48 protein-coding genes and 2 pseudogenes (1 of these 50 running past the window's edge) are annotated in these 57,671 nt (G+C 48.3%); 37 read left to right on the top strand and 13 right to left on the bottom strand.

What is annotated here, in order from left to right; all coding sequences use genetic code 11:
* The 6 genes and pseudogenes from ACO0KV_RS11630 to ACO0KV_RS11655 all read left to right on the top strand — a co-directional run.
* Positions 1-119, top strand: a pseudogene (locus ACO0KV_RS11630) (IS30 family transposase); the annotation flags it as partial.
* Between the two features lie 24 nt (positions 120-143).
* A pseudogene (locus ACO0KV_RS11635) lies at positions 144-332 on the top strand (glutathione S-transferase C-terminal domain-containing protein); the annotation flags it as partial.
* A gap of 45 nt (positions 333-377) precedes the next feature.
* Complete coding sequence (locus ACO0KV_RS11640; protein ID WP_423042695.1) at positions 378-1,085, top strand: ABC transporter ATP-binding protein; 708 nt, start codon at positions 378-380, stop codon at positions 1,083-1,085.
* Positions 1,082-2,470 (top strand): ABC transporter permease, encoded by a 1,389-nt coding sequence (locus ACO0KV_RS11645; protein WP_423042696.1) that lies wholly within the window; start codon positions 1,082-1,084, stop codon positions 2,468-2,470. The genes ACO0KV_RS11640 and ACO0KV_RS11645 overlap by 4 nt, the downstream gene beginning before the upstream one ends.
* Positions 2,471-2,479: 9 nt before the next feature.
* Positions 2,480-3,268, top strand: a complete 789-nt coding sequence (locus ACO0KV_RS11650; protein WP_423042697.1) for an outer membrane lipoprotein-sorting protein — start codon at positions 2,480-2,482, stop codon at positions 3,266-3,268.
* Between the two features lie 35 nt (positions 3,269-3,303).
* Positions 3,304-4,557 (top strand): hypothetical protein, encoded by a 1,254-nt coding sequence (locus tag ACO0KV_RS11655; RefSeq protein ID WP_423042698.1) that lies wholly within the window; start codon positions 3,304-3,306, stop codon positions 4,555-4,557.
* Positions 4,558-4,632: 75 nt separating this feature from the next.
* Here the strand turns inward: ACO0KV_RS11655 and ACO0KV_RS11660 are convergent, their stop codons facing one another.
* The 3 genes from ACO0KV_RS11660 to ACO0KV_RS11670 all read right to left on the bottom strand — a co-directional run bounded on the left by ACO0KV_RS11660 (position 4,633) and on the right by ACO0KV_RS11670 (position 7,628).
* On the bottom strand, positions 4,633-5,430 hold the full coding sequence (locus ACO0KV_RS11660) for a beta/gamma crystallin-related protein (RefSeq protein WP_423042699.1): 798 nt from the start codon (positions 5,428-5,430) through the stop codon (positions 4,633-4,635).
* A 614-nt stretch (positions 5,431-6,044) separates the two neighbouring features.
* Positions 6,045-7,154: a hypothetical protein gene (locus ACO0KV_RS11665; protein WP_423042700.1), complete on the bottom strand. Its 1,110-nt coding sequence runs from the start codon at positions 7,152-7,154 to the stop codon at positions 6,045-6,047.
* 120 nt (positions 7,155-7,274) lie between these two features.
* Positions 7,275-7,628: a hypothetical protein gene (locus ACO0KV_RS11670; protein ID WP_423042701.1), complete on the bottom strand. Its 354-nt coding sequence runs from the start codon at positions 7,626-7,628 to the stop codon at positions 7,275-7,277.
* Between the two features lie 233 nt (positions 7,629-7,861).
* Between ACO0KV_RS11670 and urtA the strand changes: the two genes are divergently transcribed.
* The 6 genes from urtA (at position 7,862) to ACO0KV_RS11700 (ending at position 14,624) form a co-directional block, all read left to right on the top strand.
* Entirely contained in the window at positions 7,862-9,115 is a 1,254-nt protein-coding gene (urtA, locus tag ACO0KV_RS11675; protein WP_423042702.1) for an urea ABC transporter substrate-binding protein, read from the top strand.
* A gap of 173 nt (positions 9,116-9,288) precedes the next feature.
* Positions 9,289-10,899, top strand: coding sequence for an urea ABC transporter permease subunit UrtB (gene urtB / locus ACO0KV_RS11680; RefSeq protein WP_423042703.1), 1,611 nt, complete (start codon positions 9,289-9,291; stop codon positions 10,897-10,899).
* A complete protein-coding gene (urtC, locus tag ACO0KV_RS11685; RefSeq protein ID WP_423042704.1) occupies positions 10,896-11,981 on the top strand; it encodes an urea ABC transporter permease subunit UrtC in 1,086 nt (361 codons plus the stop codon). The genes urtB and urtC overlap by 4 nt, the downstream gene beginning before the upstream one ends.
* Entirely contained in the window at positions 11,978-12,832 is an 855-nt protein-coding gene (gene urtD / locus ACO0KV_RS11690) for an urea ABC transporter ATP-binding protein UrtD (RefSeq protein ID WP_423042705.1), read from the top strand. Before urtC ends, urtD begins: the two co-directional genes overlap by 4 nt.
* Before the next feature lie 52 nt (positions 12,833-12,884).
* The gene (gene urtE / locus ACO0KV_RS11695; RefSeq protein WP_423042706.1) at positions 12,885-13,583 is read left to right on the top strand and encodes an urea ABC transporter ATP-binding subunit UrtE; all 699 of its coding nucleotides are present in this window, start codon (positions 12,885-12,887) and stop codon (positions 13,581-13,583) included.
* A 135-nt stretch (positions 13,584-13,718) separates the two neighbouring features.
* Positions 13,719-14,624 carry an urease accessory protein UreD gene (locus ACO0KV_RS11700; RefSeq protein ID WP_423042707.1) on the top strand — a complete coding sequence of 302 codons (906 nt, stop codon included), beginning with the start codon at positions 13,719-13,721 and terminating at the stop codon, positions 14,622-14,624.
* A gap of 37 nt (positions 14,625-14,661) precedes the next feature.
* Here the strand turns inward: ACO0KV_RS11700 and ACO0KV_RS11705 are convergent, their stop codons facing one another.
* Positions 14,662-15,597, bottom strand: coding sequence for a VTT domain-containing protein (locus tag ACO0KV_RS11705; protein ID WP_423042708.1), 936 nt, complete (start codon positions 15,595-15,597; stop codon positions 14,662-14,664).
* A 222-nt stretch (positions 15,598-15,819) separates the two neighbouring features.
* Positions 15,820-16,902: a hypothetical protein gene (locus tag ACO0KV_RS11710; RefSeq protein WP_423042709.1), complete on the bottom strand. Its 1,083-nt coding sequence runs from the start codon at positions 16,900-16,902 to the stop codon at positions 15,820-15,822.
* Positions 16,903-17,171: 269 nt separating this feature from the next.
* Here ACO0KV_RS11710 and ACO0KV_RS11715 point away from each other — a divergent pair, with 269 nt between their 5' ends.
* The 15 genes from ACO0KV_RS11715 to ACO0KV_RS11785 all read left to right on the top strand — a co-directional run bounded on the left by ACO0KV_RS11715 (position 17,172) and on the right by ACO0KV_RS11785 (position 33,456).
* Entirely contained in the window at positions 17,172-17,474 is a 303-nt protein-coding gene (locus ACO0KV_RS11715) for an urease subunit gamma (RefSeq protein WP_423042710.1), read from the top strand.
* A gap of 8 nt (positions 17,475-17,482) precedes the next feature.
* On the top strand, positions 17,483-17,800 hold the full coding sequence (locus tag ACO0KV_RS11720) for an urease subunit beta (RefSeq protein ID WP_423042711.1): 318 nt from the start codon (positions 17,483-17,485) through the stop codon (positions 17,798-17,800).
* The gene (ureC, locus tag ACO0KV_RS11725; protein ID WP_423042712.1) at positions 17,797-19,494 is read left to right on the top strand and encodes an urease subunit alpha; all 1,698 of its coding nucleotides are present in this window, start codon (positions 17,797-17,799) and stop codon (positions 19,492-19,494) included. The genes ACO0KV_RS11720 and ureC overlap by 4 nt, the downstream gene beginning before the upstream one ends.
* Positions 19,495-19,545: 51 nt before the next feature.
* A complete protein-coding gene (ureE, locus tag ACO0KV_RS11730; protein ID WP_423042713.1) occupies positions 19,546-20,064 on the top strand; it encodes an urease accessory protein UreE in 519 nt (172 codons plus the stop codon).
* Positions 20,064-20,744: an urease accessory protein UreF gene (locus ACO0KV_RS11735; protein ID WP_423042714.1), complete on the top strand. Its 681-nt coding sequence runs from the start codon at positions 20,064-20,066 to the stop codon at positions 20,742-20,744. Before ureE ends, ACO0KV_RS11735 begins: the two co-directional genes overlap by 1 nt.
* Before the next feature lie 42 nt (positions 20,745-20,786).
* A complete protein-coding gene (ureG, locus tag ACO0KV_RS11740) occupies positions 20,787-21,434 on the top strand; it encodes an urease accessory protein UreG (RefSeq protein WP_423042715.1) in 648 nt (215 codons plus the stop codon).
* 60 nt (positions 21,435-21,494) lie between these two features.
* Positions 21,495-22,112: a HupE/UreJ family protein gene (locus tag ACO0KV_RS11745; RefSeq protein ID WP_423042716.1), complete on the top strand. Its 618-nt coding sequence runs from the start codon at positions 21,495-21,497 to the stop codon at positions 22,110-22,112.
* Positions 22,113-22,394: 282 nt separating this feature from the next.
* Positions 22,395-23,291: a dihydrodipicolinate synthase family protein gene (locus tag ACO0KV_RS11750; protein ID WP_423042717.1), complete on the top strand. Its 897-nt coding sequence runs from the start codon at positions 22,395-22,397 to the stop codon at positions 23,289-23,291.
* Positions 23,292-23,298: 7 nt separating this feature from the next.
* The gene (locus tag ACO0KV_RS11755; RefSeq protein ID WP_423042718.1) at positions 23,299-24,426 is read left to right on the top strand and encodes an NAD(P)/FAD-dependent oxidoreductase; all 1,128 of its coding nucleotides are present in this window, start codon (positions 23,299-23,301) and stop codon (positions 24,424-24,426) included.
* Positions 24,427-24,445: 19 nt separating this feature from the next.
* Positions 24,446-24,721 carry a 2Fe-2S iron-sulfur cluster-binding protein gene (locus tag ACO0KV_RS11760; protein ID WP_423042719.1) on the top strand — a complete coding sequence of 92 codons (276 nt, stop codon included), beginning with the start codon at positions 24,446-24,448 and terminating at the stop codon, positions 24,719-24,721.
* A complete protein-coding gene (locus ACO0KV_RS11765) occupies positions 24,718-26,022 on the top strand; it encodes an FAD-dependent oxidoreductase (protein WP_423042720.1) in 1,305 nt (434 codons plus the stop codon). Before ACO0KV_RS11760 ends, ACO0KV_RS11765 begins: the two co-directional genes overlap by 4 nt.
* A 240-nt stretch (positions 26,023-26,262) precedes the next feature.
* Complete coding sequence (locus tag ACO0KV_RS11770; protein WP_423042721.1) at positions 26,263-27,207, top strand: AEC family transporter; 945 nt, start codon at positions 26,263-26,265, stop codon at positions 27,205-27,207.
* A 432-nt stretch (positions 27,208-27,639) separates the two neighbouring features.
* A complete protein-coding gene (locus tag ACO0KV_RS11775) occupies positions 27,640-29,190 on the top strand; it encodes an efflux transporter outer membrane subunit (RefSeq protein ID WP_423042722.1) in 1,551 nt (516 codons plus the stop codon).
* 52 nt (positions 29,191-29,242) lie between these two features.
* A complete protein-coding gene (locus ACO0KV_RS11780; RefSeq protein WP_423042723.1) occupies positions 29,243-30,370 on the top strand; it encodes an efflux RND transporter periplasmic adaptor subunit in 1,128 nt (375 codons plus the stop codon).
* An 11-nt stretch (positions 30,371-30,381) separates the two neighbouring features.
* Positions 30,382-33,456, top strand: coding sequence for an efflux RND transporter permease subunit (locus ACO0KV_RS11785; protein ID WP_423042724.1), 3,075 nt, complete (start codon positions 30,382-30,384; stop codon positions 33,454-33,456).
* Between the two features lie 114 nt (positions 33,457-33,570).
* Here the strand turns inward: ACO0KV_RS11785 and ACO0KV_RS11790 are convergent, their stop codons facing one another.
* Positions 33,571-34,206, bottom strand: a complete 636-nt coding sequence (locus ACO0KV_RS11790; protein WP_423042725.1) for a TetR/AcrR family transcriptional regulator — start codon at positions 34,204-34,206, stop codon at positions 33,571-33,573.
* Positions 34,207-34,425: 219 nt separating this feature from the next.
* Here ACO0KV_RS11790 and ACO0KV_RS11795 point away from each other — a divergent pair, with 219 nt between their 5' ends.
* The 5 genes from ACO0KV_RS11795 to ACO0KV_RS11815 all read left to right on the top strand — a co-directional run bounded on the left by ACO0KV_RS11795 (position 34,426) and on the right by ACO0KV_RS11815 (position 43,083).
* Complete coding sequence (locus ACO0KV_RS11795) at positions 34,426-35,610, top strand: lipid-transfer protein (protein ID WP_423042726.1); 1,185 nt, start codon at positions 34,426-34,428, stop codon at positions 35,608-35,610.
* A 19-nt stretch (positions 35,611-35,629) separates the two neighbouring features.
* The gene (locus ACO0KV_RS11800; protein WP_423042727.1) at positions 35,630-36,772 is read left to right on the top strand and encodes an acyl-CoA dehydrogenase family protein; all 1,143 of its coding nucleotides are present in this window, start codon (positions 35,630-35,632) and stop codon (positions 36,770-36,772) included.
* 130 nt (positions 36,773-36,902) lie between these two features.
* Entirely contained in the window at positions 36,903-38,045 is a 1,143-nt protein-coding gene (locus ACO0KV_RS11805; protein WP_423042728.1) for a CaiB/BaiF CoA transferase family protein, read from the top strand.
* 202 nt (positions 38,046-38,247) lie between these two features.
* The gene (locus ACO0KV_RS11810; RefSeq protein WP_423042729.1) at positions 38,248-41,541 is read left to right on the top strand and encodes an amidohydrolase family protein; all 3,294 of its coding nucleotides are present in this window, start codon (positions 38,248-38,250) and stop codon (positions 41,539-41,541) included.
* Positions 41,542-41,889: 348 nt separating this feature from the next.
* Positions 41,890-43,083 (top strand): aromatic amino acid transaminase, encoded by a 1,194-nt coding sequence (locus tag ACO0KV_RS11815; RefSeq protein WP_423042730.1) that lies wholly within the window; start codon positions 41,890-41,892, stop codon positions 43,081-43,083.
* A gap of 119 nt (positions 43,084-43,202) precedes the next feature.
* Here the strand turns inward: ACO0KV_RS11815 and murI are convergent, their stop codons facing one another.
* The gene (gene murI / locus ACO0KV_RS11820; RefSeq protein WP_423042731.1) at positions 43,203-44,078 is read right to left on the bottom strand and encodes a glutamate racemase; all 876 of its coding nucleotides are present in this window, start codon (positions 44,076-44,078) and stop codon (positions 43,203-43,205) included.
* A gap of 66 nt (positions 44,079-44,144) precedes the next feature.
* Positions 44,145-45,662, bottom strand: a complete 1,518-nt coding sequence (locus ACO0KV_RS11825) for a fumarate hydratase (RefSeq protein ID WP_423042732.1) — start codon at positions 45,660-45,662, stop codon at positions 44,145-44,147.
* 539 nt (positions 45,663-46,201) lie between these two features.
* Here ACO0KV_RS11825 and acs point away from each other — a divergent pair.
* Complete coding sequence (gene acs / locus ACO0KV_RS11830) at positions 46,202-48,196, top strand: acetate--CoA ligase (RefSeq protein WP_423042733.1); 1,995 nt, start codon at positions 46,202-46,204, stop codon at positions 48,194-48,196.
* 105 nt (positions 48,197-48,301) lie between these two features.
* Here acs and ACO0KV_RS11835 read toward each other — a convergent pair whose 3' ends face one another.
* Positions 48,302-49,165 carry an AAA family ATPase gene (locus tag ACO0KV_RS11835; protein ID WP_423042734.1) on the bottom strand — a complete coding sequence of 288 codons (864 nt, stop codon included), beginning with the start codon at positions 49,163-49,165 and terminating at the stop codon, positions 48,302-48,304.
* 288 nt (positions 49,166-49,453) lie between these two features.
* Between ACO0KV_RS11835 and ACO0KV_RS11840 the strand changes: the two genes are divergently transcribed.
* Both ACO0KV_RS11840 and ACO0KV_RS11845 read left to right on the top strand, forming a co-directional pair.
* The gene (locus tag ACO0KV_RS11840) at positions 49,454-49,777 is read left to right on the top strand and encodes a c-type cytochrome (RefSeq protein ID WP_423042735.1); all 324 of its coding nucleotides are present in this window, start codon (positions 49,454-49,456) and stop codon (positions 49,775-49,777) included.
* 14 nt (positions 49,778-49,791) lie between these two features.
* The gene (locus ACO0KV_RS11845) at positions 49,792-50,148 is read left to right on the top strand and encodes a c-type cytochrome (protein ID WP_423042736.1); all 357 of its coding nucleotides are present in this window, start codon (positions 49,792-49,794) and stop codon (positions 50,146-50,148) included.
* A 50-nt stretch (positions 50,149-50,198) separates the two neighbouring features.
* Here the strand turns inward: ACO0KV_RS11845 and ACO0KV_RS11850 are convergent, their stop codons facing one another.
* Positions 50,199-50,627: a DUF1841 family protein gene (locus tag ACO0KV_RS11850; RefSeq protein ID WP_423042737.1), complete on the bottom strand. Its 429-nt coding sequence runs from the start codon at positions 50,625-50,627 to the stop codon at positions 50,199-50,201.
* 242 nt (positions 50,628-50,869) lie between these two features.
* On the opposite strand from ACO0KV_RS11850, the gene ACO0KV_RS11855 reads away from it, so the two are divergent.
* Positions 50,870-51,451 (top strand): malonic semialdehyde reductase, encoded by a 582-nt coding sequence (locus ACO0KV_RS11855; RefSeq protein ID WP_423042738.1) that lies wholly within the window; start codon positions 50,870-50,872, stop codon positions 51,449-51,451.
* 77 nt (positions 51,452-51,528) lie between these two features.
* Here ACO0KV_RS11855 and nth read toward each other — a convergent pair whose 3' ends face one another.
* From nth to ACO0KV_RS11870, 3 genes are all read right to left on the bottom strand, one after another.
* Entirely contained in the window at positions 51,529-52,176 is a 648-nt protein-coding gene (gene nth, locus ACO0KV_RS11860) for an endonuclease III (RefSeq protein WP_423042739.1), read from the bottom strand.
* Positions 52,173-52,856, bottom strand: a complete 684-nt coding sequence (gene rsxB, locus ACO0KV_RS11865; protein WP_423042740.1) for an electron transport complex subunit RsxB — start codon at positions 52,854-52,856, stop codon at positions 52,173-52,175. Before rsxB ends, nth begins: the two co-directional genes overlap by 4 nt.
* 130 nt (positions 52,857-52,986) lie before the next feature.
* Positions 52,987-54,222 carry a polyhydroxyalkanoate depolymerase gene (locus ACO0KV_RS11870; RefSeq protein ID WP_423042741.1) on the bottom strand — a complete coding sequence of 412 codons (1,236 nt, stop codon included), beginning with the start codon at positions 54,220-54,222 and terminating at the stop codon, positions 52,987-52,989.
* Between the two features lie 286 nt (positions 54,223-54,508).
* On the opposite strand from ACO0KV_RS11870, the gene ACO0KV_RS11875 reads away from it, so the two are divergent.
* Positions 54,509-57,671: the 5' portion of a response regulator gene (locus tag ACO0KV_RS11875; RefSeq protein WP_423042742.1), read on the top strand. 1,142 nt of this gene lie beyond the right edge of the window; only the first 3,163 of its 4,305 coding nucleotides appear in the window; it begins with the start codon at positions 54,509-54,511; its stop codon lies off the right edge, out of view.

Below are 57,671 nucleotides of genomic sequence, written 5' to 3' on the forward strand. Positions count from 1 at the left end.
TTACACAACAGGAGATTGATCACGCCATGAAAAGACTGAATAATCGACCAAGAAAAAGATTAGGATACCTTACACCCAATCAGGTATTCTTCAAAAATACGCTTGCACTTCAAAATTGAACTCGCGCTGGATATAAGGCACTTGATGTCTTAAATACACATTTAGAATCTCGACGCTTTCTTGTGGCTGACACATATAGCATCGCAGACATTGGTTTGTTTGCCTATACCCATGTCGCTGATGAAGGTGGTTTTGATTTGTCTGGTTATAAAGCGTTGTTAGCGTGGTTGGAACGAGTGAAAGAACAACCTGATTTTTCGCCAATGGAATAGTGAACTAAGTACCGAGGGACGGTCACTTATTATTCAAAGGACTATATGTACCCTGTTCAACTTAAACAGGTGATGAAAACTTATCACCTTGATGCGATCGACGTACCCGCTTTGGTGGACATCAATCTACAAATACGGGCAAATTGTTTTACCGTGATCTCTGGCCCTTCTGGTAGTGGTAAAACGACGCTATTAAATCTGATCGGCTGTATAGATCGCGCTGACAGCGGTGAAGTTATTGTTGCCGATCAGGCTGTGCATACGATGTCGGATAATGCCTTGTCTGATTTTCGTGCGCAGCATCTCGGTTTCATTTTTCAGAATTTCAATTTGTTGCCCGTACTTAGCACTTACGAAAACGTTGAGTATCCGCTGATACTTGCCAAGGTCTCAGCCAATGAGCGCAAACGTCGCGTACTGGATTTGCTGGATGCAGTTGGCTTGGCAGACCGCGCAGAAAATCGCCCGGGTCAGCTATCGGGTGGTCAGCGTCAGCGGGTGGCGATTGCGCGTGCGCTGGCCACCGCCCCCAAGCTGGTATTGGCCGATGAGCCGACGGCGAATCTGGACAGTCAGACCGGTGAGGCGATTATTGCCCTGATGCGTAAGATGCAGCGTGAACGCCAGGTATCGTTTGTATTCTCATCGCACGATCCACAAGTACAAGCCGAAGCCGACGACACGGTTTTTATCCGTGATGGCCGCATTATCAACATCGAACGTCAGGCAGAAAAGCTGGGGGCAGTAGTATGAAGACTTTTTCTTTAGCACTGCGAAACTTGCTCAGAAATCGGCGCCGTTCGCTGACGACATTGTTGGCAATGGTGATCGGCCTGACCGCAATTTTGCTCTTCGGCGGTTACCGTTCGAATATTACCTACGGCATGGAAACAGGTATCGTCCAAGCTAACGGACATCTACAAATCCAGCATCAGGGTTATTTTTTGGAGGGTGGTGACAATCCGACTGCCTACGGTATTGCCGACTATCAGCATATCGTGGATGTGATCCGGCGCGACCCTGTACTGTCTCCTATGCTGACGATGGTGACGCCCACGTTGCAACTAGGCGGACTGGCAGGCAATTTTAGCGCCGGGGTTTCGCGTTCTGTATTTGCGGTCGGTGTAGTGGTGCCTGAACGTAATCGTATGCTGAACTGGAATGACTACGGCATGCAAAGTTATGCGCAGCCTCTGCCTTTAAATGGTAGCAGTCCGGATGCTGTGGTGATAGGCGAGGGTGTGGCGCGTAAGCTCAAATTATGCAAAGCGCTGCAGATTCCCGATTGTAAGCAAGAGGACACGCTCAATCTCGCGACCGGCAGCGCTGCGCCTAGCGATATCGCTGCACTCTCAGCCCTAGAAGAAGGCAATATCCCGAAAGAAAATGGCACGCGCATAGAAATGCTGGCAGCAACGTCGCATGGTGCGCCCAATGTCGCCAGCCTGAGCGTGGTCAAAGCCAAGAATATGGGTATTAAAGCCTTGGACGATGTGTATATGGCGATGCACTTGCAACAGGCACAAAAACTGATCTACGGCGACAGCGCTGGGCAAGTTACAGCGATTCAGATTCAAGTGCAGCATACCGTGCAGATACCTGCAGCAAGGGCTCGTCTGCAGGAATTATTAAATACGGAATTCAATCATCAACCGTTGGAAATTCTCGACTTCAAAGTGCTTAACCCCATGTACGTGCAGACGGTACAATTCATGAATTCCATGTTCGGTTTCATTTCGATACTGATAGGCGTCATTGTCTTGTTCACCATAGGAAATACCATGAGTACCGCCGTCGTTGAGCGTACTGTAGAAATTGGCACGCTGCGAGCGATGGGCTTACGTCGCTCTGGTCTGCGCAATCTGTTTCTGTGCGAAGGCATCTTGCTCGGTATGCTCGGTGCGATAATCGGCGTGCTCAGTGCATTGGTCATTGCCTATATCATTAATCACAGCGGCCTGTCTTGGACACCGCCTGGTTATTCATATGCCTACCTGATTCTGGTTAGAATCTGGCAAGACATTCCGCTACTCATCAGTAGCGTTATTGGTCTGATTGTGGTGACCGTATTTTCTGCTTGGTGGCCAGCAAACCGAGCCTCTAAAATGATGATCGTCGATGCACTGCGCCATGTTTAAGGATAAATCATGAAAACCATCCCTTTATCGTTATGCAGTCTGTTCCTGTGCAGCTTGCTCGCATCACTATCAAATGCAGCAAATGCAGCCCAAAAGCCTCAGGAAATTCTGGCAGCCAGCGATGCCGTGCGTAATCCCGATTATCCATTTGGTCTGACCAATACCTTGGTCGAATATCGCAGTGGCAAACAAACGGATACCAGTACCTTGGCGATCTACTCCAAGGCTGATTCTAACAGCGGCCAGTTCCGCAGTTTGATACGGTATGTCGCACCGGCACGCGATGCAAACAAGTTGATTTTGTACAGCGGCAAAGATTTGTGGTTCTATGATCCCAGCAGCAAGGCTAGCATACGGATGTCTCCTCAGCAGCGCTTGCTCGGTCAGGCGTCGAATGGTGATGTGGTTACAGTGAATCTCGCGAAAGATTATCAGGCAATCGCCGCATTGGAAGAAGATACGCAAGACGGCGACCGCCAGATCAAACATTGCTACAAGCTGGCGATGAACGCCAGTACGCCAGATGCAACTTATCACCATATCGATATGTGGATAGAAGTCGGCAATAACCACCCGGTCAAAGCCCGTTTCTATACCGAAAGTGGGAAATTGTTGAAGACGGCGTACTACCGTCGCTACGAAAAACAACTAGGCATAGACAGGCCGACTGAGACTGTGATTATCGATGGCCTTGATCCTAGTTGGGTCACCGTCATGCGCTATTCTGACCTGGTCAAACGCGATGTCCCTGAACTCTGGCTACAGCGCGATTACCTGCCACGATTCAAACCAGAATGATGAGGCCGCATCGCACGCCCCTGTTAATACTTTGTATGGCAGCGGTCGGATTGCTACCATTGCAATCTAAGGCTCAAGACGATCCTGACATCAGTGCGTTGTTGGTCGCCAATCAAATGCCAGATGTCGTCGAAAAAGCGAGTAACTGGCGCATTTTTAGCGAAGCTGCCGCAGGTGGTGGTGTACTGCGCAGCAATTCCAGCACCCAGCAAAGTCAGCGTCTGTCTTTTGATGTGCAATACGATGGCACTCTCGCACAAGGGTGGCGGGCGATATTGTCGGATAGACTCGACATCAATTGGCCTGCGCAAATCCCAGGACAAAACAGTATCAACACTGTCAAAGAGGCTTATCTCATCTGGCAAATGCAAAATGATATCTTGCTTGATGCAGGTCGTATCAATGTTAGAAACGGAGTGGCAACAGGTTATAACCCGACGGATTTTTTTCGGAATGGCGCTTTGCGATCGATTGTTTCGGCCGATCCTTCCAGCCTGAAGGAAGACCGTCAGGGCAGCGTCATGCTGCGTGCGCAAAAATTATGGGACGGTGGTTCGGTGACGGCGCTGTTTTCTCCCAAGCTTGCTGAGCAAGCAAATAACGCTAGCTTCAGTCTTGACATCGGCGCGACCAACAGTCAGAACCGTTGGCTAGTAGCACTCAGTCAAAAAATGGCAGAAGGATGGGCTCCGCAATTTTTACTCTTTAAATCTGAGCAATTACCAACGCAAATCGGTATGAACCTGACTACGTTGGTTAACGACGCGACCGTGGCCTATGTCGAATGGTCAGGTGGGCGCAGTCCATCTTTGCTGGCGCAAGCCTATCAACAGCAGGGCCTGTATTTCCCTGACACTAGCGCATTTCGCAACCGTACATCGGTCGGCCTCACCTATACCACGGAGAATAAAATTTCTGTTACGACAGAACTGGAATACAACGGAGGTGCCCTCGATCAAAACAAATGGGATGCATTACAACGAGGGCCACTGGCCATTTACGGGCAATACCGCAATTACCTTCAAACGGTACAAGAAGCGCCAACCGCGCGCGCTATCTTTGTTTATGCAAGTTGGCAAGACGCGCTACTCAATCACCTAGACCTCAGCGCGATGAGTCGCTTCGATGCCGTCGACTCCAGTCGTATGTCCTGGCTGGAAGCACGTTTTCATTTTAGCCATGCAGAGTTTGCCCTGCAATGGCAACGCAACAGCGGCAATCGCCTTAGCGATTACGGTGTCGCGACCAAAATGCAGAGCTGGCAATTGATGGCGCGATATTTTTTCTAATCAGGATAGATCTATTTTAAGTCTCTTTTTATCCTAGGCCTGGGTGATTAGTTTATCGAAAATTTCAATGCAAGGTTATTGTCTCGGTTCACCATTATGGTTGACAGAAATGGTCGATCCTGGCGCGTAGCGTGTTTGTATATGGTGCTCATAACCACGAAAACTGTAAGTGACGTCCCATGAGTCGGGTTCTCGATTTGGCACCGTTTGACAACGCTGTACGTCTCTTGAGTTGTGTGAGCCAGAATTGTCGCCAACGTTTGAACCAAGCACTGCACCTGCAACCGCACCACCTGCAGTGGCAATATCACGACCGCTTCCACCACCTATCTGATGACCAAGCACCCCGCCAAGTATGCCACCGACGATTGCTCCACCGACATTGTTGTGGGATGGTTCATTCGTCTGCTGACGCTCGGTCCAGCATCGCTGCGCTGACGCACCATAGACGGCATGTACTGAGGTGACTTGCGCCTGAAAAATATCTTCATCCGGACGACGTCGATATTCATACGCCGGGCCTGTTTGCTGTGGTGCTTCGTTGTCGTAGTGATCGCGATCATTGACTGGTCTTAATGAGGAGATCCGGTCATTCATACCCATGGAACTCAGCGAGGGATAATTCCCCTTTTGGAGAATCATGCATTTACCACCAAAACCTGCGTTGTCGCATATTTCCCATCGGCCATTCTCAACAATGATCGAAGAGGCTTTATCATTAAAACCATACCGATTCAGATCGCCAACTTCGTGGGCGGTTGAAAAAGTGCGTCCACGCCATCCGTTATTTTCGTAAAGTATGATCTGCGCCATCGCTTGTGCTGACAATGTCAGGGTAGCGGCCACAATGGCCGATTTGAAAAGTAGGTTCATCGCCTTCTCCAAAGAATATTTTATTAATGACAGAACAAATCATGGGGCGTAACGTTATTACGCAACATTCCTAGACATTCTGGGACTTGTTGGTAGGAAATTCAGTACGGTGAAACACATAAGACATTTGATCAGACGTTTGTTTTCAACTGAAATTCTATAAAACATCAATTCCCAGAATTTTCTTTGGCTAGCAAACATCTTGGAGGGCATGGTCTTTGTTTGTATCATTTATAAAAATGAAAATCAAACTAACAGCAGCCCGCTTTATCAGCGTGACATTTTTGCATCTGATATGACATGATAAGCCCAAAGGTATAACATGGTCTCTACAATATAAGTTAATTTAATTGTAGCTTTTCAAATCAACACCGAAAAATAGTTAAGCATCGAGGTACGGTTTCCGATGAGGACTTCTTAAGGTGATGGGAGCAAAATTGTTTGTAGAGGTCTATTGCCTTAATGATAAACATCACACAGTGTGAGTGAGTGTTCGGCTAAAAAGGAGGTATTGACATGATTACTATAAATTTAAATTATCCAGGTACTTCTCATACCAATAATTGATTCAAATTGAGAGACGTTTATCATTTCAATAAAAGTTAGTAGCGTGATCAGACACGCCATTGACCATTGCTGTAGACTTCTTCGTCACCAAAGCGGACAGACTTGGTGACTGCAAATACATCGACATGATGTCTGCCTTCGCCGCGCTTAATATGAGGTTTTGCGTAGCTACCGTGTTTAGAACCTAATGATAAATGAATGCCGCACATCCGCTCATAGGTGCCGATATCACGCACAGTCCTGTCTTTGCTGAAGGCGCGATTCATGCCAAGACCTACTTCACGGACCCACACTACGCCATCATCAGCACGAATATTTGCTAGTACTTGGTCAAATTCCGGTGTCGAGTCCTCTGTGCCGATTACCTGACCTTTCTCTACGATGAGTGTGATCGGCTTTTCCGGTTTGTTAATGCTAAAGGTGGTATCACCAAACACGAATACACGCACCTTTCCGTAGACGTCTTCCAGGTTCACGGATTCTGTAAATACTTCGCCGATCGGAAACTGACCACCGATGTTTTTCATATCGCTATAGTCGCCAACATTGAGTTTTGCTGATTCAAACTGACCGCTAAAAATTAATTCAGCACCATCACTATCGATAACGCCGTGGCTTGCCATATCAATTTTTTCTTTTAGCTTACGTCCGACAACTCGGTAGTAATGCGGGTCATAGGCGAGGGCATCAATGTAATAATCGATTTCATCACCTTCCATGCGCCCTAGGTGCGGATGTTCGATGACTTTCAAGCCTTGTTTAAACAACTCCACGCGTAGTCGATAGGCTTCCAGACGGAAGTTGGTTGACTGGACTAACACTGCCAGATCACCGCTTTGTAGTGTTGCGAGTGTCTGCAATATGTCTGCAGGGGCTGTGCTGTCAAAATCAATGCATAAAGCGTTTGGAAGACATTGCCGGTATGCTGCACTTAAGATACATGCCAGTTCGCATTGTTCATCGTAGACCAGGACTGCTTTATGCTCATCAGTGTGCTTAAAAGCATGTTCCAGAACATTGTTTAAATGCAGATGACTGGTCGTAACGCGGGATTCAAAACGGATACTGTTGGCTGGCATGGTTTGCTTCATAAAAATAAAATGATTGCTATTGCTAATATCTGCAGTCGTTTCAATCAGTTGTGATTGTGTGGGCAATTGGCATATCTTGCGTGGCCGAAAGCCTGCTTGCAGAGGTGCATTTTAACAGAGGTCATCGATGTCACCACCCGACCGTAGGTGATAATAGAATGAATGTAAGATGACGTTCATATTGTGTTAATGCAAGCGTTTCACCGAAGGGGAGAGTTCTTTAAGGTTGTTCCCCGCAGGATCATTTTGCGAGAAAATGAGTGTCTGGTGATCGTAAAGCCGATAATCTCCGTTCTGAAAGCGGTATCTGTTGATTTTAGTCATAGCAATGTCATATTTTTTTGATATGATGTTTTTCACCTGCTGTACATACAACTGATATGTATGACGGCAGCGAGGTGCGTTTTGTCTGCGATGAGCGGACAAGCCACCGATCTCATACCAATGCGGAACTGGGTAACCAGCTTCCGCATTGATCTTTTCTGTTCCCCCCAAAAAAAAATGACTGATGGACGCTTGCACCGGAATTGTGCGCTGCAAATAAACTCCTCATTTTGATTCATTGTTTTTGATGATGACGTGTTTTAGCATCTATTCTTTGCTCCTTTTTGCACATCTTTGTTCCTCTTTTATTTTCTATACCCTCAGTATTAGTGCGCCGTATCACCTGTTGAGATTGGTCATAGGTGGTGACGTCTAGGCTGGCACGTTTACTGCTATCTCCCTGATGAAGCTCGTAGTCTTTTCGTATTTAACCATCATCAGGAGAAATCATGACACGTCGCACCGTTTTAAAAGCCACTGCGTTGGCCGCAATGACCTTGGCAGCCACAGGTTGGATGTCGCAAGCATTTGCTGCGGACACTATCAAGGTCGGTATCTTGCATTCGTTGTCCGGTACCATGGCCATCTCAGAAACATCCTTAAAAGACGTCGCATTGATGACGATTGATGAAATCAATGCGCATGGTGGTGTGCTTGGTAAAAAGCTCGAACCGGTGGTCGTTGATCCGGCCTCCAACTGGCCGCTGTTCGCTGAAAAAGCCCGTCAATTGGTTTCTCAGGATAAAGTTTCTGTAGTGTTTGGTTGCTGGACTTCGGTGTCCCGTAAATCCGTACTACCCGTCTTTAAAGAATTGAATAGTCTGCTGTTTTACCCAGTGCAGTACGAAGGCGAAGAGCTGGAGAAAAACGTGTTTTACACTGGTGCGGCACCAAACCAACAAGCGATTCCGGCAACTGAATACCTGATGTCCAAAGAAGGTGGCGGCGCGAAACGTTTTGTGTTGTTGGGAACAGATTATGTCTATCCACGTACTACCAACAAAATTCTGCGCGCATTCCTGCATAGTAAAGGTGTAAAAGACAGTGATATCGATGAAGTCTACACACCATTTGGTCATTCTGATTATCAGACCATCGTCGCCAATATCAAAAAATTTGCAGCAGGGGGTAAAACTGCCGTTATTTCCACCATCAATGGTGACTCCAATGTGCCGTTCTATAAAGAGTTGGGTAATGCTGGCTTAAAAGCGACCGATGTGCCAGTTGTGGCTTTCTCGGTGGGTGAAGAGGAATTACGTGGTGTCGATACCAAGCCATTGGTAGGTCACCTTGCCGCATGGAATTACTTTGAGTCCGTTAAAAGTCCAGTCAATACCGAATTCATCAAAAAATGGAAAGCCTACGCTGCTGCAAAGAAATTGCCCAATGCAGCTACGGTCGTGACGAATGATCCGATGGAAGCGACGTATGTTGGTATCTATATGTGGAAGCAAGCGGTAGAAAAAGCGAAGTCGACAGATACCGACAAAGTGATTGCCGCGATGGGTGGTCAGACCTTTAAAGCGCCATCTGGCTTTGAACTCATGATGGATGCAACGAATCATCATCTGCACAAACCAGTCATGATCGGTGAAATCAAAGCGGATGGACAATTTAGCGTCGTCTACAAAACCAAAGAAACAATTCGTGCTCAACCTTGGAGCCCGTACATCCAGGGTAACGAAGGTAAGCAAAAATTGTAATCTGACGCGTCTGTTTCAGACGTCTTGATGTGTGTTGTGATGTGCATCGGGATGTATGTTCGGATGCCGTGGGGCGATTAACGCGGTAAGGTGTTAATCGCTGTCGGCATCGTCTTGGCACCGTCTTTACTTGAGTTGCATCACATCCCCGGCAGTATCCTTTGGCTCTCTCTATGAACATCAAAAAAATCCGTCACATAGTGCTTGGCATATTGCTTGGCTTTGGACTTTGTTGTGTTGCGCAGGCGACGATAGCGCCGCAACTATTGCAAGAGCTTGCGGGAGATGATCCGGATACACGCATCGTCGCCGTTAATGCGATTGCAGCCCTCGCCAACGTCGAGGCGGCACGGGTACTCAATGCGTTAAAGAATGAAAATGTGTACGTCAAAGATCAGGCGGTGTTCATCGTGGAGGGTGACGCCGCCATTGATCTGCGCACCGGAAAAATATCGACCCTGCCTGATGGTGCTGATGCCTTAACTATCAATAATCGCTTACGGGGTGCCCTCGATAGTGCCTTGTCGGGTATGAAATTATTTTCTACAGACCGGACTGTCCGCATGGCGGCCGTCCATGATTTACAACAGCAAGCCACTGCTGAACAATTGCCTTTGCTCGAGCGTGCGGATGCGCAGGAGAGCGACCCTCAAATCAAAGCACAATTACAACTGCTGATTGCTAGCGCCAATCTGCAATCTCCTGATCCTGTCGCACGTAAAGCCGCTGTCCACAGTCTGGCAGAGACAACAAACGCGAGTCTGAAACCTATTCTCGAATCCATGCTTCGGCAGAATTCGGATGGCAGCTACATGGAACCCGATGAAAGTATCCGGATTGAAGTCGTCTCAACGCTACACGCGTTAAATGGCAGACTGGCGCGTACTGAGTTTGTCGGCAATTTATTTTATGGCGTTTCGTTAGGCAGTGTGTTGTTGTTAGCTGCGTTGGGATTGGCGATTACCTTTGGTCTGATGGGTATCATCAATATGGCCCATGGTGAATTACTCATGATCGGTGCTTATACAACGTATGGATGCCAACTGTTATTCAGACATTTTTTTCCGCAAGCAATTGATGGCTATTTATTGCTGGCGATCCCAGCGGCGTTCTTTGTATCTGGATTGGTCGGTATCATCTTGGAACGTACCGTCATTCGTTGGTTATATGGTCGTCCATTAGAGACGTTGTTGTGTACATGGGGAATTAGTCTGATCCTGATGCAAACTGTGCGTTCTATTTTTGGTGCGCAAAATGTGGAGGTTGCGAATCCATCGTGGATGTCCGGTGGGGTTACGGTATTGGGATCACTAGTTTTGTCGTATAACCGTATTGCGATTATTTTCTTTTCATTGCTGGTCGTTGGTGCAGTCTGGCTGATTCTGAATAAAACCCGTCTTGGTTTATTTGTCCGCGCAGCGATGCAAAACCGCCGAATGGCTGATTGCGTCGGGGTAGCGACGGGTAAGATTGATATGCTCACGTTTGGCCTTGGTTCAGGGATTGCGGGGCTTGGCGGAGTTGCGTTATCGCAGCTTGGTAACGTTGGTCCTGATCTTGGGCAAAGCTATATCGTCGATTCGTTTATGGTGGTGGTGCTGGGCGGTGTAGGACAGTTGGCGGGTACCTTGCTGGCGGCCTTTGGCCTGGGTGAAATCAATAAATTTATGGAGCCCGTTGCTGGTGCTGTTATGGCAAAAATTGTGATCCTCGTCATGATTATTATTTTCATACAACGACGTCCGCAAGGCTTATTTGCACTCAAAGGAAGGAGTGTCGAATGATGCGCCATTTATTTCCACGGACGACCTGGATGGCGATCGGTATTCTTGCCGCTATCACAGCGTTATTACCGATTCTGAATCTGACTTTCCCTGAGGGACACACCTTACATGTATCGGGTTACCTGATGGGCGTTGTCGCAAAATTCATGTGTTATGCGTTGGCTGCACTGGCGCTGGATTTGGTGTGGGGTTATACCGGTATTTTATCGCTGGGCCACGGGGTGTTTTTTGCTCTTGGAGCGTATGCGCATGGCATGTATCTGATGCGGGCGATTGGTCACGATGGTGTTTATCAAAGTGACTTACCTGATTTTATGGTGTTTCTCGATTGGAAAACGTATCCGTGGTATTGGGCGATGACAGACAATTTCTGGTATTGCATGGCGTTGGTGATATTGGTGCCGGGATTGTTAGCATTTATTTTCGGTTTCTTTGCCTTCAGATCGCGGATTAAAGGCGTGTATTTTTCTATCATCACGCAGGCAATGACTTACGCGTTTATGCTACTGTTTTTCAGAAACGATACGGGTTTTGGTGGCAATAATGGCTTTACGGATTTCAAGCGCCTACTAGGATTTAACTTGACTGCGGCGTCGACGAAGGCGGTCTTGTTTTTGGTGACCTTAACGTTTTTGTTAGGGGCATTGATGTTGTGCCGCTGGATCGTCACGTCTAAGCTGGGACGGGTGCTGCAAGGCGTGCGCGATTCTGAATCACGCTTGATGTTTATTGGTTATAACCCATTGTGGTTTAAGTTATTCGTCTGGACCTTGTCTGCCGTGTTGTGCAGTGTCGCCGGTGCCTTGTATGTGCCACAAGTGGGAATCATCAATCCATCTGAAATGTCGCCTGGCAATTCAATTGAAATGGTGATCTGGGCGGCGGTGGGTGGACGTGGTACCTTGCTTGGCCCGATCCTGGGTGCGTTTGCTGTCAATGGGCTTAAAAGCTGGTTCACTGCGGCGTTTCCAGATTTGTGGTTGTTTGCGCTAGGATTATTGTTCATTCTGGTGACCCTGTTTATGCAGCAAGGCATTCTAGGCGTGCTGGCAAAATTAAAAAAATCCCGGGAGGTCGCATGAATTATGTGATGAGTGGTGTTCTGCGTCCCGGTCAGCAATATGAAGGGGCAACCGGAGATCAGGGTGTTTCTTACCAACGGTTGAAGCCGGAAGGTGTCGATACGACCCACGGTGCGATCTTGTATCTGGAAGACATCGTCGTTTCATTTGATGGTTTTAAAGCGATTAACCATTTAAATCTGGATATTTCAGTCGGTGAGTTGCGCTGCATTATTGGTCCTAATGGCGCTGGTAAAACAACGATGATGGACGTCATCACTGGTAAGACTCGACCATCCTCTGGGACTGCATTCTTTGGTCAAACGATGGATTTGACCAAAATGAATGAGGTTGAGATCGCCCATGCTGGCATCGGACGTAAATTTCAACGGCCGACGGTGTTTGAGCAACATACGGTATTCGACAATCTGGAGCTGGCCATGAAAATGAATAAGTCCGTTATGACGACCTTATTCGCCAGACTTACAAGCACACAAAAAGATAAAATCGCTACCGTTCTGGCGCTGATCCGTTTGCATGATCAGGATTCGCGCCTTGCCGGGCTCTTATCGCATGGACAAAAACAATGGCTTGAAATCGGCATGTTGCTCATTCAGGAGCCGCAACTAATTTTGCTTGATGAACCCGTGGCTGGGATGTCGGATGCCGAAACGGTCAGAACAGCAGAGCTGCTCAATGAATTACGGGGCAAACATTCCATCATGGTCGTTGAGCATGATATGGGTTTCGTCACAGAGATAGCACAGCAAGGGAAGGTCACCGTACTACACGAAGGCTCGGTATTAGCGCAAGGCACGATGCAAGAGGTTCAGGCAGATGAGCGGGTGATTGAAGTGTATCTGGGACGTTAACGATGCACTCTTGCCCAACCATTACGAAGATGCCGTCATCCAAAGGGAAACTATGTTAGAGGTCAAAGAATTACATCAACATTATGGTTCCAGCCATACTTTACGCGGCATTTCGCTGCAGGTGAAGCAGGGCGAATGTCTGGCATTGCTTGGTCGTAACGGTGTTGGCAAAACGACGCTGCTGAAATGCCTGATGGGGGTGTTACCCGTTTCGACGGGGGCGGTTGTTTTTGATGGAAAGACAGTGACTAACCTGCCACCACATCATCGGGCAAAGGCGGGTATTGCCTATGTTCCGCAGGGACGAGATATTTTTGCCAGGTTGACTGTCGAAGAGAATTTATTGATGGGGATGGCGACCTTGCCTGCCAAACGTGCACATACCATCAAAGCAGAAATAGTTGAGCTATTTCCAGTTTTAAAAGACATGTTGCAACGCCGCGGCGGTGACTTGTCGGGCGGCCAGCAACAGCAATTGGCGATCGCCCGCGCGTTGCTCGCAGAGCCCAAATTAATTATCTTTGATGAACCTACAGAAGGCATCCAACCGTCAATCATCAAAGATATCGGACGCGTGATCTCTATGCTGAGACAGCGCGGTGATATAGGCATTATTTTGTGCGAACAATATTTTGATTTTGCGCGGGAGTTGGCGGATCAGTTTATTGTCCTGTCAAGAGGTGAGGTCGTTGCCGCTGGCGCGCAAGATACGATGGATAGCGATGACGTTAAACGGCATCTGGCAGTCTAGTCGGTTCATTATTCGGCCTATTGTTTGTTCGATTGTTTGTTCCATTATGTTGACCTTGATTTGGATCGCGTTTTTCGTTGATCCGTGTAGAATCCTAGAGTTCGATGCGTCTTATGCCTTTTCCCTTTTTATTGTATGAATGCACCCGTTTTAGCGACTAACGTCGTTCCTAACTTCGTTCCAGCTTCAATCGTTCAAGCTAAGACGCATTGGCATGCTCGTCTGCAACTTGGTTTTGCGGACGACATAGGCACTACTCGTTTGATCGAGCGTCAGCATAGTGGTCCGTTAAGGGTGCAAAAACCCTTATATCCTGAGGGAGAGCGTATTTGTCATGCCATCGTGATTCATCCGCCTGGCGGGGTCGTAGGTGGCGATCAATTAGAAATTTCGGTCAAGGTTGGTGAGCATGCACATGCATTGATTACCACACCGGGTGCGGCTAAGTGGTACCGCTGCAATGGCTACACGTCTGAACAGCGTATCGATTTGCATGTCGCCAGCGACGCGCATCTGGAGTGGTTGCCACAGGAGACGATTTTCTTTGATGATGCGAAAGTGAATTTACATCAGACGGTACACCTGCAAGGCAGTGCCAGTTTTATCGCCAGCGATATTCTGTGCTTTGGCCGGACGGCATCCGATGAGCGGTACACGAGCGGCGTTATTTCTCAGCGCAGCAGCATTTTCCGTGACGGCAAAATGATTTGGTTTGAGCAGGGGCGCATCGGTGGCGCAGACGCTGCCATGCAAAGTCCGCTTGGGCTCAATGGTAAGTCTGTTTGCGCGATGGTGCTGGCTTGTGGACATACACTGAGCAGCGATCAACTACAACAGTTGCGCGAGCAAACAGTCGCGTTGATTTCTGAGGGTGAACCAGAGGCTGCCTGTGGTGTGACGCAAATGAAAACAGTGATCGTCGCTCGGTATCTAGGACATTCCAGTGAAATCGCAAAGCAATGGCAGCAACTCGTTTGGCAACATTTACGTCCGGTCATCAATGCCAATCAAGCAGTCATCCCGAGGATTTGGAATACATGAATCTAGATTTTTCTCTTAAGCATCCGACAGAGTCGGATTATTTTTTAAACGGCACGATCCACGTCGTCTGACTTAGGGCTTCAAAACCACCCTTAAGTGGGCGCACATCCTCAAATCCCATTGCTTTTAAGGTGTGTGCGGCATGGACTGCGCTGGCATCACCGGGGCAAGCGCAGAAGGTGACGATCAACTGCGCGCTTGGTACCTGCTCCAACTGTTCACCGACTTTGTTGACGTTGCGGACCAAAGCACCTGGAAAGACACCTGTTTCCTCAATCAATGTTTGGCTACGTAAGTCAATGACCTGAAATGGCGTATTGGATGCGGCAAGCGCGGCTAACTCGTCGGTACTGATATGTGGGATCGATGCCAATTTCTCGAAGCGTCTTTTTTGCCAGAACTTCCAACCGAACCAAGTCAGGAAGATGCATAAAAAGACCGTGATGATCTGTATGCCGTGTTCTGCCAATAATGTCACTGCTGCGCTGATTTGATCTTGCAAGACATAGCCTGCCAGTAAGGCAATTCCAGCCCATAAAGCGGCACCAATCGCAGAGGCAAACAAAAACTGCCCACGCGGCATGCCTAAAGCGCCGGCAACCGGCGGTGCCACCGTAGAAAAACCTGGAATAAATTTACCAAAAACCAGCGACCACATACCCCATTTGACAAAGCGTGCCTCCGTCTGATTAACGCATGAGCCTGGATTAATGGACATTTTGCACAGCAACTTCAAGACTTTGTAGCCAAAGATTTTCCCGGCCTGATACCACACCAGATCGGCAATCAACGAAGCTGCTACGGCCGCGGCTAACATAGCGCTCAGAGCAAAGAGTGATGTCACCTGACTGGCATTGATCATCATCGTCGGCACGGCTGGGACCGGTAAGCCAAGCTGCTGCAACAGTACATTGCTAAAGATCAGCAAGCTGCTGTTGTGGGCAAAAAAGTCATTGAGCCAGTGGACGGACATAAGTAAAGATAAAGGTAAGGATGACACTTTGATATGAGGTGAATAGCGCTACTAGTTCTGCTACTCCGGCTACTCCAGATTGATATGCCAATCAGTGTGTCATTCTAACTCAACAGACCAACAGCAGTTTTAGCCAATGTTGGTCTACTTTTGTGATAACGCGATGCAATATTAAATTAAACGACAAATTAAATAAAAAATTGCAAAATAGATGAGGATAATTCAGGGTGCAATCGCCTGACATTGTGCAGCGTTAGCAGCAGTATTCGCCTTGCTGCCAAATAACAGTTCTGTGCCACATTGTGATCCGAACATTTGGCTTTGATTATGGCCGACGCCAATGACTTCAAAACGCTGGTGCATTTTTAGGCTCTGCTCACGAGCAAGGTAATGTTCGTATTGCCAATAGCCGTGCGCGCGGGTGATTCGCGTTGGACCTTGGGCTCCGGCACCACAAGATTTGTCTAACACACGGTGGTTCGGGTCGTTATCTGCTGTCCCCGCCAGATAAGTTACCTGACGCTGTAAATGGCGCTGGAATAATTCCTGCCAGCTCGTGGCGCCCGCAAACGGCACCATGTGTTGCATACCGTAGCGGTAGTCATCATAGGCGGGGCAGAGTGCCTGATCGTATGGGGCAAAGCCGTTTCCTTGCGGGCGTTCAGGAGTAAAGTAAAGATAGGAGGAGGGATTCGCAATCAGGTACCGTAAATCGAATCCCGCGTGCCGTACCTGCTCATCGACATGATTGAGAACTGCATAGCGATGCACCAACTGACCACCACCAGAATGTCCCGCGACAGTGATTTTTTGCAGATGTGGGTAGCGTTTTTTATCAGCGAGCATGAGCAAAATATCGTCTAACACAGTCAGTGAACTCAGGCTATTGCCTGGAATGGTGCCGCTTACCGCATTGTCGCCACCTATCCAGCCCTGTACCGACCAGACTGGCATGTTATTGAACCCCTTATCTTTATCGGGTGTTCCAGGAAAGTTAGGCGCAATAATCAGCATCTCATTTTGATTACGACCAGACGTTTTTAGTAGTTCCATCGCGGAAGCAAAATAGTCATCACCATTTCTCTCGATACCGTGTTGAATGATGATGGCTTCATTAATCTCAGCCTGTGGTTGTTCCAAATTCTGATTGGCATAGACTGGAAAATCGTATTGTGCTTGGTTATCGGAACCAAGGTGTAGACGCTGCCAGTGTGGCGCTTCGTCGGCGGCGCTAGCACCAGGTAATAGTGCCGTAGATAAGGATACGCCAATGAGCGTTGCGACGGCAGATGGATGCAGTTTCATAATTTGAAATCCTCAGATGGAACACAGCTGAAAAGAGAAGCGCATTATACAAAGTTGTTATCTGCCGTAATGTGTGTTGTTTGTAACGTTATGCTCAGCAGTTGTATGCACAAAAAAAGAACTGCTTCAAAATAACTTGCACCAAAATGCAACATTTTCTTTGATATGAGCGCGGGATGGTAGCAGAGTGGTGCATGAAAGCTGGTTTGATTCTTGCAATATTTTACTGTGATCAATGAGATTCGCGTTTTATAGACAAAGGCAGAAACATGGACCTGACCCCCCGAGAGAAAGACAAGTTACTGATTTTTACCGCTGCATTATTGGCAGAGAGAAGAATGGCACGCGGACTGAAACTGAATTATCCAGAGGCCGTTGCGCTGATCAGCGCCGCCATGATGGAAGGCGCACGCGATGGCAAAAGTGTTGCGCAATTGATGTCCGAGGGAACCCAGATTCTGAAACGTGCTGATGTGATGGAAGGCGTGCCAGAAATGATCCCCGACATCCAGATTGAAGCAACCTTCCCGGATGGCACCAAGTTGGTGACTGTCCATCATCCTATTCCTTAGGAGTGCCTATGATTCCTGGTGAAATGCTCGTCGCTGAAGGCGATATTGAGCTCAATGTTGGTCGAATGACCGTGACTGTCGTTGTCGCAAATAGCGGTGACCGTCCGATTCAGGTTGGCTCACATTTTCATTTTTTTGAAACCAATCCTTTTCTGAAGTTTGAGCGCGACCTTGCCTATGGCATGCGGCTCAATATTGCAGCGGGGACGGCGGTGCGTTTTGAACCGGGTCAGCAACGCACAGTCGAGCTGGTTGCCCTGGCGGGTGATCGCAAAGTGTATGGTTTTAATGGTCTAGTGATGGGGCAGTTGAAAGGAACGCCATGAAAATTTCTCGTCAGGCCTATGCTGAAATGTTCGGTCCCACAACCGGAGACCGCCTGCGTCTTGCTGATACCGATTTATTTATTGAAATCGAAAAAGACTTTGCGATCTACGGCGAAGAGGTGAAATTTGGCGGTGGTAAAGTTATCCGTGATGGCATGGGGCAATCTCAACGAGCCCACGCCGATGTCATGGATACCGTTATCACCAACGCGGTGATTCTGGATCACTGGGGTATCGTGAAGGCCGATATCGGGCTCAAGAATGGCCTGATTGCTTGTATCGGTAAAGCGGGCAACCCGGACATCCAACGCGGCGTTGACATGGCGATCGGTGGCGCGACCGAGATCATTGCCGGCGAAGGCATGATTGTGACGGCGGGTGGTATTGATTCTCATATCCACTTTATTTGTCCGCAACAAATCGAAGAAGCACTAATGAGTGGCGTCACGACCATGCTGGGCGGCGGCACTGGCCCTGCTGTGGGTACTGCTGCTACGACCTGCACACCAGGGCCGTGGCATCTCCATTCGATGTTAATGGCCGCCGATGCTTTTCCGATGAACTTAGGCTTTCTGGGTAAAGGTAATGTTAGCCTGCCGCTACCGTTAGAAGAACAAATCAGGGCCGGCGCTATTGGCCTCAAGCTGCATGAAGACTGGGGTAGTACACCACAAGCGATTGATAATTGCCTCACTGTTGCTGACCGCATGGATGTACAGGTCGCGATTCATAGTGATACCTTAAATGAAGGTGGGTTTTTAGAGCACACGCTGGCTGCCTTTAAAGACCGCACCATTCATACCTTTCATACTGAAGGGGCCGGTGGTGGACACGCGCCGGATATTATTGCCGCTGTTGGTCAAGGTAATGTCTTACCGTCCTCCACCAATCCGACGCGGCCTTATACCGTCAACACCCTTGATGAGCATCTCGATATGTTGATGGTGTGCCACCACCTTGATCCTGCCATTGCAGAGGATATCGCGTTTGCTGAATCTCGGATCCGCCGCGAGACCATTGCTGCTGAAGATATTTTGCATGACATCGGCGCGATTTCGATGATGTCTTCGGATTCTCAGGCGATGGGGCGGGTGGGCGAGGTCGTCATGCGTACCTGGCAGACCGCGCACAAAATGAAGCAACAACGTGGATCTCTGCCTGAAGATCAACCTGGTAATGACAATTTCCGGGTGAAGCGCTATGTCGCCAAATACACCATCAATCCGGCGATTACGCATGGTATTTCTCATGTGGTCGGCTCATTAGAAGTCGGTAAGATTGCAGATATCGTCTTATGGAAACCCGCTTTTTTTGGCGTGAAGCCGTCGATGATTTTAAAAGGTGGCATGATCGCCGCTGCGCAGATGGGGGATCCGAATGCCTCGATTCCGACACCGCAGCCAGTGCACTATCGCATGATGTTTGGTGCCTTCGGTGGTGGCTTGAAAAAGTCGTTCACCTTCGTTTCTCAAGCCGGTTTTGACGCAGGATTGGCGGAGCAATTAACACTCAGCAAGACCCTAATCCCTGTGAAAAATACCCGCCACGTCCGCAAGCAGGACATGATCCACAACGCCTTGGTCCCTAAAATGGAAGTGGACCCAGAAACGTATGAGGTACGTGCTAATGGCGAGTTGCTGGTGTGTGAGCCTGCAAAGGTGTTGCCGATGGCGCAGCGTTATTTTTTATTTTAAGAAGAACACTGGGTTAAACCTAACTTCTCATCAAAGGACGATGCAATAACAATGCTGACACTTCATACAAAAACAGAAAAAGCAGAAAAAATTGATGGCCAACTGATTTTGCCTTATGAGTTGCGCGAGAAATCCCGTCTCAGAGCAAACCTAGTCAGCGGTGAAGACGTTGCTGTCTTCACAGTGCGTGGAACGGTGATGCGTGATGGTGATCTGATGTTAGGCAATGACGGACGCGTGATTCAGGTGCTGGCGGCAGCGGAGCCAACCTATAAGGTGGAATGTGATCACGCTTTTGCTTTATTGCGCTGTGCTTTTCATTTGGGAAATCGTCATACGCAGGCGCAACTTGGCGAGGGCTATTTACGGATTCGCAAAGATGTCGTGCTAAAAGAGATGCTGCAGGGCTTAGGTGCAAAAGTGACGGAAGAAATGGCGAGTTTTGAGCCGGAAGCCGGGGCGTATGGTGGCGGTCATCATCACGGTGGCGATGAAATGCATCCGCATAATCCATTGGCTCCGATCCCGTTGCGTCAGCGGATTCACCGTCCATCAGATAAGCCAGAGTAATGCAATCGGCTGCGTTATTACACCTGCTACAACTTGCGAGCCCCTCGTTACCGATTGGTGCGTATAGCTATTCGCAGGGGTTGGAGTCAGCGATTGAGCTGGGATTGGTACGCAATGAGATTACCGCGCGGGAATGGATTACCAACTATTTACATGAAGTGGTGGCCCGCTTTGAAGCACCCATTTTATGGCGTTTGCTACATGGCTTTCAAGAGCGTGATGCAGACGTAGTCAGCTATTGGACTAGTCTGTTCATTGCAGCAAGGGATACGGCAGAGTTTCGAGCTGAGAGCATTCAGATGGGGTATTCGCTGGGTAAATTGGTCGGTGATTTAAAAATTGCTGACGCGCAGTTGATGGAAATTTTGCTAGCACAGCCAGAGTTGCCTCTGCCGACCTCACTCGCGTGTGCAGCCGTTGCCCTTGAGGTGCCGCCAGAGTCAGTGATCTTGGGGATGTTGTTCTCGTGGGCAGAAAATCAGACGCTGGTCTGTGTCAAGTCGATACCGTTGGGGCAAGTTGCGGGGCAAAGGTTATTGCTGGCGCTACGTCCTGACCTGGAAGCTGCTGGCACGATAGCGATGTCCTTGGCCGATGATGAATTGTCGAACTGGTCGCCGGGATTGTCGCTGTTATCGATGCAGCACGAAGTGCAATATAGCCGTTTATACAGGTCATGAATATCGTGATCGTTTAAAAATAAAAGAGAGAAGTGAGCATCAATGAATACGATAAAGACTCAAGCAGCTCCTGTGGTTAATCCATTACGGGTCGGCATAGGCGGTCCAGTTGGCTCTGGCAAAACAGCATTGTGCGAAATGCTGTGCAAACGTATGCGCGACGATTATGAGATGGCGGTCATTACCAACGACATCTATACCAAAGAGGACATGGAGATCTTGCTACGTGCGGATGCGTTACCCGCGGAACGTTTGATGGGCGTTGAAACGGGCGGTTGCCCTCATACCGCGATACGCGAAGATGCATCAATCAACCTTGAGGCCATCGCGCGGATGAGTGCTGATTTTCCGGATCTGGATCTAATACTGGTGGAATCTGGTGGCGATAACCTCGCAGCGACTTTCAGTCCGGAATTGTCTGATCTAACGATTTACGTGATCGACGTCGCCGGTGGTGAAAAAATCCCGCGTAAAGGTGGGCCAGGGATTACACGCTCTGACTTGCTGATTATTAATAAAACCGATCTGGCGCCGCACGTGGGGGCGAATCTAGACATCATGGCGCAAGATGCAAAACGGATGCGCGGCGCACGGCCTTTTGTATTTACGAATTTACGCACAGGTGATGGGTTAGAGGCTGTCGTAAGTTTTATTCGTGAGCAGGGCATGCTGGATGTCGCTCAGCCGTGATCTATATTCCTCTGATGAAACATGCAGTATTCATTTTTTAAAAAAGGGAGTGAGAATAGTATGAAAACGAAACGTATGACATGGTTGACTAAAATCCTCGGACTGTGTGGATTATCTCTCTTTGCACTACCTGCCTCTGCCCATATCAGCGTGATGCATAGCGTTGGTGGCTTTGAAGCAGGATTAATGCATCCAATAACTGGTCTCGATCATTTATTGGCAATGATTGCTGTTGGTATGTGGGCGGCGAAGAATCAGCGGTCTGCGCAATGGGTGCTACCTGTTGTTTTTCCATTGATGATGGCGATCGGTGCGATAGCAGGTGCATCAGGTCTTGTTGTGCCTGGCGTAGAGGCCGGGATTGCTGCGTCTCTCTTGGTTTTGGGTTTATGTATTGCGCTGATGGCACGTTTGCCAGTTTCCGTGAGTGCTGGGCTAGTTGGCGTATTTGCATTAGCGCATGGCTATGCGCATGGTGTTGAGTTACCTTCCGAGGCTGCTGGTGCATGGTTTGGCGTGGGGTTTTTAATCGCCACGGTCGGACTTCATGCGGTTGGTTTTTTTGCTACGCGTTCTTTGCAGCAGATTGCAACGAGTGGCCGCGCCAGCGTTGTGTATCGTGGAGTAGGTGCGGCAATTGCGATGTCGGGCATGTATTTTTTTAGTGCACTGATCTGATCGTTGTTGGATTCATTGCGGCCTCTCATTGTGGAGCCGCAATGGAAGATGTTGATGTTGATTTGTTGAAAAGGCTTTTGGGTTCGGCGTACCAAAAGCCTTTTTTATTGTCGCTCAGCGTTCCTACTCCTTCGTCTTGTCACCTCAGTAGATTAGGCATTGTGCAGATTTCGTCATCTGGTTACGTTACATGCGTCAAGACCTACAGGATGACCGCGATCTACAATGCCTCATGATGTGAAGTTCAGATGAGACGTTCAATTCAAACACAAGGAGACGGCGATGTGGCGTGGTGTGATACCTGCGGTAACAACAAAATTTACGGCTGATGATGGACTCGATTTCAACGAAATGGAACGTTGTTTTCGTTATCTCATGGATGCAGGCTGCGATGGCTTGATTGCTTGCGGTTCCTTAGGTGAGGGGCCTTTGCTTTCTCACGCTGAGCGCATCGACGTCTTGAAATTAACTAAAGCGATGACAGCCGATAAGCCAGCGATTTTGACGGTGGCGGAAGCGGCGACCCGTGACGCGTGCGCCTTGGCTGAAAAAGGTGCACGTGCTGGCGCTGATGGTCTGATGGTGGTGCCGAGTACGATCTATCACAGCAACCACAAAGAAACCGTGGCGACCTTGCGTGCCATTGCCGCCGCCGCGGATCTACCGATCATGATTTATTCGAATCGCCTCGCTTATCGTGTTGATGTGACGACTGATATGCTGGAGGAGTTGGCGGATGATCCGCGCTTTGCTGCGGTCAAAGAGTCATCTGATGATATTCGTCGTACGACAGAAATCATTAACCGCCTTGGTCAGCGTTATGATTTATTTACCGGTGTTGATAATCTCGCCTTTGAGGCGTTGACGGCGGGCGCGGTGGGCTGGGTTGCGGGTCTCGTTGTGGCATTTCCACATGAAACAGTGGCAATTTATCGCCTGATTCAGGCTGGACGCTACGCGGAAGCGCTGGCAATTTATCGTTGGTTCCGTCCATTGCTGGATCTTGATGTCTCTACTTATCTGGTACAGAACATTAAATTAGTCGAGGCTCTGGTGATCAATTCCAATGATCGCGTTCGCGCGCCACGCCTTCCTTTAGAGGGTGAATTGCGGTCGCGGGTTGAAAACGTCGTTCGTACGGCATTAGCAACCCGTCCATTGCTATCTTCTTTTGCTTGATGTGGTGATGCTTCAACAAGCTGATGTGATCGTCATTGGTGCCGGTATTGTCGGGGCGGCTTGTGCCGTCAGCCTTCAGCAGGCTGGCATGCGGACGTTGTTGATCGATGCTGCCCAGCCAGGCTGTGGTGTGACTGCGGCGGGCATGGGGCATCTGGTTGCGTTAGATGAAAGTGAGCAAGAACTCGATCTTTGTTTGTATTCACTCAACCTATGGCGCGACTGGGTAGTGCAACATCCAGATATTGGCCAGGTCACGCAAAGCGGCACGTTGTGGGTGGCTGAAAACGAAGCACAACTTCAGCAGGCCCAACAACGTGCAGAAAGATTAAATGCCCGCAACTGGCACGCAGAGATGATCAGTACGCAGCAGCTACATCAGCTTGAGCCTGCCTTACGACAAGGTCTGGCTGGTGCAGTCAGAGTATCGGGCGATAGCATCGTTTATGCGCCGGTGATTGCGCATCACATGGCACAAGAGCTGAAACAATTGGGCGGGCAATTACTTTGTGGCTATCAGGTGATCTCGCTGAATCAGGCATCAGGTTCATCAGTGAACCTAGAGTTGGACAACGGGCAACGATTGTCGGCACAACACGTCGTTGTTGCTGCTGGTCTTGGAACGTCAAGTTTATTACCCGACATCCCAGTGTTCCCGCGCAAAGGTCACTTAGCTATTACTGATCGCTACCCTCGGCGGTTGCAGCACCAGATTGTCAGTATGGATTACGGTCAGCACAACATGACCGCTGATGGTCTAAGCGTTGCGGCAAATATCCAGCCGCGCGCTACAGGGCAGTGGTTGATTGGATCTAGTCGTCAGGATGGTCAGACTGATACGCAGGTCTCAACAATTGCCTTGGGTACTGTGTTGCAGTCAGCGATTCGATTGTTACCCTGTTTGGCGACAATGCATGTCATCCGCGCGTGGGCAGGTATGCGTCCGGCGTCACCGGATGGACAGCCTATCCTTGGCGCTCATCCTTATCGTTCTGGTGTCTGGTTGGCAGCTGGGCATGAAGGTTTGGGCGTGACAACGGCGTTAGCGACGGCTGAATTATTAAAAGACCAGATGTTGGGACTGCCAACAGCAATTGATGCAACACCCTACGCACCATCGCGTTTGTTGCCATAGAAACCTGATTGGAAGCTTGATGATGGAGCAAAATAAACAATCAAATAAAACGATTCAGATTTATCTGAATGGACAATGGGTTACTGCTAATGGCGCCATGACTGTGGCAGCGTTGATCCTATCGCAGACTACGTATAACACAAGGACCTCCGTAACAGGTATGCAGCGCTTTGCCGTCTGTGGAATGGGCGCATGCCAGGAGTGTCGGGTATCGGTCAACGGTCGCCCACATCAGCTTGCCTGTCAGGTGTGGTGCGAAACAGGCATGGTGATTGAGACTGGAGGGGCTAAGTGAGCGTCGCTGATCGAATTTGCGACGAAATTGTCGCGTCGGTTCTAATTGTTGGTGCGGGCCCCGCAGGTTTGGCTGCTGCCGCCGCTGCGGCACCGAATGCGAAGAATGTCTTGATTCTCGATGAGAATAGCGAAGCTGGTGGGCAGATCTGGCGTCGGGGTGTTGATCCGTCTAACACTCAAGGATGGGCCCTTTATTCGCAGTTAGTGGCGCAGCCACATGTGCAATGGTTGTCTGGTAGTCGGATCATTGCAGTGATTGCGAATAATCGACTGTTGGTTGAAACGCCCGATGGTCCCAGAATCATTCAATGGCAGAAGATGATTCTTTGTACGGGTGCGCGTGAGTTGATACTGCCCTTTCCGGGTTGGACCTTGCCTGGAGTTACTGGTGCTGGTGGCCTACAGGCGCTGATTAAATCGGGTGCCAATTTAAAGGGGCGCCGGGTGGTTATCGCGGGAACTGGGCCGTTGCTGTTATCCGTTGCGGCCAGCGTCAAACAAGCACAGGGGCAGGTTGTGGCCGTTGTTGAGTACCGCAGTGCCGCTGCGCTGCGCCAATTTTTTTATGCGCTTTTATCAGGTCATCAGCAGAAGCTATGGCAGGCAGTTGGCTTGCTATGGGCAATGAAACCTTGGCGCTACAGACTTAGTAGCGTAGTCAGTGCAGCCCAAGGCATATCCGAAGTGACGTCAGTGATTATCCAAAAGGGGGATAAAAGCGAAGAAATTGCTTGCGACTTGCTGGCCTGTGGATTTGGTTTGCGGACCAATCTGGAATTGGCTACATTACTGCGCTGTCAGTTGCGTGACGGTGCGATTGTCGTCGATGAGCAGCAGCGCACCAGTCAGCAGAATATTTGGGCAGCTGGTGAAGCGACAGGCATTGGCGGCGTTGATAAAGCCTTGATTGAGGGCCGAATTGCCGGCTTGGATGCAACTGGTTACCGAGCAACAGATAAAGAAGCAAAACTGCGAGAAAAAGCATGGATGTTTACCGGAACGTTACAAAAAACATTCAACTTAGATGTACGTTTGCGTCAATTATGTCAGGCCGATACGCTGGTCTGCCGCTGCGAAGATGTACCGGCGAGAGAGCTAGAGAAGTTTGCTGACTGGCGAACAGCAAAGCTGATGACACGTGTAGGTATGGGGGCTTGTCAGGGCAGAATTTGTGGTGTGGCATGCGAGTTTTTATACGACTGGCAGACCCCTGAAGCACGTCAGCCTGTGTTTCCGGCAAAGGCCTCCAGCCTAGCGTTATTAGCAGATCTGCCGCCAGATACGTCGTTGCATGGGTAGGATACCAAACATCGTTATCTGCCCCTTGAAGGTAACATCCTCGCGATGGTATGGCGATGGTAAATTGAGCGTAAATTGGATCGGCGTCTTGAGATTGTCGACATATTAAGTACTTTTGTTTTGAGGACAAGCGATCGTTATAAAATGATCGTGTTTTTGTCTCGTCGGGAGTGTGCACATTGTACGAGGTCAGGAAATAGCGCTGTTTTTATTCATCTCAATCTGAAGTCATTCGAGAATATGTTTCCGCTTTCAATCCTGATAGGCAAGCTTGCACCTGCCTATGTTTATGTCCTTGCTGGTTACCTTGCTAAGCGTCTGACGCCCATCCGCGAGAAGTGGATTGCTCACTGCTTATTCTACGTATTTATTCCGATGACCGTATTCAAAGGGGCATTATCATCGGATGCTGGACATTTTTTAATTTTGACTGGTCTGGCACTGATGACGAGCTGCTTTTTGGCGGTCGCTGGGTTTTATCTACGTAAAAAGTTCGATGGACGCCTCGCTCCTGGGATGGTGTCATGCTTATTTAGTTATCTCAATATTGGCTGGTTTGGTATCCCCATTGTGCAGGCGGTATATGGCCCGGAAGGTGCGGCGATCATGACCGCTTTTTATGTGGGCGGGATGTTATTCGGTAATACCATCGGTTATTCGTTGGCCACCGCTGGTGAAGGCAGTTGGGTGAAAGGCTTATCTAAACTAATCAAAATTCCATCGATCTATGCCGTTGTCATTGCCTCTGGATTGAAGCTTGGGTTTGTCGGCTCGGATCATCTGATTTTAGAGCGCGCAGGCTTTTTATTGAAATTCGGTACGCTGATGACTTCCATTTGCGGCATGGGTTTGGTTGGTATGAGCATTGCTTACACGCAGTTCAGAAAAGTACCTTGGGGAATGTTGGGGCAATTATTAGCGTGGCGCTTCGCCTGCATCTTGCTGCTGACAAGTAGCTTGCAAGCGATTTTATTGCCTATCGGTGTAATCACCGCGCTGGACGCAAGAATCTATCTTTTATTTGCGGCGCTTCCGATCGCTGCTAATTTGCTGGTGTTTTCAGCCAAAGATAGTAAAGGGCAGGTCGAATACGAATTGGTCGGAATTGCGTTATTTGCTTCAACGGTGCTGTCTTTCGTGTTGTTGCTTGCCGCAATCTATCTACCGCATTTATTTCTGAGCTGATGTTAAGTGGTTAATAGTATTAACCTACAGCACTACTGCATATTGAGCACATGTTACTTAAATGTATTGTTAAAGATATTGTTAAAGTCATAGTTAAAGGCATTGTTAAAGGCATTGTTCTTTACAGAAATTAAATCGCCTCGGCTCAACACTATTTCGCTCCTTAGCATATTGATCTGGCGCTAATGCGCTTGCTATTTTGCGTTCATTTGGGGCAAACTTAAGATACTTTTTTTACATTTTGAAACTCCTTATCACGACCTTTGATCGGGGTGATCAAAAAAGCATCTATTTGTCTACTAACCGAAGTTGCCGCCTTACTTAAGTAGCCGTTCAAATTCTAGTGTATGATGTTAATGACTTTTGAGTCAGTTTTATTTCTGACTCAATTCATCATTCCCAACCTATCTGTGTATTTCAGGAGTGTGAAAATTGAAAAAAGCAAGGATGTTCAAAGAAAGCCCCCTACAAGCGCTCGCGAAAGGTACTGGTGGCCTATTAGTAACAGGGCTACTGATCAGCGGTTGTGCGGTTGGTCCGGATTTTCGTTCGCCAGTCGCGCCTGTCAGTTCTGATCAGTATTCTTATACGGGTGTCAATACCGTTAAAGATACGGTGACTGGCAATAGCTTTGCTGGCCAATCGCAAAAATTATCTACCGGACAGGATATTTCAGCTGCGTGGTGGGAGGTTTTTAAGTCGGATGCCTTGGATAAACTGATCCGAGAGTCTCTCAAGCACAGTCCTAGTCTAGCTTCCGCCCAAGCTGCATTACGTCAGGCGCAAGAGAACTATAATTCGCAGGCTGATTCTGTTTTGTATCCAAGTGTCACTGGTAATCTGCAGGCGCAACGAGAGCATGCCTCTGCGGTGTCGACCAATGTTCCAGGTGGAACTATCCTTAACTTATACAATGCTTCAGTGAACGTGTCCTACGCCGTGGATGTATTTGGTGCGAACAAACGTGGATTGGAAAGTGTGCAAGCCGGGGTTGAATATCAACGTTTTCAGGTAGAGGCGACTTATTTGACGCTGACTGCCAACGTTGTAACGACAGCGATCCGCGAAGCATCGTTCCGCTCGCAGCTGCAAGCAACGCAAGAAATTCTTGAGGCGCAAACCGCACAGTTAGCTGTGATTGAAAAACAGTTTGCCGTTGGTGCTATTCCTAAAGCCAGCTTACTGTCACAGCGTAATCTGGTCGCTCAAACACGTGCCAGCATTCCCGGTCTACAAAAATCCATTGATCAGACCCGTAATCAGCTGGCCGTGTTGGCAGGTAAATTACCTGGTGATGCAGATCTGCCGGAGTTCCATCTGGAAACACTACAGTTGCCACAAGAACTGCCCGTATCCGTACCTTCCGCGTTGGTTCGTCAACGTCCGGATATCCGCGCAGTAGAGAGTTTATTGCATCAGGCAAGTGCGCAAGTTGGTGTGGCCACAGCCAATCAGTATCCGCAATTTTCTCTATCCGGTAGTTACGGTTTTACGTCATCGGACTCAAGTAAGCTTTTTACGAACAACATGAGTTTCTGGAGTCTGGGCGGTGGTTTAGTCGCGCCTCTCTTTAATGCGGGTGCTTTGTCAGCGAAGCGTCGTGCTTCCGAGGCGGCCTATGACCAGGCAGCTGCACAATATCGATCAACGGTATTGTCAGCATTCCAGAACGTCGCTGATACATTGCGTGCACTCGAATTTGATGCACAGACATTAAAACAGCAAGCAGAAGTTGAATCGCTGGCAAAAGACACGCTGCAGTTGACCACCAAACAATATAAGTTGGGTGGCGTTAGTTCGTTGGCATTGTTGGACGCCAAGCGTACTTATCAAACTGCGCGGATCAATCTGGTGCAAGCGCAAGCAAATCGTTATGCGGACACTGCTGCTTTATTTCAGGCGATGGGTGGTGGCTGGTGGAATCGCCCTGAGCTAGTGGATATTTCCAAAGCGGAAACCGCTGGTGATAAAGCGTCACAGTAATCAAAGTAGATCGATATTCCATTTGAATTTTGAAATGTAAGGGGAAGTGTTCATGACTAAGCGTATGTTCATTATGCTAGGCAGTGTGGTGTTGTTGATCGCCGTGCTGGCTTTTGGCAAATTTCTGCAAATTAAACAATTGATTGCGAGTGCACCAAAAGCTGGTGCGCAAACAGTTTCTGCAGCCAAAGCCGAGGTACTTGAGTGGCAGCCACAAATCTCCGCGGTAGGAACCGTGAGTGCGTTCCGTGGCGTAGATCTGAGTTCAGAAGTGACTGGCCTCGTCCGCGAAGTGTTGTTTAAATCGGGTCAGAATGTGAAGCGTGGTGATTTGTTAATTCAACTCAATGCCGATGCTGACATCGCTCAATTACATGCATTAGAAGCTGCGGCTGAATTGTCTGCTACCGTTTTAAAACGCGATCAGGCACAGCTGGCAGCTGAAGGTGTGAGTCAGGCGCAAGTTGATGGCGATGCGGCAGACTTAAAAAACAAGCGTGCTCAAGTCGCACAACAAGCCGCATTGGTAGAGAAAAAATCTATTCGCGCGCCATTCAGTGGTCGCCTCGGTATCACGACGGTGAATCCAGGTCAGTACGTCAATACTGGCGATAAATTAGTGACTTTGCAAACGATTGATCCGGTGTATGTTGATTTCTTTGTGCCACAAAAGCAGATCAGTTCGTTGAAAGTCGGACAAAATCTGAAAGTGGCCAGCGATGCGTTTGCAGGACAGGCATTTGCGGGTCAGGTCAGTTCCATTAATCCTAAAGTGGATACATCCAGCCGCAACGTTCAGGTACAGGCAACATTGAGCAATCAAAAGCAAGCGTTATTGCCAGGGATGTTTGCCAACGTTGCGCTCGACGTTGGTGATAAAAATAAGTTCATCACGTTGCCGCAAACTGCAATCACTTATAACCCATACGGTTCTACAGTGTTTGTCATCAAAGACGACAACAAAAAGGACGACAAGGGTAATCCTGTCAAAGTAGCGCAGCAAGTGTTTGTGACGACGGGTGCAACCCGTGGCGACCAGGTTGCTGTACTGGCCGGTATCGAGGCTGGACAAATTGTTGTGACCAGCGGACAGTTGAAGTTGAAAAATGGTACGCCAGTGCTGATTGATAATTCTGTGCAACCTAAAAATAGTCCGAATCCAACTCCGCAAGAACACTAATAGGAGCTACGATGAAATTTACCGATATCTTTATCCGACGTCCGGTGCTTGCCATGGTGGTGAGCTTGCTGATCGTCGTACTCGGTTTGCGATCTTTGTTTAGTTTGCCGGTTAACCAATACCCTCGTACGCAAAATGCGGTGGTCACGGTGTCAACGACATACTATGGTGCTGATGCGCAAACTGTTGCAGGTTTTATTACGCAGCCACTCGAATCCGCGATTGCGCAGGCGCAGGGGATTGATTACTTATCCTCTTCGTCCAGCAGTGGCGTATCAACGATTACGGCAACATTGCGTCTGAACTACGATGCTAACCGTGCATTGACTGAAATTAACACGCAAGTGAATTCGGTCAAAAATCAGCTGCCAGCGCAGGCGCAGGCGCCGGTGTTAACAGTGCAGACAGGTCAGACGACGGACGCCATGTACATGGGGTTCTATAGCGATAGCTTGCCAACTAATAACGTCACTGACTTTTTGATTCGTGTTGTGAAGCCTAAACTCGATTCTATCGAGGGTGTGCAGACAGCCGAGTTGCTTGGCGCGCGTCAGTTTGCGTTACGGGCTTGGTTAGATTCCAACAAAATGACGGCAATGGGCGTGACTGCTGCGGATGTCAGCACAGCGTTGACCAGTAATAACTATCTGACGGCACTAGGTGCATCTAAAGGTCAGATGGTGACTGTGCCGTTGACAGCAGGTACAGATTTGCATTCTGTTGAAGAGTTTAAAAAACTGGCTGTGAAACAAAATGGCGACGCCATTGTCCGTCTGGAAGATGTAGCAACAGTGACACTCGGTTCCGAAAACTATGATTTCAACGTCGCGTTTAGTGGCGTGAGATCCGTGTTTATCGGTATCAAAGTCGCTCCGGAGGCCAATATTCTGGACGTGGCCAAGCGCGTTCGTAAAGCCTTTCCACCGATCCAATCGCAATTGCCGAATGGCTTGACCGGGCAGATCGTGTATGACTCGACAGAGTTCATTAACACATCGATCGAAGAAGTAGTAAAAACGCTGCTCGAGGCACTGGTTATTGTGACGGTGGTGATTTACCTGTTCCTGGGTAGCTTCCGTGCGGTGATGGTGCCAGTCATTGCGATGCCATTATCACTCGTTGGTACTTTCTTCGTGATGTTGATGTTTGGCTATTCGATAAACTTGTTAACCTTGCTCGCGCTGGTGTTGGCGATTGGCCTGGTGGTCGATGATGCGATTATTGTGGTGGAGAACGTTGATCGCCACATGAAAGAAGGTAAGTCGATTCTCGATTCATCGTTGATCGCAGCGCGTGAACTCGGCGGACCGATTCTGGCGATGACCGTTGTTTTGGTGGCAGTGTATGTGCCGATTGGTTTTCAGGGTGGTCTGACAGGTGCATTGTTCACGGAGTTTGCCTTCACGCTGGCAGGCTCAGTGGCGGTATCTGGCATCGTCGCGCTGACTTTGTCACCAATGATGTGTTCACGCTTCTTTAAAGCGGAGCAGAACGAAGGGCGCTTCGTCAAGTTCATCGACCATACGTTTGAGCGGGTGCGTAGTCGTTATCTGCGTATTTTGCATAGCTTGCTCAATACCTGGCCAGTACTGATTGTCATGAGTGCGATTTTGATCGGCCTTCTTGGTCTGATGTTCAAAATGTCGCAGTCGGAATTAGCGCCTGAAGAAGATCAAGGAATTGTCTTGTCGCAAGTTGTCGGCGCGCCAACGGCGACGTCTGATCAGATGCAGACTTATGCGGATCAGGTGTTCAAAGTCGGTCACGATATGCCTGAATACAAGCAGATGTTCCAGATCACAGGCGTGCCAACGACCAATGCTGGTATTGGTGGTGTCTTGCTGAAAGACTGGGGCGAACGTAGCCGTAGTGCGAAAGAAATTCAAAAAGACTTGCAAGCAAAATGGAATAAGATCGCAGGTGCTCGTGTCGCTGCGTTTCAGTTCCCAGCGTTGCCAGGTTCATCTGGCTTGCCAGTGCAGTTCCTGATTACCACGACGGAGCCTTTTGAAAACTTGAATTCCATCGTACAACAGGTGATGGATAAAGCACGTACCTCTGGCAAATTCTACTTCATGGACGTTGATTTGAAGCTGGATAAGCCACAGGCAACGCTGGAAATGGATCGCGATAAAATCACTGCGTTGGGAATGACACAGCAAGGTGTTGGTCAGGCACTTGGTGCTGCATTGGGCGGTGGTTATGTGAACTATTTTTCGATTGCTGGTCGCTCTTACAAAGTGATCCCGCAAGTGCAACAGGTGGATCGTTTGAACCCGGATAATCTGCTCGATTTCAACATCCGCACACCGTCTGGATCGATGATCCCTGCAAGCACGGTGGCGCATTTTTCTTATAGCGTTGTGCCAGAAGCGATTAACCGTTTCCAACAGTTGAATTCGGCAACGATTTCAGGTGTGGCTGGGGTGTCGCAGGATGAAGCATTGAGCTACTTAAAAGGTCTGGTACAAGAGGTGGCACCTACTGGCTATACCGTTGATTACTCAGGTCAGTCTCGTCAGTTTATGAATGAGTCTGGTGGCTTCCTCATTACCATGGCGTTTGCGGTGATTATTGTATTCTTGGCATTGGCGGCGCAGTTCGAGAGTTTCCGTGATCCTGTGATTATTCTGGTTTCCGTACCATTGGCGTTGTTCGGTGCGATGATCTTTATTTTCTGGGGTTTCTCGTCAGTGAATATTTATACCCAGGTTGGTCTGGTGACGCTGATGGGGTTGATCAGTAAGCACGGCATTCTGATCGTTGAGTTTGCTAACCAGCTGCGTAAAAAAGGCTTAAGCAAACGTGATGCGATTGAAGAAGCGGCTGGTGAACGTCTGCGTCCGATTCTGATGACGACGGCAGCGATGGTGTTTGGTGTGGTCCCGCTGGTGATCGCCTCGGGTGCTGGTGCAGCAGGGCGTCATGCGATGGGGCTGGTGATCTTTACTGGCTTGTCGATTGGTACGTTGTTTACCTTGTTTGTCGTACCGGCGATGTATGTGTTTATCTCTGGTAAGCATGAGGCGGAAGTACCTGCTGGGGATGTGGCAGTGTTGGATACGCCGAGTTCGCACGCAGTTTAACTTGTTGTTCTTGTCAAAAAACCCGTCAACTGTTTGGCGGGTTTTTTGCTTTTTCGTTTGCAGACAAGGACAAAAGCAACACCAAAGCCAGTGAGCAGAAATGCTGCAAAATTTTTACAAGCGACTCGCAAGCGCAATAATCGACCTCTTCAGCGCAGCGTGTACTGCCAGCATTTCGGTCTTTTGCGTCTGACGATGGTAGCGGAATAGCATTAAGCCTTCGACCTGAGCAACGATGAGGGTTGCGCGTAGTTTGTATTCGTCGTCTGAAATGGCGGGGTTGAGGCCTTGGATGAGTTTGAAGATGGCTTTGCGTTCGCGGGCGATCATTTTGTCCATGAGAGCGGATGCAAAGGCATTGCGGGCGGCGAGGGCCCAGATTTCGAAAAACATGCCGTAAGTGACTGGATTGCTCAGTTCTTCTAAAAACATGCTGATAGCGGAATCGAGCTGATCGATGCGTGGTTGTTGTTTCATTGCGCTGGTGATGTGGTCAATTTTTTCCTGAAATTGATTCATCGTCATCAATAAAACGGCTTCCATCAATACATCTTTGCTCTGAAAGTAATGTTGCACATTACTCAGACTGATACCAACTTCGCTCGCTACTTTTCGCATCGAGAGACCAGCGTAACCTTCGCTGGCAAGAATATGTCGTGCGGCTTCTAAGATTTCACTGACTCTGCCCATTCCTTTTTCGGTGGTGCTGGATGACTTATTCTTGAGTGAGGTCTGGAGGGTGTTTTGCATGGTCTGGTGAGTCGGTAATGAGCCTGAATTATCGCATAATGATGCTGTGCAACCTGAATTCTGATTGACAACTAGTACGAGTGACCTATAAATTACGATTATTGGTCAATTGACCTATATTTCAATAATAAATCGATTTTGGCAAGACTTTTCTCTTCGATGTCGTGGTTTCAATAAGAAGAGGCTTGCCATGGTCAGCACAAGAAAACGGAGACACACATGAGTCAGCAAGTCTATGTGACAGGCGTTGGAATGATTCCTTTTGCCAAGCCAGGCACGGGCGCGATTTACGATCAGATGGGGGCGAGTGCTGCGGTGATGGCGCTCGCAGACGCGGGAATCAGCTATGACATGATTGAGCAAGCCTACGTCGGCTACGTCTATGGTGATTCTACTGCAGGACAGAAGGCGCTGTATCAGGTTGGGATGACAGGGATTCCGATTGTCAACGTGAATAACAATTGCTCAACGGGCTCGACAGCGCTATTTCTGGCACGTCAGGCCATTGCCAGCGGTGCGGCGGAATGTGTGTTGGTGCTGGGGTTTGAACAGATGAGTCCCGGCGCATTGGGGGCGGTGTTTCAAGACCGGCCAAGTCCGTTTGATCGTTTTGATGAGGTGACTGAGCAATTGGTGGGGATGTCGCACATTCCCCTTGCGCTGCGTTATTTTGGTGGCGCAGGTTTAAGTCATATGCAGAAATATGGCACGCCGATGGAGTCATTCGCTAAGATCCGTGCGAAAGCGAGTCGCCATGCAGCAAATAATCCGCTTGCGCTCTTTAAGCAAGTGGTTACGCCAGAAGATGTGATGAATTCAACCATGATCTGGCCAGGTGTTATGACCAAACTCATGGCATGCCCTCCAACCTGTGGCGCTGCTGCTGCGGTACTGGTATCAGAACAATTTGCGAAAAAACATAGCTTGAATACACAGGTCTATATTGCTGGTCAAGCGATGACGACAGATAGGCCAGACACCTTTGATTCTGGCGATATGATGCGGGTGGTTGGTAGCAATATGAGTAAAGAAGCCGCTGCAAAAGTGTATGCACAGACCGGTATTGGCCCAGATGATCTGGACGTCGTTGAGCTGCATGACTGCTTTGCCCACAATGAACTTATTACCTATGAAGCACTGGGTTTGTGCCCGGAAGGTGGCGCTGCGAAATTTATCGATGATGGCGACAACACCTATGGTGGTAAGGTCGTGACGAATCCTTCTGGTGGGTTGCTCTCTAAAGGGCATCCATTAGGTGCGACAGGATTGGCGCAATGCTTTGAACTCACGCAGCAATTACGCGGCAATGCTGGCGGCCGTCAGGTGCAGGGCGCGCGCGTGGCACTGCAGCATAATCTGGGGTTGGGTGGTGCGTGTGTGGTGACGATGTATCGTCAATCCTAATCATAAAACGGAGCATGTCATGAATTACACCTCACCGTGGATGAACCCAGAGTTGGATGGTTTCAGAGAGTCGATCCGACGTTTTATCGAATCAGAAGTCACACCCCATCAGGACCGCTGGCGTGCACAGCAGCACGTTGACCGTGCGTTATGGCACAAGGGGGGCGAGATGGGGATGTTGCTCGCTGATATTCCTGAAGAGTATGGTGGCTCAGGCGGCAATTTTGCGCATCAGGCAGTGGTGTTTGAAGAGCTGAGTGACGCAGGGGATATGGCGTTTGGTATCCACGTCCATGCGATCGTGGCGCATTATATTTTGAATCAAGGCACGGAAGCGCAAAAGAAAAAATATCTGCCTTTGCTTGCCAGTGGTGAGATGGTCGCTGCGATTGCCATGTCTGAACCCGGAGCAGGGTCTGATTTAAAAGGCATACGCACTTCAGCCGTTCGTGACGGTGATGGATACCGGATTAATGGTTCAAAGATCTTCATTTCTAACGGCTATCTGGCTGATCTAGTCGTTGTTGTGACAAAAACGGATCCGGATGCTGGTGCAAAGGGCGTATCGCTCATGCTGGTGGAAACCCGCGATTGTCCTGGTTACCGCGTCGGCAGGATACTTGAAAAAATCGGGCAAAAAGGGCAGGACACGTGCGAGTTGTTTTTTGATGACGTTCATGTACCGGCTGATGCGGTGTTGGGTGGCGTTGAGGGGCGAGGCTTTTATCAGTTGATGACCGAATTGCCGTATGAACGGACCATTCTTGGTATCGCTGGGGTTGCAGCCATCGAGCGTGCACTTCGTCTCACAGTTGAGCATACCCGCGAGCGTAAAGCATTCGGTCAGGCCTTGATTGAGATGCAGAATACCCGTTTTGTATTGGCAGAGATTAAGACTGAAGCGACTATTGCGCGCACCTTTATCGATCGTTGCATCGTGGATACTCTAGAAGGTCGTATGGACACTGAACTGGCATCGATGGCGAAATACTGGATTTCGGATTTGCAATGCAAAGTCATTGATCAGTGTCTGCAATTATTTGGCGGTTACGGTTATATGCTTGAATATCCAATTGCGCAGATGTATGTTGATGCACGAGTGCAGCGCATTTATGGGGGCGCCAATGAAATTATGAAAGAGATTATTTCTCGTTCGCTGTAATGTAGGTCTGTCGAGAATAGCTGCTTGATGCGCGGCTGCTAGGTGCAACCCAACAATTCTGACGATGGCGATGCATTGACGTTGTACGAGCATTAATTCTTTTTCTGTTTTTTTAGAAATAGGTAAATACATGAGTGGTCCGTTAACTGGTTTGCGTGTCATCGAAATGGTCGGTCTCGGCCCTTGTCCTTTTGCCGCCATGATGTTGGCAGATATGGGCGCAGAAGTTATTCGCATTGATAAAAAAACACCGCCCGGCGCATCGAATCCTTTTCCGATGCTTGGCACTCGCTTCGATGTCATGGCGCGTGGACGACGTTCATTGGCACTGGATTTAAAACAATCCTCGGATCAGGCAGTTTTATTAGAATTAATTGATAAAGCCGATATATTGTTAGAAGGATTTCGGCCCGGTGTGATGGAGCGCCTTGGCGTTGGGCCGGATATCTGTCTTGCCCGTAACGCGAAGTTAGTCTACGGACGTATCACGGGATGGGGGCAGCATGGCCCCTTGGCTCAAGCCGCGGGTCATGACATTAATTATCTGGCATTGACTGGCATGCTCCATGCCATGGGTCGAGCTGACACCCCTCCTGCGCCGCCATTAAACCTGGTGGCTGATTTTGGTGGCGGTGCAATGATGCTCGCTTTTGGTGTTGTCTGCGCAACGCTGGAAGCGCAGAAGTCGGGGTTGGGTCAGGTAATTGATGCGGCGATGGTGGATGGGTCTGCATTATTGGGTGCCATGCTCTACGGCTTTAAACAATTTGGCGCGTGGCGCTCAGAGCGTGAAGCAAACCTACTAGATGGCGGGGCACCGTTTTACGATAGTTATGCCTGTGCTGACGGCAAATTTATTACGATCGGTGCTATCGAGCCACAGTTTTATGCATTATTGTTGAAGCTGACCGCGGTCGATGATCCGCTGTTCTTGTCTCAGATGGAGATGTCCTCCTGGCCACAGTTGAAACAAAAATTTTCCGCTCTCTTTGCGACCAAAACCCGGAGTGAATGGTGCACTGTTCTAGAGGGGACCGACGTTTGCTTTGCTCCAGTACTCGATATGGATGAGGCTGCATCTCATTCACATAACATTGCGCGGAAAAATTTTATTGACGTTGATGGCGTTATGCAGCCCGCACCTGCGCCGCGGTTTAGTCGGACGCCTGCAACGGTTGGTATGCCACCATCGACGCCTGGTCAGCAAAGTTTGCAGATATTGCAAGATTGGAATGTGAGTGAGGCCCTGATTCAGCAATATCACGATTCATAACTTTGTTGCTATTCGGGGTTAAGAATTTTATTTATCTCGTCTTCAAAGTACGTGATTTTCTTTTGTCTTGATCCTGTTTGCACAAACATTCTCTCTATCTTTCTGATGCTGGAACTTCTGAACCAACGATGTATCAGACTACCTGTATCAAAATAAATCCACTGCTCAATCATTGAGCGGATAAATAAAACAGGGGGAGTGTATGCGTGGTTCAAAATTGTTGCCTGGTGTTGTGGCAATCATGATGTGTTTTCCGGCATTCAATGGATTTGCAGCCGATGCTGCGAAGACGGATGCCAAGCCAGAAGCTGAAGCCAAAAAATGGGATGTGAATCATCCGCCTGGCGAAGCCAAAACGGTCAATATCGATACCCGTACCGGTACCTGGATGAGTGTGGATGTCAGCCCCGATGGTCAGCAACTTGTTTTTGATCTGTTGGGTGACTTGTATCTGCTGCCGATCAAAGGCGGCGAGGCAAAGCCTCTGACACATTCTATCGCGTGGGAAATGCAGGCGCGGTTTTCTCCTGATGGTAAACAAATTGCCTACATGTCAGATGCCAATGGCGGTGACAATATATGGGTGATGAATGCCGATGGCAGCAACTCGCACGCGATCACGAAAGAAGATTATCGCCTATTGAATAACCCCGTCTGGAGTCCAGATGGCAACTACATCGCTGCCCGCAAGCATTACAGCGGCACCCGTTCGCTGGGCTCCGGTGAAATCTGGATGTACCACGCCAGCGGTGGATCGGGTGTCCAGCTGAATGAAAAACCAAACTGGCAAAAAGATCTAGGTGAGCCCGCGTTTTCACCCGACGGTCGCTATGTTTATTATTCTCAGGACACGACAGAAGGCAATGCGTTTGAATATAACAAAGATTCAAATGGCCAGATTTATCAGATTTTCCGCAAAGATTTGCGTACAGGTAAAGTGAATGCAATCGCTGGAGGCCCTGGTGGTGCAGTGCGCCCTGTTCCTTCGCCTGATGGGAAATACCTCGCCTTTGTACGTCGGATCCGAAATCAATCAACCTTGTTTTTGAAGAACCTGGAAACGGGTGAAGAAGTCGCGGCCTGGCCTGAGTTAGAGCGTGATATGCAAGAGTCCTGGGCAGTCCACGGCGTCTATCCGTCTTTTGCTTGGATGCCTGGTAGTAAAGAAATCGTGGTCTGGGCAAAAGGTAAAATCTGGCGTCTTGATCCATTTGCACAAAAAGCAGTGGAAGTGCCTTTTCATGTCAAAGACAGCCGTGAAATTCGTGAAGCCGTTCGCTTCCCACACGCCGTTGCACCGGATCAGTTTGAAGTGCATCAATTACGCTCTGTGAACGTTGCTCCGCAGGGTGACAAGGTCGTCTATTCCGCTTTGGGGCATTTGTACCTGCGTGATTTGCCGAACGGTACACCGCGTCGTCTGACCAAACAAACCAGCAATTTTGAATATTTCCCGAGCTTCTCAAGAGATGGTAAAAATGTCGTGTTCACGACATGGGACGATCAGAGAACGGGTTCAGTCCGTACCTTGAATATCGCCAGTGGTAAAGAAACGGTGCTGACGACCACGCTTGGTAAATATACCCAGACAAGATTCTCACCGGATGGTAAGCAAGTGGTCTTTGTGAAAGCCAAAGGCGGCTACCTTACGACGCCATGGTTTGGGATGGAAACGGGTGTCTATATCGTTGATGCCGATGGAAAAGGCACACCGCGCTTGGTGACCGACGAGGGCAGTGCGCCGCAATTTGGTAAAGATGCCAACGAAATTTTCGTTACGCGTACGAAGTACACCGGCGAAGTGGACTGGACAACGTCATTGGTGAGAATGCCTTTGGATGGCAAACCAGAACAAGCGGTGGCAACGGGTGAGTTTGCCGGTGAATTCGCGATCTCTCCTGATGGACAATGGCTGGCATTTGGAGAGCGTTACCACGCGTATATCACGCCACTGCCAGCGGTCGGCAAAGCGATGACGATCAGTCCAAAAATGGATTCTTTGCCGGTCAAGCAACTCGATATCAACGCGGCGCAGTATCTGCATTGGTCGGGTGACAGCAAGCAAATTCATTTCGCGCTGGGTGATGAACTCTTCACACGTGATCTGAACGAGGCGTTCACATTTGTTCCGGGCGCCCCTGCTGAATTGCCAAAAATGGCTGAGCATGGTGTCAAGATTGGCTTTAATGAAAAGGCCGATAAGCCACACGGCACAACAGTGATCACAGGTGCACGTATTGCTACGATGCGAGGTGATGAGGTAATTGAAGATGGTCGGATCGTGATCGTTGATAACCGTATTGCGCAAATTGGTAAGGCAAGTGAGGTTGCTGTGCCTGCAGGCGCGACGCAGATCGATGCGAAAGGTAAAACAATTCTGCCTGGTTTGGTGGATGTTCACTGGCATGGTGGCATGGGTGAAGGCGGGATTATCCCTCAGCAAAGCTGGATTGATTATGCCTCCTTGGCGTTTGGTATAACGACCTTGCACGATCCTTCCAATGACAGCAATGAGATTTTCTCGCACAGCGAAATGCAGCGTGCCGGTGCTGTGGTCGCTCCGCGGATTTTCTCGACAGGGACTATTTTGTACGGTGCAAAAGCGAATATCTCTGCTGTGGTGAACAGTCTCGATGATGCGTTGACACACTTGAAACGTCAGAAGGAACTCGGAGCGATTTCAGTCAAGAGCTACAATCAGCCGCGTCGTGATCAGCGTCAGCAAGTACTTGAAGCGGCGCGTGAAACCGGGATGATGGTCGTACCTGAGGGCGGTTCGTTGTTTCAGGCGAATATGACGATGGTTGTCGATGGCCATACCGGTGTCGAACATACGCTGCCAGTCCCTAACGTGTATGACGATGTCACGCAATTGTGGTCACAGACCCGTGTGGGATACACGCCAACACTGGGCGTTGCTTACGGCGGTCTGGATGGTGAACATTACTGGTATGCGCATACCGATGTCTGGAAGCATCCTTTACTGTCTAAGTACGTGCCGCGCACAGTCCTTGAGTCGCGCAGTGTTCGTCGCGAAATTGCGCCAGAAGAAGATTACAACGTCTTCCGTCAAGCTGAAGTAGCAACGACATTGCAAAACGCAGGCGTGCCAGTGAACCTTGGTGCTCACGGTCAACGTGAAGGGTTAGCTGCCCACTGGGAACTGTGGACGATGGTGCGCGGCGGTATGACGCCAATGCAAGCTCTCCATAGCGCTACGATCAATGGTGCCAAGTATCTAGGTCTAGATAAAGATGTCGGGTCACTAGAAGTTGGGAAACTGGCAGATTTGATGATTATTGATGGCGATGTGTTGCATGATATTCGTCAGTCAGATCGTGTATCTCAGGTGATGCTCAATGGTCGTTTGTATGATTCGGCGACGATGAATGAGATTGGGGCGAATAAAAAAGCGCGTCAGCCATTCTTCTTTGAAGGTAAGTCGGGGGTGAATGCGCCAGTCGGTGCCGCAGAGTATAGCCACGGCGGCGATTGATCGTTGTATCGCTGCTTAAAAACGTCACCAGCAGAGTGAACTGACCCCATTTAGTTGGACACCCGTCTTAACTTTTGGGGTGCAGTTCAGAGCTGGTGGCGTTTTTTTTATTTGACGCATCTGCACCTTTATTCTTCGCTGGGAAAGCTAACGCCAGCGCCGGACTTCATCTGAATGCGCTGAAATTTCTGTTCAGATACAGTTATTGCCCCGCAATAACGTAATGTGTGTATTTTATTTGGAGTTGAGTGTGTCAAAATAGCGGATTATGTATTTCATCATGCCATTTGTTGATTTATTTGCAATGGCAGAATAATGATTTCTTATCCAACCTACTGGAGTCACATCATGTTTCAGCACGTCGAAGCCTATCCTGGCGATCCTATTTTGTCTCTGAATGAAGCCTTTGGCAAAGATCCGCGTCCAAATAAGATCAATTTGTCGATTGGTATTTACTTTGATGATGCTGGCAAGATTCCAATGCTGCCATCGGTACGCGCAGCTGAACACAAAGTGGTTGCTGATGCGGGCGCGCGTCCTTACCTGCCGATGGAAGGTGCGGCGAACTTCCGTACAGCCGTGCAAGAATTACTATTTGGTAAAGATAGTGCCGCCGTTAAAGCGGGTCGCGTTGTGACTTTGCAAATGGTTGGTTCTAGCGGTGGTTTAAAAATCGGTGGCGATTTCATCAAACGTTATTTCCCTACTTCAACGATGTTGGTTAGTGACCCAACGTGGGATAACCACCGCGCTGTGTTTGAAGGCTGTGGTATTACTGTAAAAACCTATCCATACTACGATGCAGCGACAGGTGGCTTGCGTTTTGATGCCATGCTGGAATCGTTGAAAGCGGCAGAAAAACATAGCATCGTATTGTTGCACGCATGCTGCCACAATCCGACTGGTGTTGATCTGACCAAAGAACAATGGCAGGCATTGGTACCTGTGTTGAGAGAGCGTGAACTGATCGCTTTCCTGGATCTGGCGTATCAAGGTTATGGCGATGGCATTGATGAAGATGCGTATGCGATTCGTTTGTTGGCCGATGAAGGTCTGAGCTTCTTTGTAGCGAACTCGTTTTCCAAGAGCATGAGTTTGTACGGTGAACGTTGTGGTGCATTGAGTGTGGCCTGCCCTGATGCGGCGCAAGCGGTGAACGTGCTGGGCCAGATGAAAGCAACGATCCGTCGTAATTACTCGAACCCACCAATGCATGGTGGTCAATTGGTCGCACGTGTACTGAGTGATCCAGAGCTGCGCCCAATGTGGGAAGCAGAAGTGGTGGCGATGCGTGATCGTATTCAAACGATGCGCCGCAAGCTGCATGATGTATTGAGCGCCAAATTGCCAGGTCGTGATTTTAGTTATTTCTTGACGCAGCGTGGTATGTTTAGCTACACGGGTTTGAGCGCAGAGCAATGCGATCGTCTGAAAGAAGAGTTCGCCGTGTATCTGGTTCGCTCGGGTCGTATGTGTGTTGCTGGCTTGAATACAGGCAATGTTGAGGCGACAGCAAATGCGATTGCTGCGGTATTGGGCTAATCATTGCGTTGAATAGTTGCTTCAAAAAAGCGATGCAATTGCATCGCTTTTTTTTGGGACTTATTAAGGCTAGGAGCAGGAAAGTCAGTTGCTGATAAACGACCGCGTACGCGGAAAAATCAACAATGACTGACAACTGGTGACATTTCCGTTATCGCAAAGATCTGTAAGGCGGAATCTGGTATTTTTAATAGTTGGCTGAAGGCGTTGCGCAGACTGCTCTTGCTGCTGGTTGTGTAAGCCGTCAATGTTGGAGGTCGGTGAATGGCTTGTAAAGACAAACCACCTTGCTCTAACAACCGCTGAAGTTGTAAAGCAACCGCGACGCCTGTATCAACCAAGTGAATATGTTGAGTGCTTGCGTGTCGTTCTGCTTGGAATTCACCAATGACTTGTTCGATTAGACTGCTGACAAATGGATAATGTGTGCATCCTAGGACAAGGGTATCTGCACCGGACTGGAGTAAGGGTGTGACGAATTGACGAACTAGCTTGAGTGTGGTGACAGAGCGCAACTCACCTTTTTCAATTTGATTAACAAGGCCTACGCATGCTTGCTCTTCAAACCGTACCGAAGTTTCCGCGGTGAGGTGTGCCTTTAAATGCAGGAATTTTTCGCTTTGCAACGTGAACTGGGTCGCCATGACGCCCACAATTTTTTCTTTGCTTAACAGTGCGGCTGGCTTCAAGCCAGGTTCCATACCAATAATGATCAGATCAGGATAGTACTCGCGTAGCGTTTTGATCGCCGCCGCGGTCGCCGTGTTACAGGCGACGACCAATGCTTTGATTTGTTTTTGCTGTAGAAAGTCGGCAACTGCCAAGCAGCGTTCAGTAATATCCGCTTCCGACTTGTCACCATAAGGCGCAAAAGCAGAATCAGCAAAATAGATCAGTGATTCATGCGGAAGAATATGTCTTATATGCTGCAATACTGAGAGGCCGCCGACCCCAGAATCAAACACCCCGACAGGTGATAAACGATCAGACTTCATAGTGGGATGTTCCTTTTCTGATCTGAGCTTACATGATCGCAAGCCCAGACCTGGTTCGGGTTTAACTTAATTGACAGGAATAATGCCAATTTTTGCCTGCCACTCTTTAGGACCAGTGTTATGAACGGACGTACCTTGAGAATCGACTGCAACAGTGACTGGCATGTCAACGACATCAAATTCGTAAATGGCTTCCATGCCCAAATCAGCAAAACCAACAACGGTTGCTGACTTGATCGCTTTCGATACCAGATAAGCGGCACCGCCCACTGCCATCAAATATGCAGATTGATGTTTTTTGATTGATTCAATCGCGACAGGGCCGCGTTCAGCTTTACCAATCATCGAGATTAACCCGGTTTTTTCTAACATCATGTCAGTGAATTTATCCATGCGGGTTGCCGTGGTTGGGCCTGCTGGGCCAACGGCTTCATCACGGACTGGGTCAACTGGGCCGACGTAGTAAATCACACGGTTTGTAAAGTCGACTGGTAATGTTTCGCCTTTTGCCAACATATCCTGGATACGTTTGTGTGCAGCATCGCGGCCAGTCAGCATTTTACCGTTCAAGAGCAAGGTCTGACCTGGTTTCCAGGAAGCGACTTCTTCTTTAGTCAGTGTGTTGAGGTCAATGCGTTTTGATTTTTCTGTATCTGGTGTCCAGTGTACTTCTGGCCAGTCAGACAGCTTTGGTGGTTCGATATAAGTAGGGCCAGAACCATCCAGAACAAAGTGTGCATGACGCGTGGCGGCACAGTTAGGAATCATTGCGACAGGTTTGGACGCTGCATGAGTCGGGTACATGTTGATTTTCACATCAAGTACAGTCGTGAGACCACCGAGACCCTGAGCGCCGATACCGAGCGCGTTGATCTTGTCGCACAATTCAATACGCAATTCTTCGGTTTTGTTTTGTGGGCCACGCTGCTTAAGCTCGTACATGTCGATGTCGTCCATCAGGGACTCTTTTGCCATCAACATCGCTTTCTCAGCGGTACCACCGATACCAATACCCAGCATACCTGGTGGACACCAGCCTGCACCCATGGTTGGCACAGTTTTCATAATCCAATCCACTAAAGAATCTGATGGATTGAGCATGACGAATTTTGTTTTATTCTCAGAACCACCACCTTTGGCAGCAACTTTAACATCAACTGTGTTACCAGGAACCAGTTCCATGTGCACCACTGCTGGTGTGTTGTCTTTGGTATTTTTACGTTCAAACTGTGGATCAGCGACGATGGAAGCGCGCAGTTTGTTGTCGGCGAAATTGTAGCCTTGACGTACGCCTTCGTTGACGGCATCAATGATGGAGCCTGAGAAGCCCTCAAAGCGCACGCCCATACCAATTTTGAGGAACACGTTAACGATACCGGTGTCCTGGCAAATTGGGCGCTTGCCTTCTGCACACATGCGCGAGTTAGTGAGAATTTGTGCAATGGCATCTTTGGCGGCTGGGCTTTGTTCTGCCTCGTAAGCACGCGCCAGATGGGCGATGTAATCAGCAGGGTGGTAGTAGCTGATGTACTGTAACGCAGCGGCTACGGATTCGATCAAATCGTCTTGCTTAATGACTGTCATGGTGTGGCTCTTCGCTAGTGGTGAAAATGGGTTGCTTAGTGAATATCGCAACCAGGTTTAGTTTTAGGAACTACGCAAACTCGTTCAAGCGACGTTATGGCTATCGAATGCAATTCGGTACAGGAGTACCTCATTCGTGGTCCTAACTTGCTGGTGCAAAGTACCGTATGCCCTGAGTTTGTCTTTGAGCCGTTCCAAAACATCCCTTTTTCCCGTCATATTGCACAGGATAACTCAGCAACTATGGGACTGTGCTAGGTTGAATTCACATAAAACATTATTTTACATCTGTGTCGTCAGATCGTGTATCTCTACATGATGTTGCTAGAATTATAGTGGGTAGACGATGGTATTATTTTGATATTGGATGTCATTCAGATAAACCGTAAGGCCTGAGTAAGTCTCTGGGATTAAGGTTTAGTCGTCCAGTTTCATGGTACGGAATTGAGCGCGGTTCTTATCTGCCCCCATTTCTGCTTCTCATTTGGCCTGATTCCAGCGTTAAAGATATTTTTATTGAAAACAAGACGGAGACAAACATGACAGACCCAACAACAAACAGCACCGAAATAAAAGCAGAGTCCCGAGTTTTCCCTCCACCAGCGGCATTTGCTGCAACTGCAGCAATTTCTGGCATGGATGCGTATCACGCGCTGTGCAAGGCAGCCGAAGACGACTACGAAGGGTTCTGGGCGAAGTTGGCGCGTGAAAACTTGCAGTGGCACAAGCCGTTTTCTACGACGCTGGATGAGTCGGAAGCACCGTTATATAAGTGGTTTGAAGATGGTTTGCTCAATGTCTCTTATAACTGTCTCGATGTGAATCTGCAGAAAGGTCATGGTGATAAAGTCGCTGTGATTTTTGAGGCCGATGGCGGCGAAGTGAGCAAAGTCACCTACAAGGAGTTGCATCAGAAAGTCTGTCAGTTTGCCAATGGCCTGAAATCGCTTGGAATTGGCAAGGGTGACCGCGTTGTCATTTATATGCCGATGTCAGTGGAAGGCGTTGTCGCAATGCAAGCCTGCGCCCGTATCGGTGCAACGCATTCAGTCGTGTTTGGTGGCTTCTCGGCAAAGTCCCTCCAAGAACGTATCGTTGACGTCGGTGCTGTTGCTGTGATTACTGCCGATGAACAAGTGCGTGGCGGCAAACATTTGCCCTTGAAGGCCATTGTTGATGAAGCGCTCGGTCTGGGTGAGTGCGAAAAAGTACGTAACGTCGTTGTCTATCAACGTACCGGCGGTGCGATTAAGATGGCCGAAGGCCGCGATCTGTGGATGCAAGATCTGGTTGCAAATCAATCGTCTGAGTGCGAGCCAGAATGGGTGAGCGCTGAACATCCACTGTTCATTCTCTACACATCCGGATCCACTGGCAAACCGAAAGGCGTACAGCATTCGTCCGGTGGCTATTTGTTGTGGGCTATCTTGACGATGAAATGGACGTTCGATATCAAACCTGAAGACGTCTTCTGGTGTACCGCTGATATCGGTTGGGTCACTGGTCACACTTATATTACTTATGGTCCATTAGCAGTCGGCGCGACTGAAATCGTTTTTGAAGGCATTCCTACCTTCCCGAACGCAGGTCGTTTCTGGAACATGATTGAAAAACACAAAGCGACGATTTTCTATACTGCACCAACAGCGATCCGTTCATTGATCAAGGCCGCTGATGCTGATGCGAATATTCATCCTTCTAAATATGATTTGTCATCGTTACGTTTGCTCGGATCGGTAGGCGAGCCGATTAATCCGGAAGCATGGATGTGGTACTACAACAATATCGGTCGTGGTAATTGTCCGATTGTGGATACCTTCTGGCAAACTGAAACTGGCGGTCACATGATGACACCGTTACCAGGTGCGACACCATTGGTTCCAGGCTCATGCACTCTGCCGTTGCCGGGGATTATGGCTGCGATTGTCGATGAAACCGGGCATGATTTGCCAAATGGGCAGGGCGGTATTCTGGTTGTAAAACGTCCTTGGCCATCAATGATTCGTACTATTTGGGGTGATCCAGAGCGCTTCAAGAAGAGCTATTTCCCTGAAGAGTTCGGCGGTAAAGTGTATCTGGCAGGTGATGGTGCAATTCGCAATAAAGAAACTGGTTACTTCACCATCACAGGTCGTATTGATGACGTTTTGAACGTGTCTGGACACCGGATGGGTACAATGGAAATTGAATCGGCATTGGTGGCAAATCCATTGGTTGCCGAAGCTGCCGTTGTTGGTAAGCCAGATGATACGACAGGTGAAGCTATTTGCGCTTTCGTCGTCCTGAAACGCAGCCGTCCTACTGGTGATGAGGCTAAACAAATCGCGACCGAATTGCGTAACTGGGTAGCGAAAGAAATTGGTCCAATTGCTAAACCAAAAGAAATCCGCTTTGGTGATAACCTGCCAAAAACACGGTCTGGCAAAATTATGCGTCGTTTGTTACGTGTGTTGGCGAAAGGTGAAACCATTACGCAAGATATCTCTACCTTGGAGAATCCAGCGATTCTGGAGCAACTGAAACAACCGCTCTAATCGTCAGTCTACGTCGGCATCAAACAAAAAGCGCGCTACCTGTCTGGGTAGGGCGCTTTTTTGTATTAACTGCCAGGCTCAATAGCAGTTTGCTAAATGATGGTGTCAGCGATTCGTGCGTGACATGAATACGAGACGCTCAAACAAATGGACGTCCTGTTCATTTTTGAGCAGCGCGCCGTGCAATGGTGGAACAATGGCCTTGTTATCTTTGCTGCGCAATGCTTCAGCAGGAATATCTTCTGCCAGTAACAGCTTAAGCCAGTCAATAAACTCTGACGTCGACGGTTTTTTCTTCAAACCCGCCACATCACGGACTTCATAAAATGTCTGTAATGCTTGCGATAACAGATCTGCCTTTAATGTCGGAAAATGAACATCAACGATTTTTTGCATCGTTTCTTTATCCGGGAACTTGATGTAGTGGAAAAAGCAACGGCGCAAGAAGGCGTCTGGCAATTCTTTTTCATTGTTTGAGGTGATAATGACCAGCGGACGGTGCTTGGCGCGCACCATTTCACGGGTTTCGTAGACATAAAATTCCATGCGGTCGAGTTCGCGCAGTAAATCGTTCGGGAACTCAATATCGGCTTTATCGATCTCATCAATCAGCAATACTACCGGCTCATCTGCCGTAAATGCCTGCCACAACACACCTTTAACGATGTAGTTATGAATATCTCTGACGCGCTCATCACCTAATTGCGAGTCGCGCAGGCGGGAAACAGCATCGTATTCATAGAGGCCCTGCTGTGCTTTTGTCGTCGATTTGATATGCCATTGTAATAACGGCATATTAAGCGCGGCAGCTACTTCCTCAGCGAGCATCGTTTTACCGGTACCGGGTTCGCCTTTGATTAATAAGGGGCGCTGTAAGCGAAGTGCGGCATTGACAGCCAGTTTCAGATCATCGGTGGCGACATAATTGTCAGCGCCATCAAAACGGAGAGTCGTTGTTTCCTGCGTCATGGTGGTTATGAGTTGAGTTGGATTGATCGGGTGGAAAATATACTTCAAATCAGATTGAGTATAAGCCAGATTCGCTTGTTCTGCGAACGTCTGTTCTATTTTATGAAAGCCCAGATTGAACTCGCTGCCTCTTTTTCCGACCGGTAACAGAAAAGTGTTGTCGCATCCTGTATAAATTACTACGTTTGCTCGTGTTTTTTACGCACAATTGATTTTGATCATATAAAATGGAGCGCAGTATCAAGGTGTTGTCTTCATTGTTCTGTTTGTTTACATCAATTCGCTCATATGAAAAAACTGTTTGCAATCCTCGCTCTGGCGAGTCTGGCCCATGTTGCAGTCGCAGCAGAAGTTGTTGGCAATGCTAAAGATGCTGCTGATAAAAAAATTGCCATGTGCATTGGTTGCCACGCCATCCCTGGCTATAAAGCGACTTTTCCTGAAGTCTATCAAGTGCCGATGATTGGCGGTCAATCTGCCAAATATATAGAAAGTGCCTTGCAGGCTTACCGTAAAGGTGATCGCAAACACTTGTCCATGCGCGGTGTTGCCGGAAGCCTATCTGATCAAGATATTGCCGACTTAGCTGCCTATTATTCACAACAAAAATAAGAAAAGGAGTCGATATGAAAAAAATGATTTTGATAGCCACTTCTGCGATGTTTTTGTCTGCGTTTTCCGTGAGCGCCTTTGCTTCTGGTAATGCTGAGCACGGTAAGGCAATTGTGGAAAAGAATAACTGCGCCGCATGCCACGGCAATAATTTTAATTCGCCGATTGATCCAAGCTATCCAAAATTGGCTGGTCAGCATCAGGATTATTTGGTGCAAGCACTGAAGGGATATCAACGTGGCGTAGATGGCCCCAATGGTCGTGGTAACGCGACGATGAGTGCGCAAGCGAAAACCCTATCTCACGACGATATTCTTGATGTGGCGGCTTATTTGCATAGTTTGCCTGGCAGCCTTGTTTTGAAAAAATAAGCTAAACCTGACATACTTGATTCTAAAAACCACGCATTAGCGTGGTTTTTTTATCGGCAACGTTGTTGTAATGACTCTATATATGCTTGCCCATCTGGTGGTAAGCCAGTTCTTTGGGAGTTCCAGATCATTTCACCTAGACACTCCATCATCTGATGGTGCGCTTCGTGCTCGGAATTAAATTTGTGTGCCAGTAGCTGAAAGGCCGCTTTGACGCCGCGGGGCTGATCGACGGAGATTTGCTCAGCAATCGACAGGTGCATCGATAAATGCAGAAAAGGGTTGGTGTGCCCCTGATCGACACTGTAGTTGGCTTCTAGCGCAGCTTCCATATCTTGCAAATCGGTGTCATATTCAGGATGTTGCCTGATCCAATCAGAAGCGATTGCTTCGAGAGGCGTTAGAATTTCATGGGAATGTATTTTGCGAAATGTGTCGCAAAAAAAACGCCTGACGTCGTGTTGACTTGGATTAAACATAAAAACGATCTGTAAATACGACTAGGATAAAATAAGTATCTTGCCTGATCAGCCTGCTACCGCCTGAGTGCTGATAAATAATGCAAAGGGTTGTATTGTAAAAGGATTTGCGCTTACTTGCTCTAACCAAGTAAATAATCTTCACACGGCGCGTTTCTGGCCAATCTGGAGCAATGTAGCGTAATTTGATTCACTATTTTTGCATCGGTTAAGATGCAAATTTGATTTAAAAAGGGGACACTATGTTAACAAAAGACGCACTCGACACCTTATTTACCGACGCTCGCACGCACAATGGCTGGTTGGATAAACCAGTTTCGTCTGCACAGTTGCAGGAAATTTACGACTTAATGAAATGGGCGCCAACCTCAGCCAATTCATCGCCAGCTCGGATCGTGTTCGTTACTTCGCCTGCGGAGAAAGAGAAACTACTGACTTGCATGGCGGAGGGGAATATTGAAAAGACCAAAACAGCGCCAGTGACCGCTATTATTGGCATGGATATGGCGTTTTACGACCAATTGCCAAAGTTATTTCCACACGCAGATGCTCGCTCATGGTTTGCTGGTAATCAGCCAGTGATTGATGCTACAGCGTTCCGCAATTCTTCATTGCAAGGGGCATATCTGATGCTGGCTGCGCGTGCGGTGGGTCTGGATTGCGGTGCGATGTCTGGTTTTGATCCGGAACGAGTCAATGCAAGCTTTTTTGCTGGCACCAGTGTGAAGGTCAACTTTATCTGTAACCTGGGTTATGGCGATGCAAGCAAATTATTCCCCCGTTCGCCACGCTTGAGTTTTGATGAGGCTTGTAAGATCGTTTAATTGATCCTTCATTGATCCTTCATTGATCCTTATTTACCCTTTATTTACCTTCAAAAACAAGACGTTCTTTATCGGTATTAGATGTTATCCGGTAAAGGCGTTTTTTGTTTGAATTCGCACAAATCATTAATCATGCAGTTCCAGCATGTTGGTTTTCTGGCGATGCAGGTGTAGCGCCCGAGCAAAATCAGCCAATGATGCGCATCTTGCTGGAATTCTTTTGGAACAAATTTCATTAATTTTTGTTCAACGATATCGACATTCTTTCCTGGCGCAATGCCAGTTCGGTTAGAAACTCTAAAAATATGCGTATCGACCGCAATAGTGGGCATGCCAAACGCTGTATTCATCACGACATTGGCGGTTTTTCTGCCAACGCCAGGAAGTGCCTCCAGCGATTCACGGTCTTGCGGCACTTCGCCATGATGCTCAGTCAAAATCAGGCGGCAAGTTTCGATGACGTTTTTTGCTTTGGTGCGGAATAAGCCTATCGTCTGGATGTAAGGGATCAGACCTTCCACGCCGAGTGCATAAATACTGGAGGGGGTGTTGGCAATTGGATACAGTTGGCGCGTTGCTTTATTCACCGATACGTCGGTTGCTTGCGCCGATAAAAGTACCGCAATCAACAACTCAAACGGTGTGGTGTACTCCAGTTCGGTTGTCGGATGCGGGTTTTCTTGTTGTAGACGAGTAAAAATAGCATGACGTTTTGCTGCATTCATGATTTGTTTCCTAATTCAGCTTCCAATTTTTTTAAGCGTGCGCGTTCAATGGCTGCTGCAATGATGGCTTTTTTTCGTTCTTTTTGTTGTATTTCTTCCGCAGTTTGCGCGGTTTCTTGCTCAAGCGCCTTTAGTTTTGCTGCTGCTTTCGCTGCCAGACGATCATCATTTTCTTGTTTTTCACGGAGCAGACGTTGGTTTCTGAACGCATATTGATCCCGCGCTTTCTGTGCTTGTTCTTCGCTCCAGGCTGCCCATCCTGTTTTACCTGGTGTTACTGGAATCATTTTGATGCAGTCTACAGGGCAGGGTGCTACACACAGGTCACAACCGGTGCAAAGTTCTGGGATGATGGTATGCATTTGCTTCGGCGCACCTAAAATAGCGTCTACTGGACACGCCTGAATGCAGAGGGTGCACCCTATACAAAATTCCTCTTCAATGAACGCCACCGGGCGCGGGCGTTCTTCGCCATGCGTTGTATCAAGCGCAATAACTGGCTGGTTGAGCACCGTTGCGAGACGTGCGACGCCTTCTTGACCGCCTGGTGGACATTGATTGTAGTTGGCTTTGCCATCAGCAATCGCCACCGCATAGTCATGGCAAGACGGATAACCGCATTTCGTACACTGGGTTTGCGGCAGGAGTTGTTCAATTTTTACAGCGAGGTTGTCTGACACGGCAAACTTTACTTTAACAGCATGAAGGACCTGAATTATCCACGTAAATTTTACGAAGAACAAATAAAAAGACCGCCTTCCTGAGAAAGCGGTCTGTGCAACAAACAACGACAGTAATGAACTGTGCTGTTTAAGCGTGCTTTTTAATGAATTCGCCGATTTTCGGGCAAATAATATCGCGCCAGCGGCGGCCAGAGAAAATACCGTAGTGTCCGCAACCCGGTGCAACAAAGTCTTGTTTCATGTTGGCAGGGATGTTGCTGCACAAATCGTGCGCAGCCTGTGTTTGTCCTGGGCCTGAAATATCGTCCAATTCGCCCTCGACGGTGAACAGTGCAACGGTTTTGATATCTTGTGGACGTACTAGTTTGCCTTCGACTTCCCATGTTCCCATTGGGAGGTGGAACTCCTGGAAAACAGTTTTAATTGTTTCAAGGTAATAATCGGCAGGCATATCGAGAACTGCGTTATATTCATTGTAAAACTTGCGATGTTGTTCAGCAGATTCGTCGTCGCCTTTTATCAGGTGCTGGTAGTAATCCCAGTGACTTTGTGCGTGACGATCAGGATTCATTGCAACGAAACCTGTATGTTGTAAAAAACCTGGATACACTTTGCGACCGTAGCCTGGATAATTCGTTGGTACGCTATAGATCACCGTATTTTCAAACCAAGAGAATTTTTTCTCAGTGGCTAGGTTGTTCACTTGAGTGGGCGATTTGCGGGGGTCAATAGGGCCACCCATCATTGTCATTGTTTTAGGTAGTTTCGGATCATTATCCGATGCCATGAGGGCAATCGCTGCTAATACAGGCACAGTTGGTTGGCAGACCGAAATAACATGAACATCAGGGCCTAATAACCGAATAAAATCTTGTACGTAGTAAATATAGTCATGCAAGTGAAATGCGCCTTCAGACAAAGGCACCATGCGAGCATCAGTCCAGTCAGTGATGTACACGTCATGCTGTGGTAACAAGCCTCGTACAGTATCGCGGAGCAGTGTTGAATGGTGACCCGACAGAGGCGCTACCAACAGAACTGTTGGCTGTTTGAGCTTGGCTACATCCTTGTCACTGAGTACTTTTTTGAAATGTAATAATTTACAAAAAGGTTTGATAACTGCAGTAGTTTGAGCAATTTCAACAACTTGCTTATCAATTGTCGTGGTAGTGATACCAAATTCTGGTTTTTCGTAATCTTTGCCTAAACGGAACATTAATTCGTAACCAGCCGCAATTCTTTGCGCGTAAGGTGTATGCGCCAGAGGGGAGACTGGATTGGTGAATAATTTTGAAGAAGCTTCCGCCCATTGCGTCAGTGGGTTAAGGAACGCGCGATTAAGTTCGTGAAGTTGGTAGAGCATGTTGACATCTTTCTTGAAAAAGACGGAAGACCGGATTTATGATTAACTCGCTTGTCGTAAGCAACTATTTCTGAGTAAATATAATACTTTTTGTGATTTCTGTAAGCATGTATTGCAATACATCATAAACCAGTTACAGAAATTATGTAATTTATGGTGTCGATGTAACTCTTTTGCTATGTAAATCAATGTTAAATCAATGGTAGATCACTTAATTAAAGTACAATTCTTTAACGCTTTGCGTAGAACAAACGCTGCAGCTTTATCTTATTAAAGGTATTTGGGTATGAGTAGTAGTCTATATCTGTCAGAGACAGACTGGCAGGAAAGTTGCTTCGTTGCATTTGATCAGATGCGGGATAATCCCTGTGCCGGCAGAGTTCTCGCAAGAGAGATGCACCAACAGGCTATTTCGCACAGATTGCCGGTATTGGGCACATTTGCAGAGTCGTTATTAGCCTTTGCAGACTTTTTTGCGGGTAATCTTGATCTGGCAGAGCCTGAGTTTGAGCGGACAGCGGCCATGTTTGAGTTAGTTGGCGATGATCTGGGATTGGCTTTTGCACATCTCGGCACTGTTGCCGTCTGGCGAAAACGCGGGATGTCTGAGCAAGCATATTCTTTATGTCATTCCAAAATTTTGCCATTGCTTCCCAAGTACGACCATCGTTTGTCCGTGATGGTGCTCAATATCCTGGCGGTATTGTCGCAAGAGCTAGGTTTTACTGAAGAGGCAATCAGATATTTCTATAAAGCGCTGGAACAAGCTCGTCGCTTGAATATTCTCAACCGCGCTTCACAGATATTGGCTAATCTCGGTGAAATTTTTTACATGAGTGGCAACGTTGAATATGCCGAAAACTTGTTGGAAGACGCTCGCCAGATTGCGGTAGATTCTGATGAGCGCTGGCTGGCACCGTTTATCTCGACGATGCTGGCACTCTGTAAGCTCTCGTTGGAGAAGTACGATGATGCCTATGCTGCGGTCGCGCCGTATATTGGCGAAGGGAGTGCTGCTTTGCACACTGACGCCGCCAGCCGCGCGTTTTGCTTCTCTGTCGCTGCTTACACACTAGCCAGGCAAGGTCAGTTAACCCAGGCAGAGCAACTTTCTCGAACTGCAATGCATTCACTCGATTCATTCGAGGACAAACATCTCAAGCCGTATAGCTGGTGGGTAAGTGGCTATTTACATCGTTGTCATCAACGTCATCATGATGCGATTAGAGATCTGCGCCGTGCGATTGAGGAGAGTGGCAATAAGGGGTACTTCTATGTGCCTTTACGTGCCATGAAAGAAATCACCGATATTTATGCCGAACAGAAAAACTGGGAGGCTGCATTTAAAGAACAGCAGCGTTATCTTGATCTCTTCTCGAAGGTGCAAGGGCGTGCAACCCGGATTCATGTTCAGACTTTACATATCAAAAATGAGCTCAAAGAAGCTGAATTAGCCCGTCGTCTTGCTGAGGAAGCAATGAACGAGCGTAAAGTCTTAGACGATGAGCTCAAACGCATGCTCACTGAGCGTGAAACGATTCTTGAAAATTCCATCGTCGGTATGGTGTTTTTAAATCATCAGGGGCGTGTGCAATGGGCAAATACGCCTTTGTGCAATATGTATGGAGTCAACAGAGATACGATTCTGGGATTGTCGTTAGAGCAGTTTTATGTCTCCCGTGAACACTATCTCTTTTCCGGTGAGGCAGTCAATCAGTCAGTCAGAACTGGCGCTGCGTATCAAACTGAAATGCAGATGCGAAGAGCCAATGGCGATTTGTTCTGGGTACAATTTTCTGGGCAGGCAGTAGATAAAAATGATATTTCTCACGGCACGGTATGGGTCGTGATGGATATTTCTGCGAGACGCCAACTGGAAGCGGATCTGAATCGCTCTGAAAAGCATTACCGACAATTAGTCAATAATGCCTCTGAGGGTATTTTGGTCATACAGAACGGTGGGATTGTATTTGCTAATCCACGCGCATCTGCATTATGCGGTTGCGACACAACGCTGCTTAAAGATGAGCGATTCATTAATCTGATTCTTCCTGAAGATCGGTTGTTAGCTGAAAATTTTAGTTCTAGCAGTTTTAGTTCTGAACAGGCGGAGCACTATTTTCATTGCCGTATTTTGCATCCAAGGACAGGCGCAATCATCTGGGTTGAGTTATCAGCTGTTCTGATTGACTGGGAAGGGCAGCCAGCTACCCTGTCTTTTATGTCTGATATAACCCAAAGAAAGCAACTTGAAACAAAATTGCAGAAAAGCATGGCAGAGCAGATTCGACTGCAGACGCTGCAAATGCAAAACGAGCTGAAAGAGGCCGAAGTTGCTCGTCGCCATGCCGAAGAAACAACTGAGGCTAAGTCGTTGTTTCTCGCTAATATGAGTCATGAAATTCGTACGCCGATGAATGCGATTATTGGTATGACGCATCTGGCATTACGTACCGAGCTCAATCCTAAACAGAAAGATTATTTAGAAAAAATCTATCATGCGGGGATGTCTCTCACCGGAATCATTAATGATATTTTAGATTTTTCTAAGGTTGAAGCAGGTAAGTTAGCGATCGAATATGCCGATTTTAGTCTCGATGACGTGTTACAAAATATTTCGGCAATGTCAGCGGATCAAGCATATGAGAAGGGCGTAGAACTTGTCCTTAGTATGCATCATGCCGTCCCGCGTCAGTTGCGCGGTGATGCTTTGCGTCTGGGACAGGTGCTCATTAATCTCGTCAATAATGCGATCAAGTTCACAGAACGCGGGGAAATTGAAGTGCGTTGTCAGCAGTTGGAAGCGACAAGTGATCGCGTCAAACTCGAATTTGAAGTGCGTGATACTGGTATCGGCATGTCATATGAACAGATATCGCGTTTATTTGTTCCCTTTAGTCAAGCAGATGAGTCAACCACACGAAAATTTGGTGGAACAGGCCTTGGTTTATCAATTGCAAAACGTGTCGTTGAATTGATGGGGGGGGAGATATCGCTTGAAAGCGAAACAGGAAAAGGGACAAACGTACGTTTTCATGCGTGGTTTGGTTTAGGTCATTCGTCTCATGCTCATGCGGTGTTGCCGCAAGCGCTGGCTGATATGCGAATTTTGGTCGTGGATGACAACCAACTGGCCGCGGATGTGTTGCGTAATGAGCTATTAACTATCTGCATTCATGTTGATATCGCATTGACGGCGAATGACGCAATCCGAGCTGTCGAGGCAAGAGATTTACATCAGGCCTATGACTTGATGTTTGTTGATCTTGATATGCCTGAGATCGACGGTCTTACCTTAATTGGTTTATTAAAAAATATCAAAACGCTGCGTTCCTCACCCTTGTTTGTTCTCGCTGGTGCGCATGGACGGGAGGAAGTCAATTATCGCGCAGACGTGGTGCCGGATGGATTTATCAATAAACCCGTGAACGCTGTCAGTCTTCGCCATT

The sequence above is a fragment of the Undibacterium sp. RuRC25W genome, from assembly GCF_049339825.1.
In the GTDB taxonomy this organism is placed as follows: Bacteria; Pseudomonadota; Gammaproteobacteria; order Burkholderiales; family Burkholderiaceae_D; genus Undibacterium.

Bases quoted from the DNA above. Each gene is read 5' to 3' on its own strand.
- urtC (WP_423042704.1), top strand. From the start codon at position 10,896: ATGATGCGCCATTTATTTCCACGGACGACCTGGATGGCGATCGGTATT.
- ACO0KV_RS11805 (WP_423042728.1), top strand. From the start codon at position 36,903: ATGAGTGGTCCGTTAACTGGTTTGCGTGTCATCGAAATGGTCGGTCTC.
- ACO0KV_RS11770 (WP_423042721.1), top strand. From the start codon at position 26,263: ATGTTTCCGCTTTCAATCCTGATAGGCAAGCTTGCACCTGCCTATGTT.
- ACO0KV_RS11840 (WP_423042735.1), top strand. From the start codon at position 49,454: ATGAAAAAACTGTTTGCAATCCTCGCTCTGGCGAGTCTGGCCCATGTT.
- ACO0KV_RS11790 (WP_423042725.1), bottom strand. From the start codon at position 34,206: ATGCAAAACACCCTCCAGACCTCACTCAAGAATAAGTCATCCAGCACC.
- ACO0KV_RS11720 (WP_423042711.1), top strand. From the start codon at position 17,483: ATGATTCCTGGTGAAATGCTCGTCGCTGAAGGCGATATTGAGCTCAAT.
- ureG (WP_423042715.1), top strand. From the start codon at position 20,787: ATGAATACGATAAAGACTCAAGCAGCTCCTGTGGTTAATCCATTACGG.
- ureE (WP_423042713.1), top strand. From the start codon at position 19,546: ATGCTGACACTTCATACAAAAACAGAAAAAGCAGAAAAAATTGATGGC.
- ACO0KV_RS11640 (WP_423042695.1), top strand. From the start codon at position 378: ATGTACCCTGTTCAACTTAAACAGGTGATGAAAACTTATCACCTTGAT.
- ACO0KV_RS11815 (WP_423042730.1), top strand. From the start codon at position 41,890: ATGTTTCAGCACGTCGAAGCCTATCCTGGCGATCCTATTTTGTCTCTG.
- ACO0KV_RS11785 (WP_423042724.1), top strand. From the start codon at position 30,382: ATGAAATTTACCGATATCTTTATCCGACGTCCGGTGCTTGCCATGGTG.
- acs (WP_423042733.1), top strand. From the start codon at position 46,202: ATGACAGACCCAACAACAAACAGCACCGAAATAAAAGCAGAGTCCCGA.
- urtB (WP_423042703.1), top strand. From the start codon at position 9,289: ATGAACATCAAAAAAATCCGTCACATAGTGCTTGGCATATTGCTTGGC.
- ACO0KV_RS11645 (WP_423042696.1), top strand. From the start codon at position 1,082: ATGAAGACTTTTTCTTTAGCACTGCGAAACTTGCTCAGAAATCGGCGC.
- ACO0KV_RS11870 (WP_423042741.1), bottom strand. From the start codon at position 54,222: ATGCTCTACCAACTTCACGAACTTAATCGCGCGTTCCTTAACCCACTG.
- ACO0KV_RS11835 (WP_423042734.1), bottom strand. From the start codon at position 49,165: ATGACGCAGGAAACAACGACTCTCCGTTTTGATGGCGCTGACAATTAT.
- ACO0KV_RS11850 (WP_423042737.1), bottom strand. From the start codon at position 50,627: ATGTTTAATCCAAGTCAACACGACGTCAGGCGTTTTTTTTGCGACACA.
- ACO0KV_RS11715 (WP_423042710.1), top strand. From the start codon at position 17,172: ATGGACCTGACCCCCCGAGAGAAAGACAAGTTACTGATTTTTACCGCT.
- murI (WP_423042731.1), bottom strand. From the start codon at position 44,078: ATGAAGTCTGATCGTTTATCACCTGTCGGGGTGTTTGATTCTGGGGTC.
- ACO0KV_RS11810 (WP_423042729.1), top strand. From the start codon at position 38,248: ATGCGTGGTTCAAAATTGTTGCCTGGTGTTGTGGCAATCATGATGTGT.
- urtD (WP_423042705.1), top strand. From the start codon at position 11,978: ATGAATTATGTGATGAGTGGTGTTCTGCGTCCCGGTCAGCAATATGAA.
- ACO0KV_RS11710 (WP_423042709.1), bottom strand. From the start codon at position 16,902: ATGAAACTGCATCCATCTGCCGTCGCAACGCTCATTGGCGTATCCTTA.
- ACO0KV_RS11825 (WP_423042732.1), bottom strand. From the start codon at position 45,662: ATGACAGTCATTAAGCAAGACGATTTGATCGAATCCGTAGCCGCTGCG.
- ACO0KV_RS11755 (WP_423042718.1), top strand. From the start codon at position 23,299: ATGCTTCAACAAGCTGATGTGATCGTCATTGGTGCCGGTATTGTCGGG.
- ACO0KV_RS11660 (WP_423042699.1), bottom strand. From the start codon at position 5,430: ATGAACCTACTTTTCAAATCGGCCATTGTGGCCGCTACCCTGACATTG.
- ACO0KV_RS11705 (WP_423042708.1), bottom strand. From the start codon at position 15,597: ATGTCCGTCCACTGGCTCAATGACTTTTTTGCCCACAACAGCAGCTTG.
- urtE (WP_423042706.1), top strand. From the start codon at position 12,885: ATGTTAGAGGTCAAAGAATTACATCAACATTATGGTTCCAGCCATACT.
- ACO0KV_RS11750 (WP_423042717.1), top strand. From the start codon at position 22,395: ATGTGGCGTGGTGTGATACCTGCGGTAACAACAAAATTTACGGCTGAT.
- ACO0KV_RS11845 (WP_423042736.1), top strand. From the start codon at position 49,792: ATGAAAAAAATGATTTTGATAGCCACTTCTGCGATGTTTTTGTCTGCG.
- ACO0KV_RS11780 (WP_423042723.1), top strand. From the start codon at position 29,243: ATGACTAAGCGTATGTTCATTATGCTAGGCAGTGTGGTGTTGTTGATC.
- ACO0KV_RS11760 (WP_423042719.1), top strand. From the start codon at position 24,446: ATGATGGAGCAAAATAAACAATCAAATAAAACGATTCAGATTTATCTG.
- ACO0KV_RS11700 (WP_423042707.1), top strand. From the start codon at position 13,719: ATGAATGCACCCGTTTTAGCGACTAACGTCGTTCCTAACTTCGTTCCA.
- ACO0KV_RS11650 (WP_423042697.1), top strand. From the start codon at position 2,480: ATGAAAACCATCCCTTTATCGTTATGCAGTCTGTTCCTGTGCAGCTTG.
- nth (WP_423042739.1), bottom strand. From the start codon at position 52,176: ATGAATGCAGCAAAACGTCATGCTATTTTTACTCGTCTACAACAAGAA.
- ACO0KV_RS11800 (WP_423042727.1), top strand. From the start codon at position 35,630: ATGAATTACACCTCACCGTGGATGAACCCAGAGTTGGATGGTTTCAGA.
- ACO0KV_RS11655 (WP_423042698.1), top strand. From the start codon at position 3,304: ATGGCAGCGGTCGGATTGCTACCATTGCAATCTAAGGCTCAAGACGAT.
- ACO0KV_RS11745 (WP_423042716.1), top strand. From the start codon at position 21,495: ATGAAAACGAAACGTATGACATGGTTGACTAAAATCCTCGGACTGTGT.
- urtA (WP_423042702.1), top strand. From the start codon at position 7,862: ATGACACGTCGCACCGTTTTAAAAGCCACTGCGTTGGCCGCAATGACC.
- ureC (WP_423042712.1), top strand. From the start codon at position 17,797: ATGAAAATTTCTCGTCAGGCCTATGCTGAAATGTTCGGTCCCACAACC.
- ACO0KV_RS11795 (WP_423042726.1), top strand. From the start codon at position 34,426: ATGAGTCAGCAAGTCTATGTGACAGGCGTTGGAATGATTCCTTTTGCC.
- ACO0KV_RS11855 (WP_423042738.1), top strand. From the start codon at position 50,870: ATGTTAACAAAAGACGCACTCGACACCTTATTTACCGACGCTCGCACG.
- ACO0KV_RS11735 (WP_423042714.1), top strand. From the start codon at position 20,064: ATGCAATCGGCTGCGTTATTACACCTGCTACAACTTGCGAGCCCCTCG.